The sequence below is a fragment of the Yoonia sediminilitoris genome (genome assembly GCF_003058085.1).
GTDB lineage: Bacteria > Pseudomonadota > Alphaproteobacteria > Rhodobacterales > Rhodobacteraceae > Yoonia > Yoonia sediminilitoris.
Genome location: NZ_QBUD01000017.1, coordinates 1 through 56573 on the forward strand (window position 1 = coordinate 1; position 56573 = coordinate 56573).

Annotated in this window: 54 protein-coding genes, 1 tRNA gene and 1 other RNA gene; 24 read left to right on the top strand and 32 right to left on the bottom strand. The window is 57.3% G+C overall.

From position 1 onward, the window contains the following. Positions 1 to 454: 454 nt before the first annotated feature. The 5 genes from C8N45_RS20420 to C8N45_RS20440 all read left to right on the top strand — a co-directional run bounded on the left by C8N45_RS20420 (position 455) and on the right by C8N45_RS20440 (position 3443). On the top strand, positions 455 to 1381 hold the full coding sequence (locus C8N45_RS20420; protein WP_108388464.1) for a hypothetical protein: 927 nt from the start codon (positions 455 to 457) through the stop codon (positions 1379 to 1381). Positions 1382 to 1710: 329 nt separating this feature from the next. Further along, positions 1711 to 2079, top strand: coding sequence for a hypothetical protein (locus tag C8N45_RS20425; protein ID WP_133176024.1), 369 nt, complete (start codon positions 1711 to 1713; stop codon positions 2077 to 2079). Positions 2080 to 2082: 3 nt separating this feature from the next. Next, complete coding sequence (locus C8N45_RS20430) at positions 2083 to 2349, top strand: hypothetical protein (RefSeq protein ID WP_114427871.1); 267 nt, start codon at positions 2083 to 2085, stop codon at positions 2347 to 2349. Continuing rightward, complete coding sequence (locus tag C8N45_RS20435) at positions 2346 to 2576, top strand: ankyrin repeat domain-containing protein (RefSeq protein ID WP_108388470.1); 231 nt, start codon at positions 2346 to 2348, stop codon at positions 2574 to 2576. Before C8N45_RS20430 ends, C8N45_RS20435 begins: the two co-directional genes overlap by 4 nt. A gap of 390 nt (positions 2577 to 2966) precedes the next feature. After that, the gene (locus C8N45_RS20440) at positions 2967 to 3443 is read left to right on the top strand and encodes a protein-tyrosine phosphatase family protein (protein WP_108388604.1); all 477 of its coding nucleotides are present in this window, start codon (positions 2967 to 2969) and stop codon (positions 3441 to 3443) included. 171 nt (positions 3444 to 3614) lie between these two features. On the opposite strand, the gene rsgA is transcribed toward C8N45_RS20440, so the two are convergent. From rsgA to C8N45_RS20455, 3 genes are all read right to left on the bottom strand, one after another. After that, positions 3615 to 4649, bottom strand: coding sequence for a ribosome small subunit-dependent GTPase A (gene rsgA, locus C8N45_RS20445; RefSeq protein WP_245882784.1), 1035 nt, complete (start codon positions 4647 to 4649; stop codon positions 3615 to 3617). A gap of 182 nt (positions 4650 to 4831) precedes the next feature. Further along, positions 4832 to 4929, bottom strand: an RNA gene (gene ffs / locus C8N45_RS20450) — signal recognition particle sRNA small type. A gap of 38 nt (positions 4930 to 4967) precedes the next feature. Then, on the bottom strand, positions 4968 to 6842 hold the full coding sequence (locus tag C8N45_RS20455; RefSeq protein WP_108388472.1) for a bifunctional 2',3'-cyclic-nucleotide 2'-phosphodiesterase/3'-nucleotidase: 1875 nt from the start codon (positions 6840 to 6842) through the stop codon (positions 4968 to 4970). A gap of 89 nt (positions 6843 to 6931) precedes the next feature. On the opposite strand from C8N45_RS20455, the gene nudC reads away from it, so the two are divergent. Next, positions 6932 to 7882 (top strand): NAD(+) diphosphatase, encoded by a 951-nt coding sequence (nudC, locus tag C8N45_RS20460; RefSeq protein WP_108388474.1) that lies wholly within the window; start codon positions 6932 to 6934, stop codon positions 7880 to 7882. A 43-nt stretch (positions 7883 to 7925) separates the two neighbouring features. Further along, positions 7926 to 8390 carry an SRPBCC family protein gene (locus C8N45_RS20465; RefSeq protein ID WP_108388476.1) on the top strand — a complete coding sequence of 155 codons (465 nt, stop codon included), beginning with the start codon at positions 7926 to 7928 and terminating at the stop codon, positions 8388 to 8390. A gap of 21 nt (positions 8391 to 8411) precedes the next feature. Here C8N45_RS20465 and C8N45_RS20470 read toward each other — a convergent pair whose 3' ends face one another. Beyond that, the gene (locus C8N45_RS20470) at positions 8412 to 9260 is read right to left on the bottom strand and encodes a prephenate dehydratase (RefSeq protein WP_108388478.1); all 849 of its coding nucleotides are present in this window, start codon (positions 9258 to 9260) and stop codon (positions 8412 to 8414) included. Positions 9261 to 9380: 120 nt separating this feature from the next. Here C8N45_RS20470 and C8N45_RS20475 point away from each other — a divergent pair, with 120 nt between their 5' ends. From C8N45_RS20475 to C8N45_RS20495, 5 genes are all read left to right on the top strand, one after another. Next, a complete protein-coding gene (locus tag C8N45_RS20475; RefSeq protein ID WP_108388608.1) occupies positions 9381 to 9902 on the top strand; it encodes a c-type cytochrome in 522 nt (173 codons plus the stop codon). Between the two features lie 170 nt (positions 9903 to 10072). Beyond that, positions 10073 to 11992, top strand: a complete 1920-nt coding sequence (locus C8N45_RS20480) for an extracellular solute-binding protein (RefSeq protein WP_108388480.1) — start codon at positions 10073 to 10075, stop codon at positions 11990 to 11992. An 11-nt stretch (positions 11993 to 12003) separates the two neighbouring features. Continuing rightward, on the top strand, positions 12004 to 13080 hold the full coding sequence (locus C8N45_RS20485) for a microcin C ABC transporter permease YejB (protein ID WP_108388482.1): 1077 nt from the start codon (positions 12004 to 12006) through the stop codon (positions 13078 to 13080). Further along, a complete protein-coding gene (locus tag C8N45_RS20490; protein WP_108388484.1) occupies positions 13077 to 14270 on the top strand; it encodes an ABC transporter permease in 1194 nt (397 codons plus the stop codon). Before C8N45_RS20485 ends, C8N45_RS20490 begins: the two co-directional genes overlap by 4 nt. Continuing rightward, positions 14267 to 15865 (top strand): ABC transporter ATP-binding protein, encoded by a 1599-nt coding sequence (locus tag C8N45_RS20495; RefSeq protein ID WP_108388486.1) that lies wholly within the window; start codon positions 14267 to 14269, stop codon positions 15863 to 15865. Before C8N45_RS20490 ends, C8N45_RS20495 begins: the two co-directional genes overlap by 4 nt. A 25-nt stretch (positions 15866 to 15890) precedes the next feature. On the opposite strand, the gene C8N45_RS20500 is transcribed toward C8N45_RS20495, so the two are convergent. Next, positions 15891 to 17375 (bottom strand): D-alanyl-D-alanine carboxypeptidase family protein, encoded by a 1485-nt coding sequence (locus tag C8N45_RS20500; RefSeq protein ID WP_375342485.1) that lies wholly within the window; start codon positions 17373 to 17375, stop codon positions 15891 to 15893. A 282-nt stretch (positions 17376 to 17657) separates the two neighbouring features. Between C8N45_RS20500 and clpS the strand changes: the two genes are divergently transcribed. Genes clpS through C8N45_RS20515 form a run of 3 tightly spaced genes read left to right on the top strand, consistent with a single transcriptional unit; the run spans position 17658 to position 19809 of the window. Continuing rightward, complete coding sequence (clpS, locus tag C8N45_RS20505) at positions 17658 to 17999, top strand: ATP-dependent Clp protease adapter ClpS (protein ID WP_108388488.1); 342 nt, start codon at positions 17658 to 17660, stop codon at positions 17997 to 17999. Positions 18000 to 18021: 22 nt separating this feature from the next. Further along, positions 18022 to 18987, top strand: a complete 966-nt coding sequence (locus tag C8N45_RS20510; protein WP_108388490.1) for a class I SAM-dependent methyltransferase — start codon at positions 18022 to 18024, stop codon at positions 18985 to 18987. 18 nt (positions 18988 to 19005) lie between these two features. Then, on the top strand, positions 19006 to 19809 hold the full coding sequence (locus tag C8N45_RS20515; RefSeq protein ID WP_108388492.1) for an SDR family NAD(P)-dependent oxidoreductase: 804 nt from the start codon (positions 19006 to 19008) through the stop codon (positions 19807 to 19809). Here C8N45_RS20515 and C8N45_RS20520 read toward each other — a convergent pair whose 3' ends face one another. Continuing rightward, positions 19810 to 20196, bottom strand: coding sequence for a hypothetical protein (locus C8N45_RS20520; RefSeq protein ID WP_108388612.1), 387 nt, complete (start codon positions 20194 to 20196; stop codon positions 19810 to 19812). A 94-nt stretch (positions 20197 to 20290) separates the two neighbouring features. Here C8N45_RS20520 and hemF point away from each other — a divergent pair, with 94 nt between their 5' ends. Further along, a complete protein-coding gene (gene hemF / locus C8N45_RS20525; RefSeq protein WP_108388494.1) occupies positions 20291 to 21169 on the top strand; it encodes an oxygen-dependent coproporphyrinogen oxidase in 879 nt (292 codons plus the stop codon). Positions 21170 to 21607: 438 nt separating this feature from the next. On the opposite strand, the gene hemE is transcribed toward hemF, so the two are convergent. Next, the gene (gene hemE / locus C8N45_RS20535) at positions 21608 to 22642 is read right to left on the bottom strand and encodes a uroporphyrinogen decarboxylase (protein WP_108388498.1); all 1035 of its coding nucleotides are present in this window, start codon (positions 22640 to 22642) and stop codon (positions 21608 to 21610) included. 95 nt (positions 22643 to 22737) lie between these two features. On the opposite strand from hemE, the gene hemC reads away from it, so the two are divergent. Then, a complete protein-coding gene (gene hemC, locus C8N45_RS20540; protein WP_108388500.1) occupies positions 22738 to 23682 on the top strand; it encodes a hydroxymethylbilane synthase in 945 nt (314 codons plus the stop codon). 29 nt (positions 23683 to 23711) lie between these two features. Here the strand turns inward: hemC and C8N45_RS20545 are convergent, their stop codons facing one another. The 13 genes from C8N45_RS20545 to C8N45_RS20605 all read right to left on the bottom strand — a co-directional run bounded on the left by C8N45_RS20545 (position 23712) and on the right by C8N45_RS20605 (position 37201). Next, positions 23712 to 25121 carry an FAD-binding oxidoreductase gene (locus C8N45_RS20545; protein ID WP_108388502.1) on the bottom strand — a complete coding sequence of 470 codons (1410 nt, stop codon included), beginning with the start codon at positions 25119 to 25121 and terminating at the stop codon, positions 23712 to 23714. 105 nt (positions 25122 to 25226) lie between these two features. Continuing rightward, positions 25227 to 25303, bottom strand: a tRNA-Met gene (locus C8N45_RS20550). A gap of 95 nt (positions 25304 to 25398) precedes the next feature. Continuing rightward, the gene (locus C8N45_RS20555) at positions 25399 to 26409 is read right to left on the bottom strand and encodes a cytochrome d ubiquinol oxidase subunit II (RefSeq protein ID WP_108388504.1); all 1011 of its coding nucleotides are present in this window, start codon (positions 26407 to 26409) and stop codon (positions 25399 to 25401) included. Positions 26410 to 26414: 5 nt separating this feature from the next. After that, positions 26415 to 27803 (bottom strand): cytochrome ubiquinol oxidase subunit I, encoded by a 1389-nt coding sequence (locus tag C8N45_RS20560; protein ID WP_108388506.1) that lies wholly within the window; start codon positions 27801 to 27803, stop codon positions 26415 to 26417. 230 nt (positions 27804 to 28033) lie between these two features. Then, a complete protein-coding gene (locus tag C8N45_RS20565; protein ID WP_108388508.1) occupies positions 28034 to 28987 on the bottom strand; it encodes an aldose epimerase family protein in 954 nt (317 codons plus the stop codon). Continuing rightward, entirely contained in the window at positions 28984 to 30885 is a 1902-nt protein-coding gene (locus C8N45_RS20570) for a beta-galactosidase (RefSeq protein WP_108388510.1), read from the bottom strand. Before C8N45_RS20570 ends, C8N45_RS20565 begins: the two co-directional genes overlap by 4 nt. A gap of 37 nt (positions 30886 to 30922) precedes the next feature. After that, complete coding sequence (locus C8N45_RS20575) at positions 30923 to 31750, bottom strand: SMP-30/gluconolactonase/LRE family protein (protein ID WP_108388512.1); 828 nt, start codon at positions 31748 to 31750, stop codon at positions 30923 to 30925. Further along, complete coding sequence (locus C8N45_RS20580; protein ID WP_108388514.1) at positions 31747 to 32352, bottom strand: 2-dehydro-3-deoxy-6-phosphogalactonate aldolase; 606 nt, start codon at positions 32350 to 32352, stop codon at positions 31747 to 31749. The genes C8N45_RS20575 and C8N45_RS20580 overlap by 4 nt, the downstream gene beginning before the upstream one ends. A 3-nt stretch (positions 32353 to 32355) precedes the next feature. Next, positions 32356 to 33255, bottom strand: a complete 900-nt coding sequence (locus C8N45_RS20585) for a 2-dehydro-3-deoxygalactonokinase (protein WP_108388516.1) — start codon at positions 33253 to 33255, stop codon at positions 32356 to 32358. Continuing rightward, positions 33252 to 34010 (bottom strand): SDR family NAD(P)-dependent oxidoreductase, encoded by a 759-nt coding sequence (locus C8N45_RS20590; protein ID WP_108388518.1) that lies wholly within the window; start codon positions 34008 to 34010, stop codon positions 33252 to 33254. The genes C8N45_RS20585 and C8N45_RS20590 overlap by 4 nt, the downstream gene beginning before the upstream one ends. Before the next feature lie 19 nt (positions 34011 to 34029). Beyond that, the gene (locus tag C8N45_RS20595) at positions 34030 to 34878 is read right to left on the bottom strand and encodes a carbohydrate ABC transporter permease (RefSeq protein ID WP_108388520.1); all 849 of its coding nucleotides are present in this window, start codon (positions 34876 to 34878) and stop codon (positions 34030 to 34032) included. Next, the gene (locus C8N45_RS20600) at positions 34878 to 35807 is read right to left on the bottom strand and encodes a carbohydrate ABC transporter permease (RefSeq protein WP_108388522.1); all 930 of its coding nucleotides are present in this window, start codon (positions 35805 to 35807) and stop codon (positions 34878 to 34880) included. Before C8N45_RS20600 ends, C8N45_RS20595 begins: the two co-directional genes overlap by 1 nt. Before the next feature lie 128 nt (positions 35808 to 35935). Then, a complete protein-coding gene (locus C8N45_RS20605; protein ID WP_108388524.1) occupies positions 35936 to 37201 on the bottom strand; it encodes an ABC transporter substrate-binding protein in 1266 nt (421 codons plus the stop codon). Positions 37202 to 37362: 161 nt separating this feature from the next. On the opposite strand from C8N45_RS20605, the gene C8N45_RS20610 reads away from it, so the two are divergent. From C8N45_RS20610 to C8N45_RS20620, 3 genes are all read left to right on the top strand, one after another. Beyond that, a complete protein-coding gene (locus C8N45_RS20610; protein ID WP_108388526.1) occupies positions 37363 to 38166 on the top strand; it encodes an IclR family transcriptional regulator in 804 nt (267 codons plus the stop codon). 3 nt (positions 38167 to 38169) lie between these two features. Then, positions 38170 to 39231: an ABC transporter ATP-binding protein gene (locus C8N45_RS20615; RefSeq protein WP_108388528.1), complete on the top strand. Its 1062-nt coding sequence runs from the start codon at positions 38170 to 38172 to the stop codon at positions 39229 to 39231. A 93-nt stretch (positions 39232 to 39324) separates the two neighbouring features. Next, a complete protein-coding gene (locus C8N45_RS20620; RefSeq protein WP_108388614.1) occupies positions 39325 to 40536 on the top strand; it encodes a threonine ammonia-lyase in 1212 nt (403 codons plus the stop codon). Between the two features lie 112 nt (positions 40537 to 40648). Here the strand turns inward: C8N45_RS20620 and C8N45_RS20625 are convergent, their stop codons facing one another. Beyond that, positions 40649 to 41233, bottom strand: coding sequence for a Spy/CpxP family protein refolding chaperone (locus C8N45_RS20625; protein ID WP_108388530.1), 585 nt, complete (start codon positions 41231 to 41233; stop codon positions 40649 to 40651). Between the two features lie 62 nt (positions 41234 to 41295). On the opposite strand from C8N45_RS20625, the gene C8N45_RS24175 reads away from it, so the two are divergent. Next, positions 41296 to 41820, top strand: coding sequence for a Crp/Fnr family transcriptional regulator (locus C8N45_RS24175; RefSeq protein ID WP_168769540.1), 525 nt, complete (start codon positions 41296 to 41298; stop codon positions 41818 to 41820). 158 nt (positions 41821 to 41978) lie between these two features. Here the strand turns inward: C8N45_RS24175 and C8N45_RS20635 are convergent, their stop codons facing one another. The 10 genes from C8N45_RS20635 to pdxR all read right to left on the bottom strand — a co-directional run bounded on the left by C8N45_RS20635 (position 41979) and on the right by pdxR (position 53701). Next, positions 41979 to 42851, bottom strand: coding sequence for a dimethyl sulfoxide reductase anchor subunit family protein (locus C8N45_RS20635; protein WP_108388534.1), 873 nt, complete (start codon positions 42849 to 42851; stop codon positions 41979 to 41981). Further along, a complete protein-coding gene (locus tag C8N45_RS20640) occupies positions 42851 to 43612 on the bottom strand; it encodes a 4Fe-4S dicluster domain-containing protein (RefSeq protein ID WP_108388536.1) in 762 nt (253 codons plus the stop codon). The genes C8N45_RS20635 and C8N45_RS20640 overlap by 1 nt, the downstream gene beginning before the upstream one ends. Continuing rightward, positions 43609 to 43758 (bottom strand): hypothetical protein, encoded by a 150-nt coding sequence (locus tag C8N45_RS23335; RefSeq protein WP_168769541.1) that lies wholly within the window; start codon positions 43756 to 43758, stop codon positions 43609 to 43611. Before C8N45_RS23335 ends, C8N45_RS20640 begins: the two co-directional genes overlap by 4 nt. Continuing rightward, positions 43755 to 46583, bottom strand: coding sequence for a molybdopterin oxidoreductase family protein (locus tag C8N45_RS20645; RefSeq protein ID WP_108388538.1), 2829 nt, complete (start codon positions 46581 to 46583; stop codon positions 43755 to 43757). The genes C8N45_RS23335 and C8N45_RS20645 overlap by 4 nt, the downstream gene beginning before the upstream one ends. Positions 46584 to 46686: 103 nt before the next feature. Beyond that, on the bottom strand, positions 46687 to 47445 hold the full coding sequence (locus C8N45_RS20650) for a sulfite exporter TauE/SafE family protein (RefSeq protein ID WP_108388540.1): 759 nt from the start codon (positions 47443 to 47445) through the stop codon (positions 46687 to 46689). Further along, positions 47445 to 48509: an acetate/propionate family kinase gene (locus tag C8N45_RS20655; RefSeq protein WP_108388542.1), complete on the bottom strand. Its 1065-nt coding sequence runs from the start codon at positions 48507 to 48509 to the stop codon at positions 47445 to 47447. The genes C8N45_RS20650 and C8N45_RS20655 overlap by 1 nt, the downstream gene beginning before the upstream one ends. A gap of 10 nt (positions 48510 to 48519) precedes the next feature. Continuing rightward, positions 48520 to 49455: a phosphate acyltransferase gene (locus C8N45_RS20660; RefSeq protein ID WP_108388543.1), complete on the bottom strand. Its 936-nt coding sequence runs from the start codon at positions 49453 to 49455 to the stop codon at positions 48520 to 48522. A gap of 1 nt (position 49456) precedes the next feature. Continuing rightward, a complete protein-coding gene (locus C8N45_RS20665; protein ID WP_108388545.1) occupies positions 49457 to 50209 on the bottom strand; it encodes a sulfite exporter TauE/SafE family protein in 753 nt (250 codons plus the stop codon). Next, positions 50206 to 51978, bottom strand: a complete 1773-nt coding sequence (gene xsc / locus C8N45_RS20670) for a sulfoacetaldehyde acetyltransferase (RefSeq protein ID WP_108388547.1) — start codon at positions 51976 to 51978, stop codon at positions 50206 to 50208. The genes C8N45_RS20665 and xsc overlap by 4 nt, the downstream gene beginning before the upstream one ends. Before the next feature lie 223 nt (positions 51979 to 52201). Then, positions 52202 to 53701 carry a MocR-like pyridoxine biosynthesis transcription factor PdxR gene (gene pdxR / locus C8N45_RS20675; protein ID WP_108388549.1) on the bottom strand — a complete coding sequence of 500 codons (1500 nt, stop codon included), beginning with the start codon at positions 53699 to 53701 and terminating at the stop codon, positions 52202 to 52204. 175 nt (positions 53702 to 53876) lie between these two features. On the opposite strand from pdxR, the gene C8N45_RS20680 reads away from it, so the two are divergent. The 3 genes from C8N45_RS20680 (at position 53877) to C8N45_RS20685 (ending at position 55151) form a co-directional block, all read left to right on the top strand. After that, positions 53877 to 54257, top strand: a complete 381-nt coding sequence (locus C8N45_RS20680; protein ID WP_108388552.1) for a hypothetical protein — start codon at positions 53877 to 53879, stop codon at positions 54255 to 54257. 563 nt (positions 54258 to 54820) lie between these two features. Then, the gene (locus tag C8N45_RS23970) at positions 54821 to 54946 is read left to right on the top strand and encodes a hypothetical protein (RefSeq protein ID WP_258793353.1); all 126 of its coding nucleotides are present in this window, start codon (positions 54821 to 54823) and stop codon (positions 54944 to 54946) included. 10 nt (positions 54947 to 54956) lie between these two features. Then, positions 54957 to 55151: a hypothetical protein gene (locus C8N45_RS20685; RefSeq protein WP_108388554.1), complete on the top strand. Its 195-nt coding sequence runs from the start codon at positions 54957 to 54959 to the stop codon at positions 55149 to 55151. Here C8N45_RS20685 and C8N45_RS20690 read toward each other — a convergent pair. Continuing rightward, positions 55132 to 56514, bottom strand: coding sequence for an aminotransferase family protein (locus C8N45_RS20690; RefSeq protein WP_108388556.1), 1383 nt, complete (start codon positions 56512 to 56514; stop codon positions 55132 to 55134). The genes C8N45_RS20685 and C8N45_RS20690 overlap by 20 nt on opposite strands. Between the last annotated feature and the right edge of the window lie 59 nt (positions 56515 to 56573).

Below are 56573 nucleotides of genomic sequence, written 5' to 3' on the forward strand. Positions count from 1 at the left end.
ACCGCCAGCACGCCGCATAATCAAACCAAACAGATGAGCCAAACTCTCTCTTAGGTTCGGACGCTCTTGGTCCCAAAAACCCTGACGACGGACAGGCAGCACAGTGAGATAACTGTGCTGAACCGCTTGGGGCGGCCACCGTTGCGGTTTCGCGGGCACTGCCTGGCGCACCATGTTGTGACAGATGGTGATCGAGACATTGAAATTGCCTTGTGGGGCAAACCAAAGGGTGACTTCGTGCTGTCACATTCCTTGATTGCCGAAGGGTTGATTGGCACGACCGCGGTCAGCCTTCGCTCTTTGAGCGATGTCACTAACAACAACTATCGACAGTTTGTACAAAGAGCGGAAGTTTCGCCAGACATTTGCCGTATTGGCGGGAGAAGCGCTGGCCTACTGGGACGCTGAATATGTCACCCCAAACCGATAAAACCCAACAGCAGGGGCCTTAGAAATGAGTGAACAGAATTATCGTAGCAAGGCCCGGTCCGTGCGTGACGAAGCCCGCGCGACTTTGGCCGCACTTCGCCAGGAACGCATTGACAAGCGTAGGATCGGCAAAATCGCTCGGTCAACTCACACGGTTACCGACCCGCCGGACGGCAGTCTCGATGATGCAACAGACTTGAATGCGGTGGAAGGCTTTGCCAATGCCCATATGCGGCCCGCCAAGCGTAATGCGACGACCAAGCCTGACGTTGCGTTCTACCCGGAACAAGATGACGGTGCTCGTCAAGCCTGTGACCAGAAAAATGTTGCGCCACACCCGTTAACTGATCTTGGGGATGAAATCGATATTGCGTTTGAAGGGGGGGCTGAGCCCTTCATCATCAAAGAAGGCTTTTCAGGCAAAGACATCGCGCCCGAAACCGAACCGCCCGGTTGCGGCACCGAAGGTAGTGGCGGTCGTGCTGCCGAGGTGCTGTTACCGGCTGATGACACTGCCCAACAAGAAGCCGATACAGCGCATGACACGGGCCACGTGGTGCTGGTGGAATCCGACGCCGGGAACGGCGATGCGACCGGCTATGATGAGAACCCAGACAGCGTGAGTGACCAACATCGAAAGGGTTATCCGGACAGTTCTGGTGCGGACGCGGTCGTGGGGCGTGATGCTGGGGATCAGACGCCGGAACAAGGTGAAAGCCGTGGAGAACAGGAAACGGTCAGCGAACAGGCATCAACCAACCTGTACCAACTACCTGGTGCGGGGGCAGGGCTGATTTGGATGCTATCCGAATGCGGAATTCATTCGCTGGAAGACTTGGCCCAGACGGATGTTGCATCATTGACAAAATGTCTCGGGCTTGTCGGACAGATCCTTGACGTCAAAGTCTGGGTGGAGTTTGCCCAATCAAAAGAGGTGTCATCAGGGGCTTGAACCATTGTTTGCGCTGATTTCAGTGTGCGCAGGTTTAAGTGAAGAAGTTTATTTTCGCTGACGTCCGAAAGCAACGAAAGGCAACCGTTTCTTTCTGGCACGCTGGCGGTGTAACGAATGCGGGTCCCGCACCTATGAGAGTGGGTCTGCTGGCTTGCCAGCTTGTAAAAGCACGGCATGAAGGTCCGCGTGTAAATTGGATGCTGGGCTGCAATCATGATTGGCGGATCGCGTGTCGCACCCAATAACGATTTTGAGATATCCACATCAGGGGTCGTTCTCATTCGCCCGATGCAGTGGACCGGCGGTCGCATTTGGTGAGGAAGCCGATGGCTGACGATCTAGATCGCTCGTGCAGGCAAGCGACAAGACTTCCCAAGCAATGGGAACTTGGCATGCGCCTTGCGATTGCGCGGGTTGATCATATCAATCCACGTAGAGGCGGCCTAAAGCATGGGTATTTTCTGCGTGTCACTTCCCTCAAGCGGAATTTGAGCAGTTGGCCACAACTCAAGACGGCGTTGGCGATCCACGGAATTGACCGCGCAGCGGAATTGCGGCGTCTTAGAATATCCCTTTCCAAAATGCTGGACGTCTGGCCAGAGCAAGAAGCCGATTTGGTGGCGACGGCGGCGCTGTTGGTCCACCACGGTGCCGACGCCAATGATTGTTTCGCCGTTGAACAAGGCGGGGTGTAAGAATTGTGGGCGCTCGATCACGCGTTGTGCCACGCGGGCATCATGTCCTTGGCGCAGTGGCTTCTTTATCATGGCGCAGGACCCAATGACGGTGAATGTCTGTACCATGCGATAGAGTTGGGGCGTCCCAACGGTTTGGGCATGATGCAGGCTGCGGAAGCGAACCCGCGTGGGACAAATGCGCTTAAGGGCGCGATGGTCAACCTTGATCTGGTAATGGTCAAGATGCTGCTGGACGCGGGGGTGGACCCGAACAAAGACGACGCATGACCGCCTTCCATCATGCAGCATGGCGTGGATGCCCATCCGAAATCTGCCAGCTTTTGCTGGAGGCCGGCGCAGATCAAACGATCATGCGCGATGGGGTCGCGATCTATTCGGCAGTTCGTGCATATCGTCACCAAGCATTGGTGGCATTGCTGTATCCATCGGCACTCAGCGATGTTGAGGAATTACCTGCGTTGGCCGCCGCAGTTACGGTACCGGGCCTGAGCTAAATCAATCCCGCCTATGTGCCCATCCGATATTGCATCTGGATGGTGAGAACCCGCATTTGCGGTCGTGGTTAGGCCTTCGGGGTGCATTGGGACAAGCCCGATGAATTGGGCTTGACACCCGCTCAGATCACCTGTTGGGAAGCCACGCGCTATTTCTTGTGCCCTAACGTGAATTTTTGCATGTCAATGGTTTAGGAGGGATGCTTCTGTCGACTATTATTCACTGCACGGAGAACCGCCCGCTCCGAACGCGGGGCGACCATCTTGGCTGTCTGCGACTGGCGTTGGGGCAGGGGGGCGCGTTACCAGAGAAAGCGAAAAAATCTTCAGGTTTACCAGATGTGCCGGACGGGGGAAATGCACATCCGGGCCAATTTTCGGGGCATGTTGTTGTCTGAATTTACAATCAATTGTCTGCCTGTCGGCAAGGGAGAATTGGCCATCACGCCGATCCCCGGACGGGCCGCGCCAGATGGCCTGGCATGGCAGCGGCTTATCGGTTGGCGTCCCACTCTGGTGATCAGCATGACAGAACAGACAGAGCTTGATCGTTCGGGGATGGCGTCGCTCGGGGCCGACCTGGCACAGCACAAGATTGCATGGATGCATGCGCCGGTGCCCGATCTTGGCACGCCGGACGGGCTGGATTGGCCCTTGCTGCGGGATCATGCATTGGGTCAGCTGGCTTCCGGCGGTCGCGTACTTGTGCATTGTTTCGCAGGCTGCGGGCGTTCGGGTATGATGGTCCTGCGGCTAATGATAGCCGCAGGTGAGGCACCTGAAGAAGCGCTGGAGCGATTGCGCAATGTCCGCCCTTGCGCGGTTGAGACTGATCAGCAAATGGCCTGGGCGCAGTTGGGCTATTGACGCAGCATTGTGTTGCTTGAACAACCTGTTCGAATATGGGTACGCATGTCCGCGTCTCCTTGCCAATGCCACTTTCCGTCGTATGGGGATGGATCAAGATCCATCTTGCGGTGCTTCAAAGGGGGTCCAGATGAAAAACTGTAAGATGGGTCTTGACCCATCCCCCACTTGTCAATCGCGTCCTTTTTTTCGAGTGGCTGCGCGATACATCTTGCCCAACTTCCGGTTGCGATCACGGGCTTGAGCAATAGTTTCCGTCGCATGCTCGTTTTCACGCTTCAACTTTTTGAATCTTTTCAACCTCTCGGGGTCAACCGAACCAGACTGGATTGCCGCCTGAACGGCGCAGCCGGGTTCGCTTTCGTGGTCACAATCGCGAAACTTGCACTTCGCGGCCAGTTCGCTGATTTCGGGAAATGTCGTATCGATCCCATAGGCCACATCTGCGACCCCAAGCCCGCGCATGCCGGGCGTGTCGATTAACCAGCCGCCCGTGGGCAAGTGGTGCAGTGATCGTCCCGTCGTTGTATGCCGTCCGCGCGCGTCGTCTTCGCGAATGTCTCGCGTCAGGGCGGAGCCGCCGGTGAGCGCATTCGCGATTGTCGTCTTACCGACGCCTGATGATCCGGTCAGTGCCACCGTCTGGCCTGTGTCGCACCAGGGGCTCAGCCGCTCAGTGACATCAAGACCTTTCGCGTTTATTGCCAAAACCGCAAGGTCACGGCCCAGGGCCCGGGCCTGATCCACGAATCTGTCAGGATCATCTGTCGCATCGGCCTTGGTCAACAGGATGACTGGCGTGATCATCGCATCATGCGCAAGCGCCAGATAACGTTCCAGCCGCGCGGGATTGAAATCATTGTTGCAGGATGTCGTGATGAAAAGCGTATCCAGATTTGCCGCGATCAGTTGTTTTTCGCCGGTGTGATATTCGGTCCCGCGGCTCAGTTCTGTCTTGCGGTCCAGCACACGGACAAGTCTGTGCTGTGCCGGGGCTGCCAATACCCAGTCACCGACGGCCACAGCGGCCGTCGTGATGCCCGGGTCAAGGGTCAATTCCAAAGTGCCATTCTCGGATAATCCTGTCACCCGGTCGCGGTGTACCGTGCTGATCCGGATTGGCGTCAGAGCTTCAAGCTCTGCAATATCGAGTTGAGACATGAAAAAAGGCGACCAGCCAAGGTCAACGCGTGTGATGTCTGTCAAGGATCAGTCCTCGTCAAATGGAAACAAAAGGCCGGTCGCCTGACGCGACCAGCGTGAACCGGACGAGATAACGGAAATACTTTCAGCGCACCCAAACCGGGAGGGACAGTTTTACAATCATTTTTGTCCTCCTTCGTTCTTATCGGTGCCTTTTACACAGTCCTGCAATGCAGAACCATTTAAGGTGAGAGGCTGACAACGACCCAAGCGGGGCTCGTTATGGCTGCTTCCTTCCGGACCTGACCAGGTTGGCGAGGCGCTCGCCCGCGCCAACCTCTCAGTTTTGATATAGGCCGCCCGCGGCGTCAGTGCAAGACGTCAGAATGTAATCCGAAAAAGATCAAAACCGTCCGTGCCGGGGCCAATGTGACTGATCCCGTCGACCAGGTGATGTTTGGCTGCCGGCGCGGAGTTGAAAACCGCACTTGTGTTCGGCAAATGCGCAAAGCTCCATGTGTGGCTTTCTCGAATTCTGATTGTGTCGCTGCGTTGAAGATACTCAATCAGAATGTCGCGTGTCGACTGACTTGTTTCAAAGACGATATCTGCCTTTGGCGCGCCTTCAAAGCCGCCGCCGCCGTTGGTGCGATAGCTGTTGGTTGCAACGATAAAGCAATCATCGGCTTTGACAGGCATGCCGCCATAACACAGGTTTCTGATCCGCTTGGTGTCTGACCCGGTGCGCGCGCCGTCTGCGGTATAGGCTGCGGGGCTGGACAGATCGATTTCGTAGGTTAACCCGACAAGCGTGTCACTATTATAGCCTGCACGGTCACAATCGAGAAGCGCCTGGTCGTGCCTTCCGGGCACAATCTGACTGTAGTATGATGCGGCCCGTTCCAGCCACTCCTGAATTTGAGCACCATTGCGCTTTACGGCGCAAAGTTTGTTGGCAAATGGATAGATCGCAGCTGCGTCGCGCAATGTGAGCGGGCCGGGCGGGATATGGATGAAATGTCCCGGGCCAGCACGGCCGCCAAAGCGGTATGGTGCCGTCGCGGACAGAACTGGCGTGCCGGCGTGTGCTGTTCTCTCAAGGGCAGTGGTGACAAACGCGCGCTGCGCATCCGACAAAAGCCTTTGCGCGCCATCCGGTCCGATATTTGCAAAATAGCTGTGGATCGCTTCACTTGTCTGGGCGATTGGCCGACGGATATGCGCGACTGTCGCCGCGTGGGCGCTCTCGACTAAACCGCTTAGCTTTTCCTGCAATGGGCCAGACGTTTTATCCGAGCCGTTGCACGGACGCAAATAGCATTGATGGTCTTTGATGTGCCATGTGTTCTGGTCCCAGCCCAGCATCAGATCAATGACACCGAGCCATTTGCCAAAAAAACCGGCCATCACTGCTGGTTTGCCATGCAATGTTCCGGCTTTGGCATCGACGGCGGTGCTGCGGTGTTCATTGTTGCCGGGGAAAAGTTCATGCGTATGGCCGGTCATGACGACATCGATGCCTGCCACCTCTGCCAAGGGGACAGCCGCATTTTCCATTCTTGGCGTGTGGTCCGCGGCTCCGATGCCAGAGTGACAAAGAGCTACTATTATATCGGCACCAGCGGCCTTTATCCGGGGCACGACGGCGCGGGCTGCATCCACGATGTCTGTCGTCTCAATCTGGCCGGCCAGGTTGGCATTGTCCCAATCCGTGATTTGTGGAGTAACGAAGCCGGTCACGCCGATCCGGATGGTGCGGGTCTGCCCATCGTCACAGGCAAGCTCTCGAGCGATAATGCTGAAATCTGTTGCGATTCGGGGCGGTGTTAATTCAGCGACATTGGCACAGACCACCGGAAATTCGGCGTTTTTCAAAGCGTTTTGCAGGAATTGCAGCCCGTAGTTGAATTCGTGATTGCCCAAAGTCACCGCATCGTACTGTAACGTGTTCAGCGCCGCGATCATCGGATGCGTGGTCATAGTTGACTCGCTTTCCACAAGGAAATCAGCGAGTGGATTGCCTTGTATGAAGTCGCCATTGTCGAACAGCAAGCAGGGCATCGCAGGGTCGTTCTTGTACGCGCTGATGGTCTCGGCAAGCTGGACCAGGCCGGAGCGATAATCAGGCGCATCAGAGAAGTAGTCATAAGCCAACAACTGCATATGCAGGTCGGTTGTTTCAAGCAGTCGCAGCCGCGCTGTCGGACATCCATCAACCCGGGCTGACTGTCCCGAGAGGACCAATTCACTCACCATTTAACAACTATAAGCTGAATGGGGACGATTGCCACAGACATCACCGGGAAAAAATTGAACTCTTTCTTTGAACATGTCATTTGCTCGGGATGAAAATTGCAGAATACGTTACTTTTGGTGGCTCCAACCTAGATCGCGCAGCGGAATGCCGGGGTCAAGCCACTGAGTTGGCCCTTGATCCGGAGGCAAGGGCCATCGTGCTTTGGCGCGGTAAGGTGCTGACAAAAAAAGATGAATTGGTGCGTGTCTCGTTGGACCATCCGGTGCTTGATGACGCCAGTCCTGATCAGGTTTTTCTGGGACGTGACGAGAGCGGTCCAATTTTCGGGGCAGACCTATCCGGGTGGACACCGCCTGACATGGATGATGCCGCATTTGACAGTTTTCTGGATGCGACACATCAGCGACATCCTGCGGTGGCAGACGATGCCGTGTTTGCCGAATTGCGTACGATTATGATCGCGCTCAGCCTTCGCGATGCTGAGTTGGCTGCAACCGCAAAGGCCGTTTTGGGCTGGCACTTGTCGCACAAATATTGTTCGCGTTGCGGTGCCTTGTCGGATTTCTCGATGGCAGGTTGGCAACGCAATTGCACTGCATGTGGTGGCCATCATTTCCCACGTACTGACCCGGTTGTGATTATGCTGATTACACATGGCAACGCGGTCTTGCTGGGCCGATCGCCGGGTTGGCCCGATGGGATGTATTCCTGCCTTGCCGGTTTTGTTGAGCCGGGCGAGACGATTGAAGCCGCCGTGCGCCGCGAGGTGTTTGAAGAGGCAGGGGTACGTGTCGGGGCGGTGACTTATCTGGCCAGCCAACCATGGCCGTTTCCGGCGTCGCTGATGATCGGATGCGCAGGGGACGCACTGGGCACCGACCTGACGATTGATCCTGATGAGATTGAAGATGCCCGGTGGGTCAGCCGAGAAGAGCTGGCACAGGCGTTTTCGGGGCATCACCCTGACATTCTTCCGGCCAGAAAGGGCGCAATTGCGCATTTTCTTTTGCAGAATTGGCTGGCCGATACACTGGATTGAAACCGTTTGATGTTAGGTCGCCACAAAGTCAGAAGGTCTTGAGATGAAATTCAGCACGCGTGAGGACGTCGAAGCGCCGATTGACTATGTCTATCAACAGGTTAGTGATTTTGCCGGATTTGAACGGCGTGCGCTGCGACATGGCGTGAATATTTCAGCGCATCAGGGGGGCCAGATCGATGTTGGGTCCAGCTGGGATATCGCCTTTCCATTTCGTGGGAGAGAACGGCGGATGCAGGCAAAGATAGCGACCATTGATCCTCCCAGCGGTTACAGGGTCGATACCGAATCGGACGGAATGACTGTTGTGACAACGGTGGATCTTGTGGCGCTTTCGCGGGGCCGCACCCGACTGTTGGTCGCGATGGACCTGCGCGCCCGGTCATTGACCGCGCGGCTGTTGCTGCAATCTATGAAGCTGGCCAAGACGAAACTGACGAAACGGTTCAAGGTCCGCGTTCTTGAGTTCGCCGAAGACATTGAAGATGATTTTCGTCGGGACATATAGCCGCAAGCTCGGGTCCTGATCCTAGCGCGCGCCGCTCTTCATTCTGCGCGCTGCGGCGGGGTAGACGCCCATGACGTGCAAGTGATCCGTGAAATAATCAAGTTCTTCCAGCGCACGTTTTACGCCTGGATCGTCAGGGTGGCCCTCGATTTCCGCATAGAATTGAGTCGCCTTGAAGGTGCCGCCGACCATGTAGCTTTCAAGCTTGGTCATGTTGACACCATTTGTGGCAAAACCGCCCATTGCCTTGTAAAGGGCGGCCGGAATGTTGCGTACCCGAAAAACAAAACTGGTCATCATGCCGTGTTCACCCCGATGCCGGTAATCGGGTTCGCGGGCCATCACCAGAAAACGCGTGGTATTATTGTCGACGTCCTCGATGTGCCGCGCAACCACATCCAACCCATAGATTTCCGCGGCCAGTTCAGAGGCCAGCGCGCCGACCGTCATGTCAGTGCCTTCCGCCACATCGCGCGCTGCCTTTGCGTTGTCGGAACTTACATGAGGCGCAATGTTGTGATCGCGCAGGAATTTCCCGCATTGCGGAAGAATCACCACATGTCCGTATGCGTCCGTAATCCGGTCCAGCGAAGCCCCCTTGCGGGCGAGCAGGTTGATATGCACACGTACGAAACTTTCGTTCACGATATGCAAGCCACTTTCAGGCAGAAGCGAATGCACGTCGGCCACCCGCCCGTAGGTGGAGTTTTCGACAGCAATCATGCCAAGGTCGGCCGCGCCGTTGCGCACGGCTGTAATGGCATCGTGAAACGTGGGGCAAGGCAATGGATCATACGCAGGGCAGGTCTCTACGCAAGCCTCGTGACCATAGGCGCCTAATTCCCCCTGGAATGCGATTCTTGCCGTCATGATCCCGTGTCCCTGCTGCTACAACATAAAAATGGGCGTTAGGTCGCGCCACTACACCTTGCAACCCGACGTGGGAAGCGGATAGATAACCGCAAAACTTTGAACGGAATGGAACGCGACATGTTCGACACAATGACGATGACCAAAACTGTGGGCGCTCTCTGCGGGTCGCTTCTGGTTTTCCTTTTGGGCGGCTGGATGGCTGAACTGATTTATCATAGCGCCGAAAGTCACGATGGTGAACATGCGCAAGCGTATGTCATCGAAGTCGCTGGCAGCGAAGCGGACGAAGAAGAAGTTGTCGAAGAAGTCGATTTTGCCGTGGTCATGGCATCTGCCAGTGTGGAAGATGGCGAAACACTGTGGCGCAATTGCCGGTCCTGCCACGCGCTTGAGGCTGGCAAACACGGCACAGGCCCCGCGCTATACGGTGTCGTGAACCGTCCTGTGGCGCAATATGACGACTTCAACTATTCAGGTGCGCTTGCTGCGGTCGCTGAAGTTTGGACACCTGAAAATCTCAACGGTTTCCTCGAAGATCCAAAAGGCTGGGCGCCTGGTACGGCCATGGGCTACAACGGGATGCGCAAGATCGAGGATCGCGCAAACCTGATCGCCTATCTGGAAACCGTTGGCGACTAATTAACTTGGTTAACCGATGATGAAAGGGCCGCTCGTATCGAGTGGCCTTTTTTGTGAATTGTTACAGTCTGATCACTGCCAAATGACGCAGTATTGGGTTGAATGTTTGCCATCCTGTCTCGTAGCTTCATCTATAGGATAAATCGTTACGCCTAGACCCGGAGAGATTGATGAAGAATCGTCACACATCCACTGCTTTCGCACCGTATCGCAACAAGCAGATCAGACAATTTCTACAAGGGTCTCTGCTTGGACTCGGGGCTTTTTTTGCCGCTTCCGCACTCTTTGCAGAAGGGCACGAGACGATCATTGAAACCCACGCCTTTTCAAATTTTGGAGAGGTGAAGTACCCCGCTGACTTTCCGCATCTGGACTATGTGAACCCTGATGCGCCCAAGGGCGGTGAAATCGCGCAATGGGCGCAGGGGACATTCGACAGTTTCAATAATTTTTCGCGCAAGGGCGTGGCGGCGGCGTTGAACAGCCTGCCTTACGAAGGAATCCTGACGGGAACCGCAGACGATCCCTACGGTGCCTATTGCTACATGTGTACAACGATGGAGTATCCGGAAAGCCTTGACTGGGTGATCTTCAATCTGCGTGATGACATCACCTTTTCCGATGGTCGGCCACTGACGGCCGAAGACGTGAAGTTCACCCACGAACTCTTCATGGAACAAGGGATTACCGAGTATCGCAATGTCGTCCAGACATTTGTCGAGAGTGTCGAGGTGCTTGGCCCCTATGAGGTCAAGTTCAATTTTGCCCCCGATGCCCCCCGCCGCGATGTGATTGGCGTGGCCGGTGGTGGAAGCGCGCTCTTCTCCAAATCGTGGTTCGAGGAAACTGGCACCCGTTTGGATGAACCCAGAACAGAGCCGTTTTTGGGCACAGGTCCCTATGTGCTGCAAAGTGTCGATATCGGCCGCCAGATCATCTATGAGCGGAACCCGAACTGGTGGGCCAGTGATTTGCCGATCAATGTTGGTCGGAATAACTTCGACACGATCCGTGTCGAGTATTTCGCAGATAGCGCTGCCGCCCTCGAGGGGTTCAAGTCCGGAGCCTATACCTTCCGCAATGAAAACTCGTCCAAGGAATGGGCGACCAGCTATGATTTTCCGGCGATGCAAGACGGGCTGGCTGTCAAGAAGGAACTGCCCGACGGTTCGATTGGCTATGCGCAAGCTTTTGTTTTCAATCTTGATAGCCCGAAATGGCAGGATCGCCGCGTGCGGCAGGCAATCGGCCTGATGTTCAATTTTGAATGGTCAAACCAAACGTTGTTTTACGGGCTCTACGAGCGGGTGAATTCCTTCTGGGAAAACTCTGATCTTGAGGCGACGGGCGTGCCAACCCCGACAGAAGTCGCCATTCTTAAGCCGCTGGTCGATGAAGGTCTGCTCGACCCGTCCATCCTGACTGATGAACCGGTGATGGCCCCGACATCAAGCTCTGCGGACCGACCGCTTGACCGGCGCAACCTGCGTGCGGCGTCTGCTCTGCTGGACGAAGCCGGTTGGGTGGCCGGTGATGACGGGATGCGGGCAAAGGATGGTGTGCCGTTGGATATGGTGATCTTGTCGACCAGCCCCGCTTTTGACCGGATCATCAATCCTTATGTCGAAAACCTCAAACGGCTTGGCGTGAATGCGATACTCGACCGGGTTGACCGGTCGCAATATGTCGACCGCCGCCGCAGTGGTGACTTCGATATGGTGGGCCATGGGTTCGGTATGGGTTTTGAGCCGGGCACAGGCTTGCGCCAATGGTACGGGTCTGAAACGGCTGACGACAGTTCACGCAATCTGATGCGTTTGCGCAGCGAAGCCATCGACAGGCTGCTCACCGTGGTGATTGAAGCGAAAACGCTGGCCGAATTGAAGCCAGCGGTCCATGCACTGGACCGTGCCTTGCGCGCTGAAGGATTCTGGGTCCAGCAATGGTTCAAGAACAAACATACGGTGGCCTACTACGATATGTTCCGTCACCCCGAAGAATTGCCGCCCTACGCCTTGGGAGAGCTGGATTTCTGGTGGTATGACGCAGAAGCGGGCGAGGCGTTGAAAGCCGCTGGCGCGTTCCAGTAGGGCCAAAGAAGATGGGCGCCTATATCCTCCGACGGCTGCTGCTGGTCATTCCGACCTTGCTAGGCATCATGATTGTCAATTTCTCGCTGATCCAGTTCGTGCCCGGTGGGCCGATTGACCAGATCATCGCGCAACTGGAAGGTGGCGGTGATGTGTTCGAGGGGATTGCCGGCGGCGGCTCTGAACTGACCGGAGGCACTGAGGACAGTAACTATGTCGGCGGCCAAGGACTGCCCAAGGAGTTCATCGAAGAACTCGAGCGTGAATTCGGTTTCGACAAGCCACCGCTCGAGCGTTTCCTGACCATGATGGGCAACTACCTGCGCTTTGATTTCGGTGAAAGCTGGTTCCGCAAGATCAGCGTGTTTGATCTGGTGATGGAAAAGATGCCCGTGTCGATCACGTTGGGGCTATGGTCCACGCTAATTGCCTATCTGGTGTCGATCCCGTTGGGTATCCGGAAGGCTGTGCGCGATGGTACGCCCTTTGACACATGGACCTCGGGGGCCATCATCGTCGGCTACGCGATCCCTGGTTTCTTGTTTGCGATCCTGCTGATCGTCCTGTTTGCGGGCGGTTCCTACTGGCAGTGGTTCCCCCTGCGCGGCCTGACCTCAACCAACTGGGAAGACCTCAGCCTGTTTGGCAAGATCATCGACTATTTCTGGCACATCACGCTGCCTGTGCTGGCCTCGACCATCTCTGCCTTTGCGGTTTTGACCCTGCTGACCAAGAACAGCTTTCTGGATGAAATCAAAAAGCAATATGTCATTACAGCCAAAGCCAAGGGGTTGTCAGAACGGCAGGTCATGTTCGGTCATGTGTTCCGCAACGCCATGCTGATCGTGATTTCGGGCTTTCCGGCGCTTTTCATTGGCGTGTTCTTTGGTGGATCGCTGATCATCGAGACTCTGTTTTCGCTCGATGGCTTGGGGCGTCTGGGGTTCGAGGCCGCGGTTGCGCGCGACTATCCGGTTGTGTTTGGCACGCTCTTTGCCTTTTCGCTGATTGGGTTGATCGTCAGCATCCTGACCGACCTGACCTATGTGTTCATCGACCCGCGTATTGATTTTGAGGCCCGCGGATGATGCGCTTGTCCCCCCTGAACAAACGCCGCTGGCGGAACTTCAAACGCAATCGGCGCGCCACATGGTCGCTGATCATCTTCGGTATCCTGTTCGGCCTTTCGCTCTTTGCGGAGTTCATCGCCAACGATAAACCTATCCTTGTCAGCTACCGCGACGAATTGCGGATGCCGATTTTCAGCTTCTATTCCGAACAGGACTTTGGCGGGGATTTCCCGACCGAGGCAGGTTATAAGGATGTCGAAGTCGAATGTCTGATCGTAACCGGCGGTCTGGTTGACTGCTTTGATATGCCAGAGGAACTGATCGCCGCAGTCGACGCGGGCGAAACCATTGATATCGATGGGTTTGAAGCGGGATGGGTGCTGTGGCCAGTGATCCCCTATTCCTACAATACCATCGTTGATGTGGGCGGCGTGGCCCCGGCCCCCCCGTCGGAAACAAACTGGCTCGGCACCGATGACACCAAACGTGATGTCGTCGCGCGGGTGATCTATGGCTTCCGACTGTCGGTGATGTTCGCGCTGATCGTTACGGTCGCCTCTTCGATCATCGGCATTATGGCGGGCGCTGTGCAAGGTTATTTTGGCGGCTGGACTGACCTGATCTTTCAACGGTTCATCGAGATTTGGACAGGCACGCCGTCGCTTTATGTGATCATCATTGTCTTCGCGATTTTGGGGCGCAGTTTCTGGCTGCTTGTATTCTTGACAGTGCTGTTTGGTTGGCCCGCGCTTGTGGGGGTCGTCAGGGCGGAATTCCTGCGTGCCCGCAATCTGGAATATGTACGCGCGGCCAAGGCGCTGGGCGTGCGCGACCGTACGATCATGTTCCGGCACATGTTACCCAACGCGATGGTGGCGACGGTCACGATGCTGCCATTCCTTGTGACAGGGGCAATCGGCACGCTGGCATCGCTTGACTTTTTGGGCTTTGGCTTGCCGTCCTCTGCGCCGTCGCTGGGTGAAATGACATTGCAGGCAAAGCAAAACCTGCAAGCCCCCTGGCTTGGCTTCACCGCCTTCTTCACCTTTGCGATTATGCTGTCATTGCTGGTTTTCATCTTTGAAGGGGTCCGCGATGCATTTGATCCGCGCAAGACGTTCGTGGCGGATGGCAAGGTTGAAGAAGACCCGAGCGCGTTTGCAGACCAGACAGCCGAAGTTGCCGCGACAGGAACCGACCAAAGATGAGTGATCCTTTGTTGAAAGTGACTGATCTGCGCGTCGGATTCCGGCAGGATAGCCAGACCACCCATGCGGTGCGCGGGGTATCGTTCGAGGTTGCGCGCGGGGAAACTGTTGCCCTTGTCGGTGAATCCGGGTCCGGCAAGTCTGTGACGGCCTTGTCCACAGTCCAGCTGCTTGCCGATAGCGCGGTCATGGCCGGGTCCATCACCTATGACGGGGCTGAGATGGTCGGCGCGGACGACGCGGAATTGCGCCGGGTGCGCGGCAATGACATCAGCTTTATCTTTCAAGAGCCGATGACCTCGCTCAACCCGCTGCACACGCTGGAAAAGCAATTGGCGGAAAGCATTGAATTGCACCAGGGGATTCGTGGCCCGGCCGTACGCACACGCATCATTGAACTGCTTGAAAGGGTCGGGATCCGCGACGCTGAAAGCCGCCTTGGGTCTTATCCGCATCAGTTGTCAGGCGGTCAGAGACAGCGCGTGATGATCGCTATGGCACTGGCAAACGGGCCGGATTTGCTGATCGCGGATGAGCCGACAACCGCACTGGATGTCACCATTCAGGCCCAAATCCTTGACCTGCTGGCGGACCTCAAATCCAGCGAACAGATGTCGATGTTGTTCATCACCCACGATCTGACCATCGTGCGCAAGATTGCCGACAGGGTCTGTGTGATGAAAGATGGTGAGATCGTCGAAACTGGCCCCACCGCAGAGATTTTTGGAAACCCGCGGCATCCTTACACGCAAATGCTCTTGGCTGCGGAATCTACCGGGGTACCGACAGCAGTACCGCAAGATGCGCCAGTCGTGCTGGAAACCGAACAGGCAAAGATATGGTTTCCCATTCATGCGGGTCTTTTGAAGCGCACCGTTGGGCATGTGAAGGCTGTCAACAGTGCCACCCTGACGGTTCGTGCTGGTGAAACGCTGGGCGTGGTGGGCGAAAGCGGATCAGGCAAGACCACACTGGCTTTGGCGGTGATGCGGCTGATTGCGTCCGAAGGGCGGATCGTGTTTCAAGGAAATGATATCCATGCGTTGAATCAACGCCAGATGCGGCCGCTGCGCAGTGAAATGCAGATCGTGTTTCAGGACCCGTTTGGATCGCTGAGCCCGCGCATGACTGTGGCTGAAATCATTGCCGAAGGACTTGGCGTGCATGGTGTGGAGCCGGGGCGCAACCGGCGTGACATGGTGGCCGAGATCATGGGCGAGGTAGGGCTTGATCCCGACATGATGGACCGTTACCCGCACGAATTCTCGGGCGGTCAGCGCCAGCGGATTGCGATTGCGCGTGCGATGATCCTGCGGCCCAAGCTGCTGATTTTGGATGAGCCGACCAGCGCGCTGGATATGACCGTGCAAGTCCAGATCGTACAGCTTCTGCGTGACTTGCAGCAGAAATATGCGCTGGCCTATCTGTTTATCAGCCATGACCTGAAGGTCGTACGCGCGCTGTCACACAAGGTGATGGTGATGAAGCAGGGCGATGTTGTCGAAGCAGGGGATGCGGCGATGATCTTTGATAATCCGCAGACAGATTACACCCGTGCACTCATGGCGGCCGCCTTTGAAGGCGAGGTTGCTTAGGGTCACGACCCTAAGCAACCTCGCCTTAGCTTTCGGACCCAAGCATAAAGCAGGTCGTGCCGCGGGCTTGCAGTCTGCGACAGGCCAGGTCGGCACCCTCGCGCGAAAGTCCCATAAAGTTCGCGTCAAACCCGCCCGACCGCTGCACGACACGGCGGAGTGATCCGTCAAGTGTGCTCATCTCGTTCAGTGCCACCCGCAGTAAAACGCGTTCTGCGTCATAGCGGCTGTTGTAGCGGCCAACATTGATCCCCCAATGACGTCCACCGGATGTAGAGACACGGGTGATAACCTCAGGCTCGACCGGCGCGACATTTGTAGGAAGCTCTGCCGCGGCAAAAGTCTGCGGGGCCTGTGCGGGGCGTACCTGTGGCTTGACTGCCGGAGCAGGGCCCGCGTCAGCCATCCTGACTGGTGTGACGGGCGCGCTGACTGACTCTCCCAGTGCCTCTGCGATGGCAGAATCAACGGCCTCTGCAATCACGGCGTCGATGATGCCTGGATCAACAGCGGCAACCAAGGCGGCATCTGCCGGGGCTTGCGGGGATGGTCGGGCGACCGGACGGATACTTGTCTTGACCAGTCCGCTGACGCGCACGGTTTTGCCAACGGCCCGCGCGCTGGATGCGCTTGCATTGTCGGACGGGGTGGCGGCAGGCGGGTTTGGACGCCGGATGCGCGCCTGTGAGGGTGCACGGTTAAAGCCCATGTCCATCAGTTCAGTAATGCGGGCATTGCGGGAGCTTGTTGATTTGCCCCCGAATACTGTGGCAATGACACGTTCTTGCCCGCGTTGGGCGGACGCGACAAGGTTGAAGCCCGCCGCGCGGGTATAGCCGGTTTTGATCCCGTCACCACCTTCATAGCTGTCCAACCAGCGGCGGTTGGTGTGACGCACGGTGGCAATTCCGGCATTGGCCTGACGTCGTGAAAACAAGTTGTAATACTGTGGAAAGTCGTAAATCACGTGACGCCCCAGAATGGACATGTCTCGCGCGGTCGACATATGGCCCGATTGGGTCAGTCCGTGTGCATTGCGGAACGTGGTATTGCGCATACCCATTGTAACGGCGGTCCGGTTCATGCGTGTGGCAAACGCGGCCTCGGACCCGGAGATGGCTTCGCCAATGGCCGTGGCCGCGTCATTGGCAGATTTGACCGCCGCCGCGCGCAGCAGATAGCGCAGGGCAATCGACTGACCAGCGCGCAGGCCCAGTTTCGAAGGCGGCTCTGACGCGGCATTGCGCGAGATTTTCACCTGCGTGTCCAGCGTGATTTCGCCCCGCTGAACCGCCTGAAACGCAATGTAGAGCGTCATCATTTTCGTGAGAGACGCAGGGTGCAGGCGGGTATCGGCATTGCGCGAATGCAGAACCTCGCCGGTGCGGGCGTCCATCACCATTGCGGCGTAGGGCGCCGCTTGTGCGCCAATAGGCGCGACAAAACAGGTTAAAAGAAATGCGAATAAATACAGCCCGCGTAGGGCCAACTGTCCCGGACGACTTGCCACGTCGTATGCCTCTTTTTCTGCCTCTGGTCCCGAATTTTTTCGGTGACCTTATTGTTATGAAAATAGTTTAGCACAGGTCTGCTATTCAGAAAACATCTTAAATTCAAAGGTTTTCAGGGTGATCGTAAAGCAACGCCACCAGATATGGTGGCAAACCACCTGTCATACACATATATGCGCATGCCATTTGCTCACAATGCTGTGGAGACGCTTTCTTAATCTATGGGCTTTTCACTAGGGGTGTGTGCCTTATATATACCGCTAATCAGATAGGGCGATTTGATGTTGGCAGAAATCTACATGATGGCAGACAAGAAGGGCGACGATGACGGCGACGTCGGTGTCGTGCTTGAGACGAAGCCGAAGACAAAGCGACCGCCGCTTTACAAGGTGATGATTCTGAATGACGACTTCACCCCGATGGAGTTTGTTGTGCATGTGTTGGAACGATTCTTTGGTTTATCACATGCACAGGCGTTCGAGTTGATGTTGACCGTTCACAAAAAAGGTGTCGCCGTTGTTGGTGTCTTCAGTCACGAGATCGCGGAAACCAAAGTGGCGCAGGTGATGGACTTTGCCCAGCGGCACCAGCATCCGCTGCAATGCACGATGGAGAAAGAATAGCGTATCGGCTATTCACCCCGACATGTCCCAATCCCGCTTAAGCACCGCGATCCAAGACGGCCAGTTGTCGCTGCCTGCGGGTCGCGTCAAACTGATGCGTCCGCCTGCGACCTATGATGTCACTGCGTTGCCGCGTGATGCGATAATGATTGATCACGGGTTTTATCCTGACTACCGCGCCTGGCAAAATGCGGCTTACCCACAGGCAGATGGGCGTGCCGCAACTGCAATTGTGGTTGTGCCCCGCGCCAAGAAACTGGCCCGTGCAATGATACATGACGCCTGTGCGACCGCCGATCTGGTGATCGTTGACGGACAAAAGACCGATGGCGTTGACGGGCTTTACAAGGATTGCCGCAAGCGGCTGGGCAATCTGCCCACAGTCACCAAGGGGCACGGGCGGTTGTTCTGGTTTGATGCCAGCGACGCATTTGCCGATTGGGCCGCACCGCAAGCCACCAAAGGACCGCATGGTTATTACAACCTGCCGGGCGTGTTTTCGGATGGTGCCGTGGACAAGGGGTCGGCATTGCTGACCGATTGTCTGCCGCCGAAACTGCCAAAGCGAATGGCAGATCTGGGCGCGGGCTGGGGTTATCTGGCCGGCGGAATTCTGGCCCGCCAAGGTGTTCAGTCGCTTGATTTGATTGAGGCCGAGAAGCTTTCGCTTGCGTGTGCGCGATTGAATGTGACCGACCCGCGGGTCGCGTTTCACTGGGCCGATGCGACGGCATTTGAGGCTAATCCTGCCTACGACGGGATTGTGATGAACCCACCGTTTCATACAACCCGGGCAGCTGACCATGGGCTGGGGCGCGCCTTTATTCAGGCCGCAGCGCGCCTGTTGACCCCGCAAGGCAAGCTGTGGATGGTTGCAAATCGCCATCTACCCTACGAAGGCACATTGGCTGAATCTTTTCGCAACGTGGACATGATTGCCGACAATGGTGCGTTCAAGGTATTTCGCGCGACAAAGCCCCAACGCTGACGAACAAGGAGAACGGACATGTCTTTTTCCATTGCAGGCAAAACGGCCATCGTGACGGGGGCGGCCAATGGTGTCGGGCTCGCCATTGGACGCCATTTCGTGAAGATGGGGGCCAATGTCGTTTTCGCCGATATGGACGAAAAGGGGCTGTGCCACGAACTGGCGGACGAGGCCGGGAAAGATGAAAACGTGCGTAAGTTCGCAGGTGATCTGCGCAAGAAGCTGACGATTCGCAATCTCCTGTCCGCGACGGTTGATGCGTTTGAACGGGTGGATATTCTGGTCAATGCATCGCGGCAGGTGATCACGACAGATCCGCTTGACCCTGACGATAACTCTGTCGAGGAACTGCTGCAGCAGAACACCCTGACCGCCATGCGGATGAGTCAGGCCGTTGCACGCCGCATGATCAAACAGGCTGGTGACAATCCGTCGGGTTCTATCGGGTCAATCGTGAACATCAGTTCGATTGCCGCATGTCGCGCCCATCCCGATTTGCTGGCCTATTCGGTCAGCACGGCCGCTTTGGAACAAATGACGCGCTCAATGGCGGTGGCTCTTGCGGCGAATGGCATTCGGGTCAATGCCGTTGCATTCGGTAGCGTCATGAGCGCGAGCCTGAAAGGATCCTTGAAAGATCAGGACGAAACCCGCGAGGCGATTCTCGAAAACACACCGCTGCACCGGATCGCCAGTCCGGGCGAAGTGTCGGACGCGGTGCAGTATCTTGCCTCTGATGCGTCGAACTTTGTCACCGGGCAGATTATCACAGTTGATGGGGGCCGGACCCTGATTGACCCTGCGGCGGTGTCGGCACACTGATCACTCCGGATAGGTTGCGATACATTGGCCGACGGCTTGGTCTGATGCAGCCTTGACCAGACGTTGACGTTCCAACATCGAGTTTAGCTTGTCCTGCTCGGCGTTCAGGTCAATCGCGACGGGTCGGGTTGTTGTGACAGTTTCGGTTTCATCACAGGGAAAACGGAAGGTTGATCCATCTTCATTCCGTCCGCGACAGGTCCGACTCAGCGTACGCACTTCCTGTTCTTCGACAATTGCATAGCCGCGCGCCAGATTCCCTTGGGTTTCGTTTATCAGAGCGTTCAGGATGCGTAGTTGGCTTGTGGCGTCTCTGATACATTGTTCACGGGGCGTGGCGCAGGCGGCCAGCACAACCAAAGGAAGCAAAAAGGGGATGCGGCGCATTGTGGTCTCCGGCTGTTTGGTCTGGATCATCGTGATGGCTTCGCTATGGTGCGAAAAAACACTGTTATGCAATATCAAGTGACAAGGGGCAGGGATGTCAAACGGATTTGAAGCTGAAAAGGCAAAAGCATCTGCGTGGTTTCGGACTTTGCGGGATGAGATTGTCGCAGCTTTTGAAGGGCTTGAAGACAGCCACACCGGTGAAGGGACCGCTGGTCGATTTGAAGTGACCGAAACCAAACGCGCGGCAGATGATGGCTCTGACGCAGGCGGCGGCCTGATGTCCGTCATGCGTGGCGGGCGTGTGTTTGAAAAAGTTGGCGTGAATGTTTCCACAGTACATGGCCAGCTGGGGGCCGCCGCGCAGCAGGCAATGGCGGCGCGTGGCGTGCCGGGAATGGAAAACGACCCGCGCTTCTGGGCCTCGGGCATTTCGCTGGTTGCACATATGCAAAACCCCCATGCGCCTGCCGTGCATATGAACACCCGCATGTTCTGGACGCCCCACGCATGGTGGTTTGGCGGCGGTTCCGACCTGAACCCCTGCATCGAATATGACGAAGACACTGCCCATTTCCACGCCACGCAAAAGGCTCATCTGGACCCCCACGGTGAAGATCTTTACCCCAAGCTCAAGGCGTGGGCTGATGAGTATTTCTATATCCCGCACCGCAACCGCGCGCGCGGTGTTGGTGGCATCTTTATGGATGATCGTTGCACCGGCGATTGGGAGGCTGATTTCAAGCTGACTCAGGATATCGGGCGCGCATTTTTGCCAGCCTATGTTCCACTGGTCGAAAAACGGCGCAATACGGCATGGTCTGATGCCGACAAAGACACGCAACTGATCCATCGCGGCCTTTATGCAGAGTATAACCTTGTGTATGACCGGGGCACGAAATTCGGGCTGGCCACAGGCCATGATGCCAATGCCGTCTTGATGAGCCTGCCACCACTTGCCAAGTGGGTCTAGGACCCGCCGAACTGCACCCATTTGGCACTGCCTGCAAGGCTGCTATCCGGTGTCTTGGGTGGCTTTGTCATTTATTCGAATGCGGCTCGGCTTGCCACGGGCCCCTTGGCGATCTCGCGCAGGAACATGCTGGCATATGCTAGGCGATAGTTCCAAGTTTGAGGCATCGCTGAGCATCTGTGCTGCCTTATCGGGGGCGATGTGAACCGTTATGCGGGCGATGCGAATCTCGATCAGACCATGCGGCCTTTCGATATGGGCGGGGATGCCCAATGCCGCCCGTTCTGACGCGCTTGCGCCCACCTGCGCTGTCCAGCCTACGGTCGCGATCAGAAACCCCGACCAAAGCCCGTGGAAGCCATGATAGATTAAGCGGATGGTTAGGGCAAAGGTCACTCAGATTTGTTTGCCCGCCCTTCGCATATGATCTTGGCGAAATTAGGCCCCGCGTACTGTGTCGATCATCAGTTGCACGTTTTCGGGGTCGGCATCGGGTGTGATCCCATGCCCAAGGTTAAAGATATGCGGTCCGTTCTTGAGTGCCGCACAAATGCGCCGGGTCTCTGATACCAGCGCATCGCCGCCCGTGACCATGTGCGACGACTTCAGGTTGCCCTGCACGCAACCGTCGATTTGCACATGTTCGGCAACCCAGGCTGCATCAACCCCGTCATCGACAGCCACGCAGTCCGCGCCGGTGGCAGCATGGACACCCACGTATCTTTCACCGGCCCCGCGCGGGAAGGCGATGACAGGAATGCCAGGGTGCCGCTCTTTCAATGCGGCTGTGATCTGCTGCATGGGTTTGATAGAGAATTCTGTGAAATCATCGCCTTGCAAGGACCCGGCCCAACTGTCGAACAGCTTGACACATTCAGCACCTGCGTCGATTTGTTTGGACAGATATTCAATGGTGCCTTCAGTGATCCGGTTGATCAACCCTTCGAACACAGGGCGGTTTTCAGCCTTTAACGCGTGGGCTGGTCCCTGATCTGGCGTGCCTTGGCCTGCAATCATATAGGTCGCCACGGTCCAGGGTGCGCCGGCAAATCCGATCAGGGTGGTTTCATCGGGTAATTCGCGCGACAGGATGCTGACCGTCTCGTAGATCGGGTTGAGCGTGTCGTGGATCGCCTCGGTAGGTTTCAACTGTGCCAGTTCATCCGCCGTCGTGATTGTGGACAAGCGCGGCCCTTCGCCGGTGACAAACCACAGGTCGGCCCCCAGCGCCTGTGGCAGCAACAAAATATCTGCAAAAAGAATCGCCGCATCAAATCCATAGCGGCGGATTGGTTGTAACGTGACCTCTGCCGCCAGTTCAGGATTGTAGCAGAGCGATAAAAAGTCCCCGGCCTGCGCCCGCGTGGCCTTATATTCAGGCAGATAGCGCCCCGCTTGCCGCATCATCCAGATCGGAGGTGTTGGAAGCGTTTCGCCCGCAAGGGCCCGGAGGATTGTTTTTTGCTGCGCCATTTATGGGTCCTTTTTCGTGTTCCTTGTGGTCCCAATTGCGGATGATCTTGTCAAGGGAGTTGTCAGGCTAGGTTGACAGGTCTAACAATCATTTCATGACAGTGAATATGCCCACACCCGCCGCACCCTTCAATATTGGCACCCGCGGATCGCCGCTTGCATTGGCGCAAGCGTACGAGACCCGCACCCGGCTGATGGCCGCCTTTGATCTGCCCCAAGAGGCGTTCAAAATCTGCGTCATCAAGGTGACTGGCGACCAGATATTGGATAAACCCCTGCGCGAAATCGATGGCAAGGGCCTTTTCACCCGTGAGATTGAAGAGGCGCTGTTAGAGGGCACGATTGATATTGCCGTCCATTCCACCAAAGACATGCCCGTTGCCCAGCCCGCTGGTCTGGTGATGGAGACATTCCTTCCCCGCGAAGATGTTCGCGACGCCTTTGTTTCCCTGAAATACAAGAGTTTGCATGACCTGCCGGATGGTGCTGTTGTGGGCACGTCATCGACACGCAGGCGCGCGCAACTGGCGGCAAAGTTTCCCAATTTGCAGGTCGTTGAATTCAGGGGCAATGTGCAGACCCGCCTGAAGAAACTGGCTGAAGGTGTCGCTGACGCCACATTTTTGGCGACTGCTGGCCTGCGGCGGCTGGGGATGGAAGATGTGCCCTATATGCCAATCGACGCGGAACATATGTTGCCTGCAATCGCACAGGGCGCGATCGGTATTGAACGGCGTGTGGATGATGAACGCGCAGCAGAGATGCTTGCGGCAATCCATGATGCACCAACCGGGCACAGGCTGGCTGCGGAACGTGCGCTTCTTGCCGGACTGGACGGGTCTTGCGAAACGCCGATTGGCGGGCTGGCAGAAATAGAGGGCGGTATGTTGCGCCTGCGTGGGGAAATCCTGCGCGGTGACGGGTCAGAGGTTCTGACCGACGATGCAACTGTGCCGTTGGCGGATGGTCCCAAGCTTGGCGCAGAAATGGCGGCCCGCCTTTTGGCGCAGGCGGGGCCGGGGTTCTTTGACCACTCTTGATGCCCAAAGCGCCGCCTAGGGTCCTAACCCTAGTCTGGAATCACCTTGCCCGGATTCAATATACCTTTGGGATCAAGGGCGGCCTTGATCGCGCGCATAGCATCCAAGGCAACAGGGTCCTTGCGCCGTCGCATCGTTTCAAGTTTTGACAGGCCGATACCATGTTCGGCGCTGAATGACCCGCCGAGTTCCTGAACCACATCTTCTACGGCAGCGGTCATGGCATCATGAATGCTTGGGTCGTTGTGTTTGGTATAGGTGGTGTGGTGGATATTCCCGTCGCCCAAGTGCGCTACGATCAGTTCCCTGGCGTCGGGATCGATCGCCTTGAGCCGCGGTGTGACTGCGGCTTCGAATGCGCCAACCTTGTCGATTGGGACCGCAACATCGGTATTCACAAAAGGTCCACCCTGAAACACGATTTCTCCGGCTTGTTCGCGGCGCTCCCACATGGTGCGCCTTTGTGCTTCGTTTTGGGCAATCACAGCGTCAATGACCTTCCCGTTTTCGAGCATGTTGCCAAGAATGGCCTCCATTTTGCTGATAATCGGGATTTCGCCGGTCAGGGTAGGGGCTGCGTCATGCTCTGCCGTGGCACCGACTTCGAGAAGAATGTTTATGTCGTAGCTTTCGGCAAAGGGGGCGGTGGCACCTTTTACAAGCGCCATGTGCCGGTCGATGTAGTTGCGCGGCATATATTCAAACGCCTCGACCGCGCCGCCGGTTTCGTCCTGAACAATGTTGAGCAGGTCAAGCGCATCATCAAGCGACGGAACCGCGACCATCGCGGTGCCATAAGCGCGCGGTTTGGGCCAAAGTTTCATGACCGCTGCGGTAATGATACCTAGTGTGCCTTCGGCCCCGATCACCAGTTGGCGCAGGTTCAGTCCAGAGTTGTCTTTGTGCAGCGCGCTCATCAAATTCATGATGCGACCGTCTGCCATGACGACTTCGACCCCCAAACACAGGTCGCGGGTGTTACCATAGCGAACCACATTGGACCCGCCAGCATTGGTGGACAGAACCCCACCGATCATCGCCGACCCGCGCGCCCCGAACGTGAGCGGAAAGATCAGATCGTGCGCGTCTACCGCGTCATGCAGCGTAGACAGGATGACACCGGCCCCAACCGTGGCCGTACGCCCTTTGGGGTCAATCTTTGTGATCTGGCTGAGCCGGTCCAAGGACAGGATCAGCGCGTCGGTTCCCAAGGTCGCTCCGGTCAGGCCGGTGTGGCCAGAGACGGGCACGACGGGTGTGCCATTTTCGTTGGCGATCTTGAGCACGGCCGCGACCTGTGCTGTGTCGGCAGGGCGGAGCACGGCAAGAGGCTGACCACTGTAGGCGCCCGTCCAGTCAGTGACATAGTCTGCTGTGTCGCCCCCTGTCAGAACATATTTTTCACCGATTGCGGCAGTGATCTGGGGCAGAACTGACATGGCGACCTCTGTTAGAAGAATACTAATGCAACAGAGGTAGAGCGGCGAGCGACAGACTTAAAGTAAGATCACTCTGTCCTCAAAGATTTTTGGAGGAGAAGGTGGTGGTGGCGTGGGGGAGATTTGAACTCCCGACCTAACGATTATGAGTCGTTCGCTCTAACCAACTGAGCTACCGCGCCGGACCACGAGGGACCGATTACGCAATGGGTGCAGGTGTGTCAAACCGATTCTGCCCTCAAGATGGGTTAAAACTCATCTTACGGTCTGGTGCCTGTCAGTCGTATCGCAATTCGCGCGCTTTTCCCTTGAAGATGTAATACGACAGCACGGTATATCCCATGATGGTGGGGAGCACGAAACAGGTCCCGATCAGGATGATGAACAGACTTTCGGGCGCACTTGCTGCTTCGTAGATCGTCAGCTTTTCGGGCACCACATAGGGGTAAAAGCTATATGCCATTCCGCCAAAGGCCATGACCCAGAGGGCTGTCGCGGCTACGAATGGCTTCCACGACATCCGGTCTTGCGCGTAGGGCATCTTTTGCAGCATCACCCACAGCCAGACCACCAATCCGCCCGACATAAGGGGCAACGGGGCCAGATAGAGCGCAGCGGGAAAGCTGAACCATTTGTCGAATATCCGATCGCTGACGAATGGTGTAGCCAGTGAGATCGCCCCGATCCCGAGGACCAGCCCCCATATACCGCCTTTGGCCCAATCGACGGCCTTGCGTTGCAGAAATTCATCGGTCTTGTGAATGACCCATGTCGCCCCGATGAAACTGTACCCGACTGCGAGGAACACGGCTGTGAGCAGGCCGAATCCTGCATGTGCCCACGTCCAGTCCAGACCCATGACATACATTCCCAGCATGAAACCTTGTGCGAGCGCGGTCATGAGTGATCCTGCAAAGAACAGATTGTTCCAAAGCTCCTTTTGTGGCGCCGGGGCCTTGGCCCGGAATTCGAACGCGACCCCGCGCAAAATCAGGCCGATCAACATGATCGCCACTGGCAGATAGAGTGCCGTCAGGATCGCCCCATGCGCAGACGGAAACGCGACAAGCAGCAGCCCGACCGCCAGAACAAGCCAGGTCTCGTTGGCATCCCAGAACGGCCCTATCGATGCGATCATCCGGTCTTTTTCTTCGTCATCTGCGAAGGGAAACAAAAGCCCGACACCCAGGTCAAACCCATCCAAAATCACATAGATCAGAATGGATAGCCCCATAAGGGCAGCAAAGACGAAGGGTAGCCAAACGGCGGGATCTCCGAAATAGTACATGTTGCTTACTCCGCAGGCATGGCGTTTGGTTGTTGGCGCGGTGTCGGCGCGACAGGGGTTCCGATGTCTTCACCCCTGGACATTTTCCGCGCCAGATAGAAGATCACGTAGATGTAGGCCGACAGTAGCAACAGATAGACGACCATGTAGGCGATGAAGGTTGACAGCACCATTGGTGCGGGCACGTCTGCGACCGCCTGCTTTGTCGTCATCACCCCTTGAACAAGCCATGGCTGGCGTCCGATTTCAGTCGTGTACCAGCCTGCGAGGGTGGCCAGCCAGCCGCTGAAGCTCATCCCGACAAGCGCATAGAGCATCGGCTTGGGCAATCCTTCGACGCCGCGTTTGCGCCGCAACATCATGGCGGACGCTGCCCAACTTATCACTAACATCGCCATCCCTGTCCCGACCATCACACGGAACGACCAGAACACGGGGGCCACGCGCGGGTGTAGGATTTCACCCTCCTCAGATACAAAGTCGTTCAGCCCCTTGATTTCTCCGTCCCATTCATGGGTCAGGATGAAAGACGCCAGATTGGGAATGCCGATTTCATAGTGGTTCGTGCGGGCCTCATCATCGGGAATCGCAAAGAGCAACAACGGCACGTTGCCCCCGGTTTCCCAGTGCCCTTCCATGGCGGCCACTTTGGCTGGCTGATATTCCTTGGTGTTCAGACCATGCATGTCACCCACGAGAATTTGTACCGGGATCAGCAAGGCCGCCGCATAAATCGCTGTCTTTAGCGCGACGCGCACGCCTTGTGTCTTGCCGCCGATCAACCAGCGGAAAGCGCTGACGCCTGCGATCAGGAAGCTGCAGGTGAGGAAGCTGGCCAGCACCATATGGCCGAAACGGTAGGGCATGGACGGGTTGAAAATAATCTCTGACCAGTCCGTTGCATGGGCAACCCCGTCAATCATTTCAAAGCCTTGCGGCGTGTGCATCCATGAATTCAACACGATAATCCAGAAGGCCGACATCATCGTGCCAAAGGCAACAAGGAAGGTCGCTGTTGTATGCAGCCATGCAGGCACGCGGGACGCGCCGAACAACATGATCCCAAGAAAGACGGCTTCGAGGAAGAACGCAGTCATGATCTCGTAGGCAAGCAGTGGCCCCGCGATATTGCCGACCGTTTCCATGAAACCGGGCCAGTTGGTGCCAAACTGGAACGACATGGTGATGCCGGACACAACACCCATGGCAAAGGACAGTGCAAAGACTTTTACCCAGAAGCGATAGGCCTCCATCCATTTTTCCTGACCGGTCATGTTGAACCGCACGCGGAAGAACAAAAGCGCCCAACCAAGCGCGATCGTGATTGTTGGAAACAGGATGTGGAAAGAGATATTCGCCGCAAATTGCATGCGCGATAAGATAAGCGTGTCCATTTTGCCCTCTGTATGAAAAGCAGATTAACTTGTTATCAAAGTATTTAGCGCGTCTGGGCGTAATGTCAGGGGGTGCGACAGCACAGCGCGATTGCCTTGTAGCTGCAGATTTGACGACAATTTTGTTCGTTATTTCAAAGCCTGGGACATCCATTCATGCCGGGGCTTGCGCGACCCTTGTTCGTCGTCGTTCCCGCATGCACGACGCGCTGGCCAACATGGCCGATGTGTCAGTCAGAGGTTTGTGCGAACTGCCAGCGCGTTATCTGGTTGTAGGGCGCGTCAGGGCCAACTTTGATTGAGGGAAAGGTTGGATTGTTCGGCGCATCGGGCCAGCTTTGCGCCTCAACCGCAAGCCCTTTGTAGGATGTGCGTCCATCATAGATTTGCAGCCCCGGTTCGGTGGTCGCCAAGCGCATGGTGACACCGGAATTGCCACGCAATGACAAAACCTCGCGCAGCGCGGTTCGCCGGTCGGACAGGCAGAAATTATTGTCAAAGGGCGGGTTCTTTACCGTGATGACCCGGGCCTGCCGAAAGTCCATTTCCGTTCCGGTGACATCGCAAATTTCGCCAGTTGGATAGTCGTCTGCAGTTGACGGTAAATAGCGGTCCGCATCAATCCAGAGCTGGTGACCGTCCCAGCGGTCGCTGCCATCTAGGTTCCAGTAGCTGTGGTTGGCAAAATTCATGGCGGTCACTTCGTCGGTGGTCCCCGTGATCGTCAAGGTAAGCATGGCGGGGGCCGCGACCTCGAACCGGGCGGTGATATGGCGGTTGCCGGGCAGGCCGCACATCCCGTCGGGCAGCGTCAATGTCATCACGGCGTGCGTGGATGAAACTTCGGCCACGGTCCAGACTTGAAGATGTGTGCCCTCTGCCCCGGAGTGAAGGTGAATGCGTCCGTCCTGATTGCGCTCAAGCTCGTGCATCATGCCGCCCAGTCGGATGCGCGCATTGCTGATCCGGTTTACGATAGGACCGATCAGGGAACCGTGGTGGCGCATTGCCCCTTCATAGTCGGCCAGATTGTCGGAACCGAGCGTCAGGTTGTGGTCCACCCCGGCAAGCCGCACATCCTGCAACATTACGCCCAGCGTCAAAAGCTGCACGGTCAGATCGCCAGCCTGTAGCTTTATCTGGTGCACCTCTTGCCCGCGCGCTGTCGTTCCAAACGGCCTCAAAGGGTTTCCCAATGCACACCGGCTGCGGGGATCATCCGGTCGCCCCACTTTTGCGCCTTTGGCGCGTAGTTGAAGACAAAGCGATGCGTGGCTGTGTCGCGAATCCGCAATCCTTCAGGCAGATCATGGGCGGACAGGTCCAGTTCTGCGGCGATCGCGCGGATGATCTTGTCAAAGGTGGCGTCATCGGGCCAGCCGGCCAGATAGCGCAGATGTGGGCCGCCCATGATCGCCGGTTGCCCGGTCTTGGTGTGCAGATGCACGTCGGCCTTCCCTTCGACATGTTCGAACCAATGGCGGAAACGGCCTTTGTCCTGTAGTTTCACCTTACTTGTCGGGGGGATGCTTTCGGTCAGGGTGACGGTCGCGTCTACACCGGGCAGATCAGGCCCGAGTGGCACAGGAATGGCCAGTTCTTCGGTTTTTGTATCGGTTCGCGGACCCAGCAGGGCGATGCCTTTAAAGTGCGCCAATGCGTCGCGCAGCTTGTCTGACAAATGCATGACCCCCGGTGCAAGGACCATAGGGTAACCGGACAGGTCGGTCGTATCGGGGGGCAGGATATCAATATTCAGACCGGCCCGCCGCAGTGCACGGTAAGCCGCGAAGGCAAGCCGGAACATGTCAAAATCCGCACCTTGCGGCTGTGTTTCCCACGCCCACGCGCTTTCATAATCAAAGATCAATGCCGCCTGCGCCGTGGCTGTGCCCACATCCGGGAGCGCCGCGATTTCATCGGCGACCTGACGTGCCTCTGCCAGCGCAGGGGCTGGCGCGCTATCGGGCCGCAAGAGGCCCGCGTGCATCTGTTCCTGCGCAAGCGGTGCCTGCCGCCAACGGAAATAGCAGACAGTTTCGGCACCATGGGCAAATGCTTCCCACGCCCAGAGCCGGGCCATACCGGGCAGGGGGGCAGGGTTGTAGGGCGCCCAGTTCACCGGGCCGGGTTGTTGTTCCATCACCCACATTCGTCCATGCCCAACGGCCCGGTAAAGGTCGTGGTGAAACGCTTGATTGTCGGGGTGCCCCTGACGCAAGAAAGTTTGCTTGAAACTTGCGCTGCCTTCCAGCCGATCAGATAGGAAGCCAATAGGGTAACTATCCCACGACGCGATATCAAGGTCGGCCCCAACCTTCCAATGATCGAAATTTGTCACCCTTCCCATATAGTTATGGATCAAAGGTGCCACAGTGTAGCGGCGCAGTTCATCCGCCTGCACCCTGTTGAAGGCAACAACCTGATCGGACGCATAGCGCCGGAACGCCATCACATGCGCCGGGTTCGGTTCGGTTACAGTCAGGTTGGGCAGGTCGATCTGGTCAAAACGATCATATTCCATCGACCAGAACACATTGCCCCATGCCCGGTTCAGCGCGTCGGTCGACTGATAGCGTTGTGCCAGCCAGTCCTGAAAGCCTCGTTGCGCTGCATCGGAGTAACTCAGCGTTGTATCGTGGCAGTCATATTCATTGTCGATCTGCCATGCAGCGATGTGCGGATTCTGCCCGTACCGCTGCCCCATCAGGCGGGCAATGCGGCGGCATTCGTCCCGGTAAGGCAGGTGGCTGAAATCGTAGTGACGGCGCGAGCCGAACTTGCGCGGGCGACCTTCCGCATCAACAGGCAGCATGTCAGGGTACTTGTCCAGCATCCAGCGCGGCGGCGTGGCTGTCGGTGTGCCAAGAATGATCTTCAGGCCTGCGCCGCCCAAAACGTCAATCGCCTGATCCAGCCAGTCCCACGTCAGCGTGCCTGGCTGCGGTTCCATCCGGCTCCACCCGAATTCGCCAATCCGCACCCATGTCAGACCCGCATCAACCATGCGTCGGGCATCGTCGGCCCACTGGTCTTGTGGCCAATGTTCAGGATAATAGCAGACGCCGAGCGTGCGTTTCATGGGGCAGCCTTGTTGTGTTGGTCGGAAACTGGAAAGGTCAGAGCAGAACCTGATGCTCCGTTTGTCCGGCGGTATCGGTGGTGACGCAAAAGGTTTTGCCATCGTCCGTGCCTGCGGGGTCCAGATCAGTGGCAGCAGACGTGCAGTACAGCGTTTTCAGGTCCTTGCCCCCAAAGGCGGGGCAACTGGTTTGGGTGGCAGGAAAACTGACGGTCTGAAGCAAGCTTCCATCCGGCGCATACTGGGCTACCCGACCGGCCCCCCATTGCGCGTTCCAAAGGTTGCCCGTGGCATCCACGACCGCCCCATCGACGCCAAAGCGTTCGCCGCTCAGATCCAGATGCACCTCTGCGACGCCGTCAGGCCAGCCGTCGGAGCCAAGCTGCCATTTCATGATCTTCCCGACCTCCGTATCAACGTAGAAGGCAGCCTGACCATCGGGGGCGAAACATATCGCATTGCTGATCGTCACGTCTGCGACCAGTTTACGTAATTCGCCTTTGTAATAGCGATAGATCGCGCCCGCTTGCGGCTCTGCGTTAATGCCCATCGTGCCGATCCAGAACCCGCCCTGCGGGTCGGCCCGGCCATCGTTTGAGCGGGTGACCGGATTGTTCGCCTCAAGGTCGCACAGTTTTTTCTGTGCGCCGGTCTCAAGATCAAACCGCATCAACTGCTTGCTGGACGCGATCATCAGCGTGGTGTCATCCACCCAGCCCGCCGCCGAGACATATTCGTCGAATTGCCAGTGGTGTCCTTTGGTGTGCAGGCGTTTTTCCAGAATATCGAACCAGAAGAACTGTTGTCGTTGGGGATGCCAAAGCGGGCCTTCGCCGAGTGTACAGGTCGTGTCGTCATAGATCATTGCGCGGCCTCATCATAAGCGGCGACCATGTCGCGGGCGCGCGTAGCGACCTCGTCCACCCCAAGTCCGGGCTTGTAAAGGGCAGAGCCGATGCCAAAACCATCCGCGCTTGCCGCCATCCATTGCGCGAAATTGTCAGGGCCAGCCCCGCCCACGGCATAGACTTGCGTGCCAGGGGGCAGAACCGCGCGGATCGCCTTGATCCCCTCCGGCCCCAGCAGGCTGGCGGGAAAGATTTTCAGCCCGTCTGCCCCAGCTTTGAGGGCCGCGAAACATTCGGTGGGTGTCATGACGCCGGGCCAGCTTTCCATGCCTGCGGCCTTGGTCGCGACGATCACCCGCTGGTCGCAGTTGGGCGACACGACCAACTTGCCACCCGCCTGCGCCACGCGCCCCACATCGTCGGTCGATAGCACCGTACCTGCCCCGATCAGGGCGCTGTCCCCGTGGGCGTCGACCATCGATTTGATGCTGGCAAATGGATCGGGCGAGTTGAGGGGCACTTCGATCTTGGTGATACCCGCGTCGATCAAAGCACCGCACATGTCTGCGGCCTCGGCGGGGGTGACGCCGCGCAGGATGGCGATCAAAGGGCGAGTCATGGGTTATCCTTTCAGGCGGCGATAGGCGGCCGTGAGCCCTGCCAATGTGATCGCGTCGCCTTTGACTTGTGTTGCAGGGGCCGATTGCGCGGCAAGCGCATCGACATAGCGTTTTGACAGGCCACCGGCACCGATCACGGCAATCTGCTGGCCCAGCCAATAGGGCTTGGCCGCTGCCAGTTCGGTGCCGATCAGAAGCCCCGAAAGCCGTGCTTTGGCCGCCGCCGCGGGCAGGCCATGCAACAACCCCTCGGCGCGCAGGGAGAACAGCCGCGCTGCAATCCGCTCGGGGCGGGCCATACCGTCTGCCAACCCGGAGTCAAACGCAGCGCCATCCCAGTCGTCGGACGCGACGGAGTGGCGCAGTACGCTATGTTGCGAAAGCAGCGCGAACAGCTCGCCCGTCATGAATGTCTGAAAGCTGACAACCTCATCGGCACTGACATGAACCCATTTTGTGTGGGTGCCGGGCAGGCAGATGATGCCATCCCACTTGGGATTCAGTTCCAGAAAGCCAGCGATTTGCGTTTCTTCGCCGCGCATTACGTCGGCGGGGCTTTCCTGTTTGATACCGGGAATGACATGCACGGTCAGGTCGGGGGTCTTGCAGGGGGCCTGCGCGAACGCCTCTCGTGCGACGGGACATGGCACGGCCGCATAGGGCGCCTCGACCCAGCCTTGGCGGGATCCGACCATGCCGCAGGCAAGGACTGTGGTCGGTCCTTGCATCCATGGGCCGATCACATCCAGCAGCGCAGGTTCGAACTGCTCTGGGGTGAGCTTGCTCATGCCATTGTCTGACGCGCCTTCCGCCAAGACAGTGCCAGAGCCTGACATCGCCCAGGCCCGCATGTTGGTTGTTCCCCAATCAACAGCGATCCAGTCTGGCTGTATGTCCGTCATCCTGTTGTCACCACACCGCCATCGATTACAATTGTCTGCCCCGTCATCATGGCTGATGCATCCGAGGCCAGAAACAAGGTCCCGCCCACCATATCTTCGGGTTGCATGAATTCTGCAAGACACTGGCGGTCCAGATGGGCCGCTTTGGCCTTTGGTTCGGCCCAAAGCGCAAGCTGTTTTTCGGTCATGACCCAGCCCGGTGCAATGGCATTGACCCTGATTCCCTTTGGGCCAAAGGCGCGGGCCAAAGACCGTGTCATGCCCGAGATACCTGCATTTGCAGTCGTGTAGGGGACCAGATTACCCATCCCCAACATGTAAGACGTTGAGGAATAGTTGATGATCGACCCTTTCGCGGCCATCCGTTCAGCCGCTTTCTGACAACTGAAGAAATAGGCTTTGAGGTTAACCGCCTGCATGTCATCCCAGATGTCGGGGGTCACGGCAGCAACGTCATAGCGCATGTCATTGGCGGCATTGTTGACGACCGCCTTGAATGGCCCGTGCGCGTCGGCGGCCCTGTCCATGGCATCATGCATTGCACTTGTATCTGTCACATCGCACTGGGTGAAAAGCGGCGGGTGCGCGGCTGTTGCGCCAAGCTCATCTACGAAACCCGCGGCATCGACAAAATCGACAAACGCGACCTTGGCCCCTTGTGCGCAAAAAGCGGCGGTCAGTGCTGCCCCGATACCGGTGCCACCGCCGGTAATGAAAACCGATGCATCGGCGAGATCATGAAAAGTGGCAGTCATTATCGCTCCGTTGTGGGTTTTACTTGACGGCGCCAAGGGTCAAACCCGCGATGAAATGCTTTTGCATCAGAAAGAACATCGCAACAGGGGGCAAAGCGGCAACAATCGACCCCGCGCTCATCAGGTGATAGGCAGCGCGGAATTGCGAGTTGAATTCGGTGATGCCTGCGGTGACGGGCTGCGCACCTGGTCCTTGGGTCAACACGACGGCCCAGAAATAATCGTTCCAGATGAAGGTAAAGATCAGCACGGCGAGTGCCGCCAGCGCGGGCTTCATCAATGGCAGGACCACGAACCAGAAGATGCGCCATTCCGCGACCCCCTCGACGCGCGCGGCCTCGATCAATGGAAAGGGCAGGGCCCGGATAAAGTTGCGCATGAAGAGCGTGCAAAATCCGGTTTGAAAGGCGATGTGAAACAGGATCAGCCCGGTTTTCGTATCATAAAGGTTCAGACCGATGGTCAGGTCACGCACCGGGACCATCAGAATCTGGAACGGCACGAAGTTGCCTGCGATGAACATGAAAAAGATCAGCAGGTTGCCCTTGAACTTGTAAACGCCCAACGCAAACCCGGCCATGCAGGACAGGGCCACTGCGCCGATCACGGTGGGGATGGTGATGAAGAGTGAGTTCATCAGATAGCGCGGCATGTTGGATTCAAAGAATACCTTGCCGTAGTTGGTGAACCCCTCAAAACTGCTGGGTACGCCCCAATAATTGCCGTTGGTAAAATCGGCATCAGGCTTGATGGAAAACAATGCGACAGCCAGTAGCGGCAGAAGCCACGCAATCAGGACAAGCGGCAGGATAATCTGATAAGAGATTTGCCACTGCCGTGACGATTTTTCGATAGGTGTCGGAAACATCAGCGCGCTCCCTTTTCGTCTTGATACATCGACCACAGGAAGTAGACGATGAAGCCAAGCATGATGAAGAACAGGACCACGGCGATGGCCGCACCATAGCCCATGCGGAACCCGAATTCGGACAGCGATTCCTCGAACATGTAAAATGACAGGACGCGCGTTGACCCGAACGGCCCGCCGTTGGTCATCACACTGATCAGGTCGAACGACCGCAGCGCGCCGATGATGGTGACGACAAAGGCAATGAATGTCGCGGGTTTCAACTGCGGCAGGATCACATACCACAGCATCTTGTAGCCCTTGGCCCCGTCAAGCCGCGCGGCCTCGACCTGTTCGGGATCAACGGCGTTGAGTCCGGTCAGATAAAGGATCATGCAATAGGCCGTCTGCGGCCAGAGCCCGGCGGCGATGATGCCGTAGGTGGCGGTGTTGGGGTTCCCCAGAACGCCGCCTTTGATATCCAGCCCAAAGAAGCCGATGATGATTTCAAACAGACCCACATTGGGCAGGTAGAACCATGAAAACACCAGCCCGACAACGACCTGTGAAATCACGAAAGGAAAGAAAAACAGCGACTTGTAAAGCCGGATGCCGCGCACTGTCTGGTTCAGGAAAAGCGCTATGAACAGACCCGCCGGGATCGCCAACAGATAAAGCACCAGCCAGCGCAGGTTATTCCAGAAGGACACTTCGAACTTACGGTCGATGCTTTGGTCGCCGATGCCCAGCAGGCGTTCGTAGTTCGCTGTGCCGACCCATGTTTTTTCCCCCAGACCGTCCCATTCGTGCAGGGAGATCCAGAAAGACTGGCCAATGGGAATGATCACATAGACGGCAAAAAACAGCATGGCAGGGGCCAGAAACAGCCATGGCGTAATGGCAATTTCATTGCGCTTGTACCAGCTGCGATGGGTGTCGGCGGATGCCATGATTTGCCTCCCCTTGGGTCAACACATGCGAAAGACCCTTCATGGTCTTGCGGATGCGTTGGAGCGTGGATTGCACCCACCCTTTGCGCAGGGTGGGTGCTGGCAGGCGGGGAAACCCCGCCAAGCCGTTATTGATAGATGCGCTGGCGTGTCTCTTCGAGACGGGCAAGGATGTCATCAAGGTTGTCTGGGAACACCATGAACTCCTGCAGACCTTCCATGCCGACGGATGCCATTTCCGCATCAAAGTCGCGGTCAAAGAACTGCATGATGCCGCCTGTGGCGTTGGTCGACAGCATGTTGAAGCCCTGTTCAAGGAACTTGTCGTTGTCGATGGAGGCGTTTGCATTCACTGGCAACTGACCCAGCGCATCACCGGCGTTGATCTTGGTCTGCACGTCGGCAGATGTCACAAACCGCAGGAATTCCTTGGCGGCGTCCATGTTCTGCGCGCCAGATGCGATGTGGAAAGTATCCGTTGGCGCATCTTCGGCATAAGCCACGTCAGGATTGATCGTTGGGAACTGGTAGAAGTCCAGTTGATCATCTGTCAGCCCGCCTTCGCGCATGGCGGCGACGGCAAAGTTACCCATCAGATAAGCGGCTGCTTCGCCGTTCAGCATGAAGGGCAGGGCTTCCTGCCAGCTGTAGTTCTGGTGGTCGTCGATAAAGGCGCCCATGTCGATCAGCTGACGCCAGTTGGCGAATGTCTGGCGAACGCGGTCATCTGTCCATGCGACTTCGCCACGTGCCAGTGCCATATGGAAATCATAGCCATTGGTGCGCGAGTTGATGTAGTCAAACCAGCCGCCGGCGGTCCACAGGAACTTGGTGCCGATGGTGTAGCATTTGACGCCATTGTCCAGAAGGGTCTGGCAGTTGGCCATCTCTTCTTCCCATGTGGTGGGCTCGGACAGGCCGTATTGGTCAAACAGGTCTTTGCGGTAGTAAACGCCCCACTGGTAGTAGGTGTAGGGCACGCCCCACTGTTTGCCATCCAATGTCATCGCACCTTTGGTCGATGCCAGTGCTGCCATTTCTTCCTCTGCCCACAGGTCAGAGATATCGGCAAAGAGACCAGCGTCCACGTAGGGGCGCATCCGGTTGGCGGCGTACCAGTTCACCACGTCGGGCGGGTTCGCACCCAACGCGTTACGGATTTGTGTTTTCCACGCCTCGCGGTCAACAACAGTCAGTTCGATGTTCAGGTCAGGGTGAAGGGCGCTAAAATCAGCGACAAGCCCTTCCATGACTGCGCGCGGCGCAGGGTTCGACATGTCTGATGTAATCTTCAGGTCGCCGGACAGCGCGGCATGTGCATCGGCAAAAGCAGCAGATGCTGCAATACCCGATGCAACCACCGCCGCGAGCGACGTTTTCAAAATGGAATGCATGGTGTCCTCCCAATATGCTTCCGTGGTCAAAACAGTTTCATTATTTGAAACATGGTTTTGGATATTGATACTAAAGCGTGACTCGGCTAGGCTTGTCAACAGTCCAGGGCGTCACCGGGTGGGGATCGGTGGCAAAGCCCCGCTGGACAAAGGGAGGATACATGGCTCATGTGACCGGTGACGGCACAGTCGGAAAGGCGCTGGAAGTGCTGGATCAGGTGGCAGCCTTTGGGCGGCCTGTCCGGTTCAGCGAATTGCTGGCGCAGTCGCCGTTTCCCAAGCCCACGCTTTACCGCTTTGTGCAGACGCTCACCAACCAGCGTATGCTGGCCTATGATCCTGACAGGCAGACCTATACGCCGGGGCTGCGGCTTGTGCGGCTGGCCCATGCCGCATGGGAACAATCCACATTGGCCCCGATTGCCCGCCCGCATATAGAGGCGCTGAGCAGTCAAGTGGGTGAAACGGTGCATCTGGCGCAGTTGGATCATGCGCATGTGCTTTACGTGGACAAGGTCAACGCAGCCCAGCCGGTTGAGATGTACAGTCAGGCTGGCAAGATCGGACCGGCCTATTGCACTGGCGTTGGCAAGACCATGCTTGCATTTATCGCGTCTGACCGGGTTGAAGAGTGCATCGCACAGCAATCGTTTCATATTTTCACGCCGCATACCCTGACCGGACCAGAGGCATTGCGGGAGGAGTTGCGCGACATCCGTACCCGTGGCTATGGGTTCGACCGTGAAGAGCATGAGCCCGGCATTATTTGCGTCGCGATGCCGATCCTGTCGGAAAGCGGGCGCGTGCATGGGGCTATCTCTGTGACTAGCACAACAGAACGCAACGATCTGGCAGGCCTCGAAGCGCAGGTGCCTCTCTTGCGAGAAACGGCAACCAGTATTTCAAGGGATATCCATAACTGGAGCTTCCCTGACCATGACAAGAAACAAGCAACGGGGGGATAGGCCATGTCAGGTGTGACACTGAACAAGGTAATCAAGAAGTATGGCGATGTGCAGGTCATCCATGGGATTGATCTGGAGATCAACGATGGTGAATTCTGCGTCTTTGTCGGACCGTCCGGCTGCGGAAAATCCACATTGCTGCGCATGGTCGCAGGGCTTGAGGAAACGACCGATGGTCAGATCAATATTGGCACCCGGGATGTCACCCGCATGGACCCGTCCCAGCGCGGGGTTGCGATGGTGTTCCAGACCTATGCGCTATATCCGCATATGACAGTCAAGGATAACATGGGGTTTGGCCTGAAAATGAATGGCCACCCCAAGGCCGAGATTGCCGAAAAGGTCGCCGAAGCGACCCGTATTCTGAAACTTGAACAATATCTTGACCGCAAGCCTTCTGCCTTGTCGGGGGGGCAGCGGCAGCGGGTGTCCATCGGGCGCGCCATCGTGCGCGGGCCCGAGGTGTTTTTGTTCGATGAACCCCTGTCGAATCTGGACGCCGAACTGCGGGTTGAAATGCGTGTCGAGATCGCGCGCCTGCACAAGGAAATCGGCGCCACGATGATCTATGTGACCCACGATCAGGTCGAGGCGATGACGTTGGCCGACAAGATCGTCGTGCTGCGCGCGGGCAATATCGAACAGGTGGGCGCGCCGATGGAGTTGTACCGTGACCCCGATAACAAGTTTGTGGCTGGTTTCATCGGATCACCGGCGATGAATTTCCTTGAAGGAGTCGCCAACGATGGCGCGGTGACAGTGCCCGGCATGAAGGCCAGTTTCGACGGGGTGATCGCGCCAGCCTACAGCGGCAAGAAAATCACCGTGGGTATGCGGGCCGAACATCTGATGGTGGACCCAGGCGGTGACACGCACACCGTTGAAATGACAGAAAGCCTTGGCGGCGTGTCCTTCGTTTATCTGACCGGTGACACAGGCGAGAGGATCGTGATCGAGGAACGCGGCGACGAACGCTCGGCCGAAGGGGCGCGTGTTGGCGTGAGCATCGACAAAAGCCGCCTGTATCTGTTTGACGCCGAAACAGAGGCGCGTATTCGGACCTAGTACCCGCAGGTTCGGGGCGCTGCGCAATCGCATTGCGGCACGGCCAATTCTGCGAGAGTGTGGCGACAGCCCGCATCTGGCAAGGAGAATACCGTGGAGCTCGACGTCGAACAGATCAAAGCCGTCTACGAGACGATCAAACCCGCGACCATACGCACGCCCATGGTGCCCGCGACCCGGTTGTCGCACCATCTGGGCATTGATCTGTCGCTCAAGCTGGAAAACCTGCAACACACCAACGCCTTCAAGGCGCGTGGCGCGCTGGCCAAGCTGCTGACCCTGACGGACGACATGCGCAAAACCGGCGTGATCGCCTGTAGCGCGGGCAACCATGCGCAGGGTGTTGCCTATCACTCAAACCGGCTTGGTATTCCGGCAACAATCGTGATGCCGGAGGGGACACCTTTCAACAAGATCAAACGCACGAGCGATCTGGGGGCAGAGGTGGTTATCCATGGCCAAGGCTTCGATGACAGCGTGCAGTTCACGCTTGATCTGGCTGCGCAAAAGGGCCTGACATTTATCCATCCGTTTGACGACCCGATGGTTGTGGCGGGCCAAGGCACTGTCGCGCTGGAGATGCTCGAACAGGACCCTGATCTTGATACAATTGTTGTACCGATTGGCGGCGGTGGCCTGATCGCGGGCATGGCTATCGCGGCCAAAGGCGTCAAACCCCAGATCGAGATCGTGGGCGCGCAGGCGCATCTGTTTGATGCGGCCAAGGCTGATTTTGACGAGGCCGCGCCCAACTTTGCAGGCGCAACACTGGCCGAAGGCATTGCGGTGCGCCAGCCTGCGGATGCAAATCTTGACGTGATCCGCCGCCTTGTCGACCGTATCGACAGCGCGACAGAGGCCGAAATCGAGAATGCGATCTTTGATCTGCTATCCTACGAAAAGCTGGTCGCCGAGGGTGCCGCAGGCGCCGGGCTGGCCGTGATAGAAAAGCATCTGGACCAATATAAAGGCAAAAAGGTGGGCCTTGTGATTTGCGGCGGGAATATCGATTCCCGCCTGCTGTCCACGCTGATCCTGCGCGGCCTGATGCGCGATGGCCGGATCACGCGGCTGACGTTTGAAATCAGCGACACGCCCGGTCAACTTTCCAAAATATCGCGGATCATCGGGGACGCGGGGGCCAACGTGATTGAAGTGATCCACCAACGCATGATGCAAAGCGTATCGCTGAAACAGGCCGAACTTGAGGTCGTCATCGAAGCTCGCGACCAGACCCATGTGGATGAAATCGTTGGCGCATTGCGGGAAAACGGGCTGACAGTCCGCATCCCCCAAGACGTATGATCACCTGTTCGGCCCCGCCGATAACTGGAATTCTCAGAAAATCAATTGGATAGTAGCACGTCCGCAAAGAGCCCACTTAGACCAATGGTGCGTGCTGCACGAATGTCGGTTCTTATTGGTCGTCGCATCCGTTGTGGCGTTGCCACAATGTTGCATCGTGCCCATCTGGAACAGATGAACACGGGTCCGAAGCGTAGCCTCGCAAGACAGCGTATGCGGCGACCTTCTCTGCGCTCAAAAGCTCCGTTGTCATCAAATGGCGTGATAGATGAACATATCTTAGATCAGCGCGCGCAGCTTCCGCTTCATCAATGAGGTGCCTCAGCTGATTTGCATCCAAACTGGTCGATCTAAATCCCTCGTCCAGACTGCGCTCTGCCTCTATTAATGCTTCGCCCTTTGCGATGGCATCGACACGCATCTCTTTAAATATCATGGATATGCGTTGTTGCTGCCCGTCAGAAAGGTCGAGTTCATCAGCGAGTTCGAGAACATGAGCCGGACCCGGATAACCATTGAGTTCAGCAGGCAAGGCAAGGCCCCAACCTGACCCTTCCCGCAAAGCTTCGATGTCTTGTTCAGACAGGCTTGTGATCTCACGCGTTTCAAAGCCCTGATATGGCTGATGCGTCTCGTCGGCTGCCGCAATAGATGAGAAAGCGACCGAAGCGATGAGGAAAGCGAATAATCTTGTCATGTAAATCTCCTTCTTTCCTTAACATCTGGCGCAATCTAGTCTGATTCCATATGATACCTATCATGTGGCGGGATTTTCCGATCTTTGAAGCCAAGACGGTTCGGCAATTTGGTCCTGGCGATATCGTCTTTCGATCTGAGTCCGAGGTGACGCAGGTATTTCTGGTATGCAAAGGTCACACCGCGCTGGTCCGGCCACTGGCGTCAGGACAACAAGCAGTTTTGCAGCGTGCATCATCCGGACATATCATCGCTGAGGCATCCGTGTATGCGCGCAGATATCATTGTGATTGTATAGCGGTGGAACCGTCTGAGCTCGCATCTATGCCGCGCGAGTCCTTTCTAGATGCGCTTCGATCCAATCAGCCCCTATCCGAAGCTTGGGCTTCGTATCTGGCGCATGGCGTCCAACAAGCACGGATGCGTGCTGAAGTCCGCAGTCTGAAAACTGTTGCAGAGCGACTTGATGCGTGGATGGCTGAGTACGGCAATCTTCCCCAGAGAGGTAAGTGGCAAGGCTTAGCAGATGAATTGTCTGTAAGCCGCGAAGCCCTATACCGCGAGTTGGCGCGACGTCGAATTTCGTGACATGCATTGCTGCAAAAGCCGACATTCAAATTGGAACCCTAAACGGCAGCAAAGTGCGCACAACATTCATCGATATTAAGCTCTGCAATTGCTCGAGTGGCCTCATCTCCAGTCCCGTGCCACTTGTGCGTCACAGGCCATGCCTTGCGAACTGGCGACTACCTCTTCCCGTAATACAGCCCCACCACATGTTCGGCCTGTGCAAAGAACAGCCAGCGCAGGGCCAGCATGCCGGTGAGGTGGCTGAGCACGGCCAGAACGGCAAGCAGGTGACTGAACGGCAAGAGCAGCAGAATCACAGGCACGACAAAGCCAAGGCCCAACGCCAAAATCCGCAATTGTTGCGCATGTTTGCGCCCCACTTCGTGGATGAATTCACGCATCAGATAGTTGGTGCCGGTGTGCGGCGGTTCGAACGCGCGGACCTTGCCTATGTGGCCAAGGCCTGTGGCGGTTTCCATATTGGTGCCGGATGCAGCCAGCCGCGTATCGCCGCTAGTCCATGCGTAGAATTGTAAGCCGCCTGCGATGAGGAACAGAATAATGGTCAGCCATATCTGGCCTGTCATCAAGGCTCCGCCGCCGATGGACAGCGTCAGAAACAGGGCAGGGGTTGTCCAGTGTTTCCAGCGCGGCACGGTTTTCAACTGTGCATAGATCATCGCGGTCGTGAACACTGTGCCGAGTGATCCCACGGCCCCCAGAAAGCCCAACAGGCCAAGCCTCGTGCCCGCAAACACCAGCCCGGCCCCGTAGATGGCCATGATAAACAGTGTTGCGACGGCACAAATGCCCTCACGGCTGAGCCAACTTGTTTTCCACTGACTGAAAGCCTTGACCGCCCGTTCGGGGTGCCCGAGGTGAAAGGTCGAGGCCAGCAAGCCACCAACGGCAAACAGATATGCGATGGCAAACCAGATGAAGGCCCCGAAGCCCGTGGGCACAATCGCCCCCAGACCCAGCCAGAATAACATGCCAAAACCGATGCCGGAAAAGACAGTGAATACGATAACGGATGGTGCTGGATGCATTATTTGGCTCCTCCGGGCAGGGCAGACAGGGCTTTGTCAAGCCACGCGGCAAAGCCTTTGCCGTCTTGGGCGATAGGTTCAAGATAGGGGGCGAGCACGTCAAATTCAGGCATCTCGTCCTTTGGGCGCGGCGGCAGGTATTTGTTGACCGGCTTGGTGCCCTGTTCGGGCATCAGGTCAAACCCGCCGCGTTCGGCCACCAGTTTGGACACGTCGCTGTCCGCATCGCCCAGATCGCCAAAGTGGCGGGCGCCAGCGGGGCAGGTGCGTACGCAAGCAGGCTGGCGGTCTTCTTCGGGCAGGTTTTCGTTATAGATACGGTCAACGCAAAGGGTACATTTCTTCATCACCCCTTCGGCAGCGTCCAGTTCGCGCGCACCGTATGGGCAGGCCCATGCACATAACCCGCAGCCAATGCAGTCGCTTTCATTGACCAGCACTATTCCGTCTTCGCTGCGTTTGTAGCTGGCACCGGTTGGGCAGACGGTGACACAGGGGGCATCCTCGCAATGAAGACACGACTTGGGGAAATGGATCAACTGGGCTGCACCGGCATCCGGTTGCACTTCGTAGGAATGCACGCGGTTCAGGAAAGTCCCCGTCGGGTCGCCGCCGTAGGGGTCCTGGTCAGACAGCGGCGCGCCGTAGTTTTCGGTGTTCCAGCCCTTGCAGGAAATCACGCAGGCGTGGCACCCGACGCAGGTATCCAGATCAATGACCAGCCCTAGTTTCTTGGTGGATGGCGGTGGCAACTGGGTCATGTGGTGGCCCTTTCGATAGGTGCTGGCGCAAGCTGGCCAATGGGTTGTTCTTTGGCGCTATCCCACGTGGCGATAAACCAGATGAAGCTGCCAAGTGTCAGGGTGATGAAGGCTGCGATCAGCATGAGAATATGCGCCTTTTTCATTTTCTGACCTTCCACTCCAAATGGGTGGGGGCGTCAGGGACCGGCGATTTGATGGCGGGCATCGCGGGCTGGGCTTCGTTCGGGATCGCGGATTTTTCGATTTTGACCCGCAAGTCAAACCAGGCCGCCTGACCGGTTACAGGGTCAGAGTTCGCCCATCGCAGCCCGTCGCCCTTGGGCGGCATCAATTCATGGATCAGGTGATTGAGCAGGAAGCCCTTGGTCGCCTCGGGCGCGTTCTTGTCCAATGCCCATGCGCCTTTGCGTTTGCCGATGGCGTTCCATGTCCAGACCGTATTTTCGTTAAGGCTGGCCTGATGCGCGACCGGCACAACGATGGACCCGTGGACCGACGACACCTTCGCCCAATCGCCATCTGAAAAGCCGTTCGCTTCCCAGATTTTGGTTGGCACATATAACGGGTTATGCCCGTGGATTTGCCGCAGCCATGCGTTCTGGGTGCCCCATGAATGGTACATCGCCATCGGCCGCTGTGTCAGCGCATGGATCGGGTATTCGTTCAGATCGACGGCGGTATCTTCGAATGGTTCATACCAGATCGGCAGCGGGTCCATCGTAGACATCAACCGGTCGCGCAGGTGTTCGGGGGGCTGGCGGGTGCCGATGCCTTCGGCGGCTGCCTGAAACTTGCGCAGCGGTTCGACATAAAGCTGGAAGATGTAGGGCTGGACCACATCGTAAAAGCCCATTTTGACAGCCCAATCCTGATAATCCATGCTGAACGGTTTGTAGTAGGCGGCGTTCTCGGGGACATGCTCGATCCAGAAACCGCCGTTGTCGATATAGCTCTGCAACTGGTCGGGGTTCACGTCACCGCGCCCGCCTTGGGGGCCGTTGTCACCTTTGCGGAAACCGGCCAGCGGGCCGATGCCGGGGCGCCGGATGTGGTTGGTGATGTAGTCGGCATAGTCGGCGTATTTCTGGCTGCCATCGTCATTCACAAACCCCGGCAAGCCCAGCATGCCGCCCAGTTCACACAGCACCGACTGAAACCCGCGCACGTCGCGGTCAGGTTCCACCACGGGCCAGCGGATCGCATCGGCAACGCCGTCAGCCTCACAAATCGGCCGGTCCAGCAGGGAGATACAATCGTGCCGTTCCAGATACGTCGTGTCGGGCAGGATCAGGTCAGCATAGGCGACCATTTCAGACGAATAGGCATCGGAATAGATGATATGCGGGATCACATAGTCGCCATTTTCATCCTTGTCGGTAAGCATCTTGTGGACGCCACCGACGTTCATCGATGAATTCCACGACATGTTCGCCATATACATGAACAGCGTGTCGATTTTGTAGGGCACACCGGCATGGGCGTTGGAAATGACCATATGCATCAACCCGTGGGCCGACATCGGGTTTTCCCATGAATAGGCCTTGTCGATGCGGGTCGGATTGCCGTCATCATCCAGCAGCAGGTCTTCGGGGCCGTGGGTATAGCCAAGGTGTGGCCCATCGAGTGCGGCACCCGGCGTAACCTTGCCGTGCGGCTTGGGGTGGGCGGTCGCGGGTTTGGGGTAGGGCGGTTTGAACCGCATCCCGCCGGGGGTTTCCACAGACCCAAGCAGGATTTGCAGCACATGCAGCGCGCGGCATGTCTGGAATCCGTTGGAATGTGCTGAAATCCCCCGCATCGCGTGAAAACTGACCGGGCGTCCGACCATTTTGGCGTGCTTCTTGCCCCGGAAGTCGGTCCATTCACGATCAAGCTCAATCGCTTCGTCAAAGGCCACGCGAGCCAGATCGGCAGCAATAGCGCGGATGCGTTCGGCGGAGATGCCGCATTTTTCGGCCACTGCCTCTGGCGCGTAGTCGTCCTGCAGATAGCGGTCAGCCATCAGGTGGAACACGGGCCGATGCGTGACGCCCTTGTCGCGGTAGGTGGCGGACAAGTCAGGCTCGACCCCTTGACCGTTCCATGGGGCCAGCTTGCCGGTGTTGCGGTCAATCACCTGCGGCTGGCCGTCGCTGTCGCGCAAAAACAGGCCAAACTGGTCGCTGTCGGCGTCTTCGTTCACCAGAACAGAGGCATTGGTGAAACGCGCCAGATAGTCCAGATCAACCTTGCCCGCCTTCATCAGGCAGTGGACAATCGCAAGGATAAACAGACCGTCTGTGCCGGGCGTGATGCCGACCCAATCGTCGGCGACGGCGTTGTAGCCTGTGCGGATAGGGTTTACCCCGATCATCCGCGCGCCGCGCTTCTTGAGCTTGCCAATGCCCATCTTGATCGGGTTGCTGTCGTGGTCCTCGGCCACGCCGAACAGCATGAACAGCTTGGTGTTGTCCCAATCGGGCTGTCCGAATTCCCAGAACGCCCCGCCCATCGTATAGATGCCCGCTGCTGCCATGTTCACCGAACAGAACCCGCCGTGCGCGGCATAATTCGGGGTGCCGAATCCTTGCGCCCAGAAGCTGGTGAAAGATTGTGACTGGTCTCGGCCTGTAAAGAACGCCAGCTTTTCGGGGTGCTTTTCACGCACGGGTTTGAGCCATTCAACGGCCTTTTTCAGGGCCGCGTCCCAACTGATTTCGACGAATTCACCCGAACCACGCTCGCCCACCCGCATCAGGGGCGCGCGCAGACGGGACGGCGCGTTATGCTGCATGATCCCGGCGGAGCCTTTGGCGCACAATACGCCCTGGTTCACCGGATGGTCTTTGTTGCCTTCGATATAGGCGACCTTGCCGTCCTTCATATGCACGTTGATGCCACAGCGGCAGGCACACATGTAGCAAGTGGTTTTGCGCACCTCGTCCGAAACCTTGGGGGATGTATCAATGTTTGGCTGATCTAGTGACATAACAGTTACCTTTCGGGTCGGGCATTCAGTGACGAGTTAACCCCGGCGGGGGGCAAAATGGCAATGGAATTAGGCCAAGTTGCGTATGATATTAACCTGCGGCTCATGACAGTTGCGTCCTGACAAGCCCCGATACCGCCAGCCCGCTTAGCAGCAGCAGGCAGAAGGGACGGTAGAAAGGGGCAAATCGCGGGATGAACAGCTTTTGTCCGGCAAACACCCCCGCACAGGCAAAGGCAGATAAGGCAAGGCCGCGCGTTGCGGCCTGCGCATTCATGACGCCCGTAGCCAAATAGGTGATAATGGTGGTGAACAGGCTGATGAATAGAAACAGCACAAGGGCGGCCCGCATCTTGGCGGCAGGCGCGTCTTGCGACAGCACATAAAGGGCGACGACCATGCCGCCGACTGACGCAAGCCCGGTGACAATGCCTGCGACAAAACCGGCTGCATAGACGCCAGCTTTGGTGGCGAGGAACGCGATCCTGATCCGGGCCAGTTGGGTGAGTGCCAAGATGATGATGACCGTCAGGACAACAGCCTTTGACGCCTCTACCGACAGTGCCTGCACCGCCAGCACCCCAAACGGCACGCCAAGCGTGGACCCGATGACCAGGCCCATGACGATGCGGCGGTCAGCCTCTTGCCAGCCGCCCCGCGCCATGAGGACAGACGCGGCCATTTCCAGACACCAGCAGATCGGGATCAACTCGATTGGCGGCAGGATCAGCACGCCAGAGGCCATGACCAGCGCGGACAGGGCAAAGCCGGAAAAACCGCGCACGACCCCGGCGATCGTGACGATCAAGGCGAGGGCTGCGAACTCCGGCGCTGTCAGATTGATGAGTGTCAGCGCGTCCATTACTGCCCCTTGGCTATCAGGGTCAGCGCATCGCGGGCGATTTGCTTTTCTTCGTCGGCGGTGACGATATGCACGGGTACATCACCAAAGCAGGCCAGCAGTTCCATGATCCGGTCGCGCACGGGGGTTGCGTTTTCGCCGATGCCGCCGGTAAAGGCGACGGCATCCAACCCGCCCATTGCAACCAGCGCAGACCCTGCGTGCCGGGCCGCCCAATAGCAGAAATGCTCGACCGCGAATTTCGCGTCAGGATCATCGCGCGCCAACAGCGTTTTCATGTTGTTGTCGCCTGCTAGCGCCTTGAGCCCCGAGGCGTTGTTGAGCAGCCGGTCTGTTTCGTCTTCGCCAAAGGCTTTGGACATGCGCAGGACTGCTGCACCGTCGATATCGCCTGACCGCGTGCCCATTGTCAGGCCGGACAGAGGCGAGTAACCCATTGATGTCGCATAGGACTTCCCGTCCAGAATGGCACAAAGGCTGGCCCCATTACCCAAATGAAAAGCCAGCAGGCGATGCGGCAGGTCAGCGCCGAACTCTGCCACCATATTGGCGTATGAAAGTCCGTGAAACCCGTAGCGGCGAATACCTGCATCATGTTGGGTTTTGGGGATGGCATAGCGGATGGCGACTTCGGGATTGGCGGCATGGAACGCCGTCCCGAAGCTGCAGTATTGCGGCAGGTCGGGGGCCGCGTGTTGCAGGGCATAGATGCCCGCCAGATTGTTGGGATTATGGAGGGGTGCCAGCGGCACCACGCTTTCAATGGTCTTGATGACGGATGTCGTCAGGCGCGCCGGTTGCGTCAAGATTGTCCCGCCATGCACGACGCGGTGTGCTGCGGCATCCAGTGCGCTGATCGGATGCCCGGCCTTGTCCAGCGCGCCCAGCATCGCGGCAAGTGCCGCCGCATGATCGACAGCCGTGACCTCTTGCCGGGCATCGCCCAGCTTCAATTCACCCTGTGTGCCGATATTGGTCACGGCCCCGCTCACCACTGACGTCAGCCCATGATCGAAAAGCTCGATCTTGAGGGATGAAGAACCGGCGTTGAGGACAAGGATCATGCTGATTGCCCTATTTCGGCAGTGCGCATTTGATCGACGCGAGTGCGGCAGATGCAAGCCGCGCGGCGGGCGGATCTGCGCGTGAGGTCAGCAGGATAGGTACCTTTGCCCCCGTCACCACGCCAGCCGCACAACCGCCGCCGATGTAGACAAAGGCTTTGAACAGGGCGTTGCCCGACACAATGTCGGGCACGATGATCGCATCTGCCTGACCTGCGACCGGATTGTCGGTCAGCCCCTTTGTGGCGACGGCATCGGGCGACAGGATCAGGTCAAGCGCCAAAGGGCCGGACACATCGGCGTTGCTGATGTGCGTTGCGGCCCAATCAGCCAGCGCCTTGCCATCCATGGAACTGGGGACCGACGGAATGGCACTTTCGGTCGCGGAGAGAATGGCGATTTTGGGACGGTCATTGCCCAAGCGGTGCAGCAGGTCATTCACCTGCGCGATGCAGGTCTGGCGGGTTTCCAGATCGGGGGCCACGTTGACCGCAGCGTCGGAAATCAAAATCGGTTTGCCCCCATCAGGATGGGTGATGTGGAAAATGTGCACAAAGCGCGCCCCCGTGCGCAGCCCCGCATCGCGGCTGACAGCAGATTTCATAAAGACATCCGTGTGCAGGTTGCCTTTCATCAGCACGTCGGCTTCGCCCGCTCCGCAAAGGGCGGCGGCGGTCTGGCCCGCCTCGGCCTCGCCATTGGTGTCGTGGATGGCGTAGCCGGAAATGTCCCATTCCAGCTTTGCTGCCTCGGCCCGGATTTCATCAGCCTCACCCACAAAAACCGGGATCATGATGCCCGCTTTGGTCGCGTCCTCTGCCGCTTCCATCGGCAAGGGCGCACCAGCGCGGGCAATCGCGACCCGTGGTGGTGCGAACTTCTGCGCGCGTGCGATCAGCTCTTGCGGTGCAACAGCTTCGCGTTTGGACAGGAACGGTGATGACATATCAAACCTCAGTAATCGCGCGCAAAAGGCCCAGCAGAGCCAGCGCTAGAAGGAGCATAACCGCAAAGCGGCGAAAGGTCGTTGGGGACGCGGCAAGAAACTGACGCCCGCCCAGCCAGACCCCCAATCCGAGCAGCGGAAAGGCCAGACCCAGCCCGGCGGCTGTGTCCCACGTTATCAATCCGCCCGCCCACAGCAAGGGCATGGTGATAAGATCCAGACCGGTCAGAAAGACGATCATCGTGGCGCGAAACCGCTGGGGTGCCATGGGTTGCGCGGTCATGAAAGCAGCCACCGGCAGCCCCCCGATGCCTGCGCCGTTGCATAGACCCGACAAGATGCCCACACCGAAATGCCCCGGCGCGCCAATCGTGCGTCGCAATGTCCAGCCTGACAGCAACACCAGCGACATGGCAAGAACGATCAGCGAAACGGTCAGTCTGACCGCGCTTTCGCCCAGCGAAAGGATGGTCCAGACTGACAGGGGCAGCATCACGGCAGCCCCGGCGAGAAGTGCAAAAACACGACGCCAGTCCACATGGCCGCGAATGCCGCGTGCCTGAAAGACTGTCATCAAGATCTCGCATGAAAACACCACCGGAATGAGGGGTAGGGGGTTTGTTATCAACGCCGCGAAGGCAATGAAAATAGCCGAAAACCCAAACCCCGAATAGCCCCGGACAAAGGCGGCGCCCAACAATGCAACTGCAAGGGCGACCGCCTGTCCGGGGCCTAGATCGAATGGCAAGCCTATTCGGCAGCCATGTCGGAAGCAGAGATACCCGCAACTTCAACAGGTTTCTTCATGGCGTCACGGCGGAACGGTTCACCCAGTTCCTGATTGAGGATGACCTCGATCAGGGTCGTGGTGTTGTTTTCCATCTGATCCTTGATCGCTTCGTTGAGGGCTGCGGTCAGTTCGTCCATCGTGCGCGCCTGCACACCCTTCAGACCACAGGCGTTGGCGATCCCGGCATATGACACTTTCATGTCCAGTTCGGTGCCGACGAAGTTGTCATTGAACCACAGGGTAGAGTTGCGCTTTTCAGCACCCCACTGGTAGTTGCGGAAGACGATCTGCGTGATGGCAGGCCATTCGTCGCGGCCAATCGCGGTCAGTTCGTTGACCGAAATCCCAAAGGCGCCGTCGCCTGCGAAACCGATGACAGGCACATCGCGCTGGCCAATCTTGGCACCGATGATGGATGGCAGGCCATAACCACAAGGTCCAAACAGACCCGGTGCCAGATATTTGCGCCCTGTGGGGAAGCTGGGGTAGGCGTTGCCAATCGCGCAGTTGTTGCCGATGTCGGACGAGATGATCGCATCCTCTGGCATTGCGGACTGGATCGCGCGCCATGCCATGCGTGGCGACATCCAGTCAGGACGGGCTGCGCGTGCGCGTTCGTTCCATGTGGTGCCCGGATCATCCTCTTCGTGGTCAAGCGATGTCAGTTCCTGCGCCCATGCCGATTTGGTCTGTGCGATTAGCGCCTTGCGGTCTGCACGGCCTGCGTCACCGGCACCATCGGCCAGTTGCTCTGTGATGCTGGTGGCCACTTTGGCGGCGTCGCCGACGATACCCACGGTGATCTTCTTGGTCAGGCCGATGCGGTCGGGGTTGATGTCTACCTGAATGATCTTGGCGTCCTTGGGCCAGTAGTCAATGCCGTAGCCGGGCAGGGTCGAGAAGGGGTTCAAGCGTGTGCCCAATGCCAGAACGACATCAGCCTTGCTGATCAGCTCCATGCCAGCCTTGGACCCGTTGTAGCCCAACGGCCCTGCAAACAGCGGGTGGTTGCCGGGGAAGGCGTCATTGTGCTGGTAGCCCACGCAAACAGGCGCATCCAGCTTTTCAGCCAACAGGCGCGAGGCTTCGATGCCACCTTCGGCCAGAACAACGCCAGCACCGTTCAGGATGACAGGGAACTTCGCTGTGGACAGCATTTCAGCCGCCTTTGAGATTGAAGTCGCGCCACCGGGGCTGACTTCGAATTCAATTGGTTCAGGCAGTTCGATATCGATGACCTGGGTCCAGAAATCACGTGGAATGTTGATTTGGGCGGGGCCGGACAAACGCTTGGCCTTTGCAATCACGCGGGCCAGCACTTCGCAGATGCGGGACGGGTCGCGGACTTCTTCCTGATAAGCCACGCAGTCGGCGAACAGGTTCATCTGTTCCATTTCCTGAAAACCGCCCTGACCGATGGTCTTGTTTGCTGCCTGTGGTGTGACCAGCAGGCAGGGGGTGTGGTTCCAGTAGGCGGTTTTGACAGATGTCACAAAGTTCGTGATGCCCGGGCCGTTCTGGGCGATCATCATCGACATTTCGCCTGTGACGCGGGTGTACCCATCCGCCATCATGCCAGCGGTCATTTCGTGGGCGCAATCCCAGAATGTGATGCCCGCCTTGGGGAAAATATCAGAGATCGGCATCATGGCAGAGCCGATGATCCCGAACGCATGGCGGATACCATGCGCTTGCAGTGTTTTGACGAAAGCCTCTTCAGTGGTCATCTTCATTAGATGGGTCCTTCCCCTCTTGGTATCAGTAAAAGCAGCCTGGCCATGCCCCCGGCCGTTGGGGCGACATTATGTGCGACGGCTGTGTCGCGTTAGGTCCAGTTGACGCGGTGTATTAAGGCCAGCGGATTCAAAAATGAGACTTTTAGTCTCAAAATGTAAGGCTATCCTTTTAGCTGTTCTGTCAGAATAATCAACGATTATTCGCAGCAGCCAGCCTGAGTCATGCTGATGCAGAGGCGATATGAGGCCTTCCGTTTTTTTGGTAGGAGCGGATCGCCCTTGCAACCAAATCGACACCTTCTGCAATGCGACCGGATGAGATCGATGAATAGGCCAGTCGAAAATAGGCGCTGTGGCCCTGCGGATTCGCAAAAAAGGGCGCACCTGCTTCGATCAGGACGCCATCCGCCCGCAGCGTTTCGGCCAATTGAGTTGCATCAATCCCATCCGGCGCGCGCAGCCATACCGATGAACCGCCGTAAGCGCCTTCTCCGGCAACGGTCAGTTGGTTCTTCTCCAGTGCGGCATCCATGACTTTGCGCCTTTCGTGATAGGCTTTGCTCATCCGGCGGACCAGCGCATCATAATGTCCCAAAGAGAGGTAATAGCTGACCGTGCGTTGGATGTGGCCCGGCGGATGGCGCAGCACCGACGCGCGTAGCGCGCGGGCTTCGCGGATGAACGGCTCTGGCCCCACAAGATAGCCAAGGCGCAAACCGGGAAACAGCGATTTCGAAAACGAGCCCACATAGATCACGCGCCCGTTCTGATCGAGCGACTTCAAGGAAGGGGACGGTGATTTGAGAAATGACATTTCAAATTCATAGTCGTCCTCGACGATCAGGAAATCATCCGCATCCGCCCGTTCAAGCAAGGCGCGGCGCCGGTGCAACGGCATGGTCGCTGTTGTGGGGCATTGATGGCTAGGCGTTGTAAACACAACATCTGTTTCATGGGGGAGCGCGTCAGGAGGCAGCCCATCGGAATCAACGCTGATGTTATGCAACTGGCAACGCGATTGTGTAAGGATATTGCGCAGCGCCGGATAGCAAGGGTCTTCGATCGCCGCATGTCGGCGGCTGTTCAGCAAAACCTGCGCGGATAGCCAAAGCGCGTTTTGCGCCCCCATCGTCACCAGAATTTCATCCGTATTGGCCAGAATGCCGCGGCGTGGCAATGTTTGCCGGGCGATGAATTCGATCAGTTGAGGATCGTCGCCATCGTACAGATCGGACGTCATCGCCGCAAAGTCGCGCATCCCAAGCGCTTGCAACGCACACAGCCGCCAGTTTGCGCTGTCAAAAAGGGTCTTGTCGGCCTGCCCGTAAATGAACGGGTAACGATAACTCGCCCAATCGGACGGCTTTTTCAGGCTCAGTCCCGGACTGTGCCTTTGCGCGATCGCGCGGTTCCAATCCACCGTGCCCGCCCCAAATCGCCGGGCGGGAAAGGCAGGTGGTTCGGGTGCGTTGTCAGATACGAAGTACCCAGACCGCCCGCGCGAGACCAGATAATCATCGGCTACAAGTTCGGTATAGGCCAGCGTGACCGTGATCCTGCTGACCCCCAGATGCACCGCCATTTTTCGCGAGGATGGCAAGCGTTCACCACGCCGAAACCGGCCTTCGAGAATTCCTTGGGCCACCATCTGTTGAATCCGCGATTGCAGCGTCCCTTCTGCGTTCGGATCAAGAAAGAAAGTCTCGATATTGATGGACATGGCTTGCTTTCGCTGAACTGGCCTTATTGCCTGCGTAGACTGGCCTTAACTGGGGCTGGTTGCAAGTACTGCCATTAACCAACGGGAAAGAAACGGCGTAACTGTTAAGCCGGTGTTAAGACTGCGAGTGTTTTTTTGTCCTTGGGTGAAAGTGTAGGAACAAGGTGTCTCGATCATGATCGATACGTTGATGAATAATAGCGCGGCGGCGTCTTTGCTGCCGACAGGCTCAACCGTCTTGCAGAGCAAGGATCGGGCGCAAAAGGCAGGCACCGAAGGGCCGCCGGAAACAGCTGTAACCAGATCCGCTGAAACGGAACGTCCGTCAAATCTGCCTGAACGCATCGCAGACAAGAAAGAACGTGACGCTGTGGTCGGGTCTGAAGTCATGCGCAGTACTGTTGAGGTGCGCAGTCAGGACGCGGACAAAGCCGACGATGACGCAGCGTCGCGCAAGCTAAAGGCAAAGATGGCAGATGATGCCTATCAACAGACCATGCTAATGACCCGCCAGGCCGAAGAGGTTCGCGCGGAAAGGATGCGCATCGCGGCCTAGGCCAATTTGCTCGCGCATTATATTGCTGGGCCAAGTCTGCAAATCGTCTTGGTTCGCCGTACAAAACGGGACTATCGCTGGCTGCGCGTTTTTCAGTTCTTGGCCAGAATTGGCAGAAGCAATCCCCACCCTGTTTCCTGAGGCGGTTCAGGTCGTTCGAAACCCGGGGTCTAGAAGGGGTCCTTGAATACTGGACAGTAAGCCAAGCTGTATTCCAGACTTCACAGATCAGCTTAAGGCCAAGCTTGCATTGGAAGTGCTGCGAGAGATCGCAGCCAATCTCATTCGTGTCACCCGGCCTGCCTCGCCTGAGCGCCACGCGGGCTTTACTCGGCAGGCCCTAAGCCCAGACTAAAGCGTTTCGCCTTTAACCTGAGGCATCAGGTAAAGGTGAAACGCCCACAACATATAAACGTTGCATGACGTTTCCTGAAAAGCTTTGGATCAGGTTTTTCGCGAAACGCTGTAGTCGACAGAAAGAAAAAGGAACGGATTGTGCTCCTGAACGGCATGAAACCAAGGGCCGGGTCAGAAGCCGCGCGTTTTGCTATAGGGTTTCGCTGATGGCTCAGGCCAAAGCCGCAGCCTGGTTTGCCGCCGCCTCATCGCGCGATACGGAAATTGGCGGTTTGTTGTGGCAACTGCGCCGGAATTCTGTTGCTGCCCCGTATAACCCCTGCGTCAATTAAGGGGATTGCCATGAACTTGTTTCATCTCGTCATTGTGCTTGCCATGGGTGCAGCCAGTCTTGCCACTTTCGCAACATCCCAGACACTCCATGTTTGCGTTTTTGCGCTACCATCCGAGCAAGTGGCAGGTGATCTGATTGTCCCGGAACGGGTGTTGGCCGAGGAAGACCCCGGCCAATCATGTGTTAGCCCAAGACCCGTGTGATCGCTTGATCAACGGCGTCGGTGATCTGGTCCAGATCATCCTTTGTCGCGATCAGGGGCGGGGCAAATAGCAGCGTGTTGTTGTATCCGGGCAATGACCGGTTTGTTGCCCCGATGATGATCCCCTGTTGCATACAGTCCGCAACAATGGCTGCAACCTGCTTTTCATTCACGGGGTCTTTGCTATCGCGATCTGTCACCAGTTCCGCACCAGCGAACAGGCCCATGCCACGCACATCACCAATCCAGCGGTGCTTTTCCATCAGCCCCAGCAAGTTGTTTTGCAGGTGCTCTCCCATGCGGGTGGAATTGCCGCGCAGGTCTTCTTCTTCTATAATCTTCATGTTTTCGATGGCTGCGGCGGGCCCTGCCGTGCAGCCGCCAAACGTCGATATATCGCGGAAATATGACAGGTGGTCGGTGTCGTCCTTGAACATCTCGAAAACAGCGTTTGTCGTCACGCAGCACGAAATCGCAGCGTAGCCGGAAGCGACGCCCTTGGCCATTGTCACGATATCAGGCTGCACGCCGAACTGCTGATAGCCGAACCATGTCCCTGTGCGGCCCAGACCGCAGACGACCTCGTCAATATGCAAAAGGATGTCGTATTTCTTGCAAATCTCCTGCACGCGGTCCCAGTACCCCTTTGGCGGCACAATGATGCCGCCACCGGCGGTGATGGGCTCAAGACACAATGCGCCGATCGTATCGGGTCCTTCGGCAAGGATCACATCCTCAATCGCTTGCGCGGCCTTTGCGCCATATTCTTCGCCAACCGACCCGTCTTGCGACCGGTATTCGAGGCAGTGCGGGACCCGCACAAAACCGGGCGTAAACGGTCCATATTGTGCGTTGCGCTCATCCTGACCGCCAGCCGAGAGCGCAGAAATGGTCGTGCCGTGATAGTCGCGTTCACGATAAAGGATCTTGTTCTTTTTGCCGCCATAATGCTTGTGGCTGATCTGGCGGACCATCTTGAAGGCCTTTTCGTTCGCCTCTGATCCGGAGTTGGCGTAATAGACCCGGTCCAGACCCGGCATCTTGTCGATCAGCATTTCAGAAAATTGCGCCCCGGGGATTGTGCCAAGGGTGCCGCCGAAGAAACACATCTTGGTCAGTTGCGCGCCGACTGCATTGGCGATGCGTTCGCGACCATAGCCCACGTTCACCGTCCATACGCCGCCTGACACAGCGTCGAGATGTTCCTTGCCCTTGATGTCCCAAACGCGCATGCCCTTGCCTTCGACGATGATGCGTGGGTCAATTGTTTCGTAGGGTTTGTGCTGGCTCAGATGGTGCCAGACATGGGCGCGGTCCGCTTCCACGATCTGGTCTGGGTCATTTGCAAAGGCATGGGTGTCCATCCGGGGAACTCCGTTGTTTGAGAAGGGCTATGCAATTCGAATCCAGTTCGTTCGATGCA

What these genes read in the sequence shown, in the direction of transcription:
- C8N45_RS20420 (WP_108388464.1), top strand. Translation starts at nt 455, where the DNA reads ATGAGTGAACAGAATTATCGTAGCAAGGCCCGGTCCGTGCGTGACGAA.
- C8N45_RS20425 (WP_133176024.1), top strand. Translation starts at nt 1,711, where the DNA reads ATGGCTGACGATCTAGATCGCTCGTGCAGGCAAGCGACAAGACTTCCC.
- C8N45_RS20435 (WP_108388470.1), top strand. Translation starts at nt 2,346, where the DNA reads ATGACCGCCTTCCATCATGCAGCATGGCGTGGATGCCCATCCGAAATC.
- C8N45_RS20455 (WP_108388472.1), bottom strand. Translation starts at nt 6,842, where the DNA reads ATGGTGAGTGAATTGGTCCTCTCGGGACAGTCAGCCCGGGTTGATGGA.
- nudC (WP_108388474.1), top strand. Translation starts at nt 6,932, where the DNA reads ATGAAAATTGCAGAATACGTTACTTTTGGTGGCTCCAACCTAGATCGC.
- C8N45_RS20465 (WP_108388476.1), top strand. Translation starts at nt 7,926, where the DNA reads ATGAAATTCAGCACGCGTGAGGACGTCGAAGCGCCGATTGACTATGTC.
- C8N45_RS20470 (WP_108388478.1), bottom strand. Translation starts at nt 9,260, where the DNA reads ATGACGGCAAGAATCGCATTCCAGGGGGAATTAGGCGCCTATGGTCAC.
- C8N45_RS20475 (WP_108388608.1), top strand. Translation starts at nt 9,381, where the DNA reads ATGTTCGACACAATGACGATGACCAAAACTGTGGGCGCTCTCTGCGGG.
- C8N45_RS20480 (WP_108388480.1), top strand. Translation starts at nt 10,073, where the DNA reads ATGAAGAATCGTCACACATCCACTGCTTTCGCACCGTATCGCAACAAG.
- C8N45_RS20485 (WP_108388482.1), top strand. Translation starts at nt 12,004, where the DNA reads ATGGGCGCCTATATCCTCCGACGGCTGCTGCTGGTCATTCCGACCTTG.
- C8N45_RS20490 (WP_108388484.1), top strand. Translation starts at nt 13,077, where the DNA reads ATGATGCGCTTGTCCCCCCTGAACAAACGCCGCTGGCGGAACTTCAAA.
- C8N45_RS20495 (WP_108388486.1), top strand. Translation starts at nt 14,267, where the DNA reads ATGAGTGATCCTTTGTTGAAAGTGACTGATCTGCGCGTCGGATTCCGG.
- clpS (WP_108388488.1), top strand. Translation starts at nt 17,658, where the DNA reads ATGTTGGCAGAAATCTACATGATGGCAGACAAGAAGGGCGACGATGAC.
- C8N45_RS20510 (WP_108388490.1), top strand. Translation starts at nt 18,022, where the DNA reads ATGTCCCAATCCCGCTTAAGCACCGCGATCCAAGACGGCCAGTTGTCG.
- C8N45_RS20515 (WP_108388492.1), top strand. Translation starts at nt 19,006, where the DNA reads ATGTCTTTTTCCATTGCAGGCAAAACGGCCATCGTGACGGGGGCGGCC.
- C8N45_RS20520 (WP_108388612.1), bottom strand. Translation starts at nt 20,196, where the DNA reads ATGCGCCGCATCCCCTTTTTGCTTCCTTTGGTTGTGCTGGCCGCCTGC.
- hemF (WP_108388494.1), top strand. Translation starts at nt 20,291, where the DNA reads ATGTCAAACGGATTTGAAGCTGAAAAGGCAAAAGCATCTGCGTGGTTT.
- hemE (WP_108388498.1), bottom strand. Translation starts at nt 22,642, where the DNA reads ATGGCGCAGCAAAAAACAATCCTCCGGGCCCTTGCGGGCGAAACGCTT.
- hemC (WP_108388500.1), top strand. Translation starts at nt 22,738, where the DNA reads ATGACAGTGAATATGCCCACACCCGCCGCACCCTTCAATATTGGCACC.
- C8N45_RS20545 (WP_108388502.1), bottom strand. Translation starts at nt 25,121, where the DNA reads ATGTCAGTTCTGCCCCAGATCACTGCCGCAATCGGTGAAAAATATGTT.
- C8N45_RS20555 (WP_108388504.1), bottom strand. Translation starts at nt 26,409, where the DNA reads ATGTACTATTTCGGAGATCCCGCCGTTTGGCTACCCTTCGTCTTTGCT.
- C8N45_RS20560 (WP_108388506.1), bottom strand. Translation starts at nt 27,803, where the DNA reads ATGGACACGCTTATCTTATCGCGCATGCAATTTGCGGCGAATATCTCT.
- C8N45_RS20570 (WP_108388510.1), bottom strand. Translation starts at nt 30,885, where the DNA reads ATGAAACGCACGCTCGGCGTCTGCTATTATCCTGAACATTGGCCACAA.
- C8N45_RS20575 (WP_108388512.1), bottom strand. Translation starts at nt 31,750, where the DNA reads ATGATCTATGACGACACGACCTGTACACTCGGCGAAGGCCCGCTTTGG.
- C8N45_RS20580 (WP_108388514.1), bottom strand. Translation starts at nt 32,352, where the DNA reads ATGACTCGCCCTTTGATCGCCATCCTGCGCGGCGTCACCCCCGCCGAG.
- C8N45_RS20585 (WP_108388516.1), bottom strand. Translation starts at nt 33,255, where the DNA reads ATGACGGACATACAGCCAGACTGGATCGCTGTTGATTGGGGAACAACC.
- C8N45_RS20590 (WP_108388518.1), bottom strand. Translation starts at nt 34,010, where the DNA reads ATGACTGCCACTTTTCATGATCTCGCCGATGCATCGGTTTTCATTACC.
- C8N45_RS20595 (WP_108388520.1), bottom strand. Translation starts at nt 34,878, where the DNA reads ATGTTTCCGACACCTATCGAAAAATCGTCACGGCAGTGGCAAATCTCT.
- C8N45_RS20600 (WP_108388522.1), bottom strand. Translation starts at nt 35,807, where the DNA reads ATGGCATCCGCCGACACCCATCGCAGCTGGTACAAGCGCAATGAAATT.
- C8N45_RS20605 (WP_108388524.1), bottom strand. Translation starts at nt 37,201, where the DNA reads ATGCATTCCATTTTGAAAACGTCGCTCGCGGCGGTGGTTGCATCGGGT.
- C8N45_RS20610 (WP_108388526.1), top strand. Translation starts at nt 37,363, where the DNA reads ATGGCTCATGTGACCGGTGACGGCACAGTCGGAAAGGCGCTGGAAGTG.
- C8N45_RS20615 (WP_108388528.1), top strand. Translation starts at nt 38,170, where the DNA reads ATGTCAGGTGTGACACTGAACAAGGTAATCAAGAAGTATGGCGATGTG.
- C8N45_RS20625 (WP_108388530.1), bottom strand. Translation starts at nt 41,233, where the DNA reads ATGACAAGATTATTCGCTTTCCTCATCGCTTCGGTCGCTTTCTCATCT.
- C8N45_RS24175 (WP_168769540.1), top strand. Translation starts at nt 41,296, where the DNA reads ATGTGGCGGGATTTTCCGATCTTTGAAGCCAAGACGGTTCGGCAATTT.
- C8N45_RS20635 (WP_108388534.1), bottom strand. Translation starts at nt 42,851, where the DNA reads ATGCATCCAGCACCATCCGTTATCGTATTCACTGTCTTTTCCGGCATC.
- C8N45_RS20640 (WP_108388536.1), bottom strand. Translation starts at nt 43,612, where the DNA reads ATGACCCAGTTGCCACCGCCATCCACCAAGAAACTAGGGCTGGTCATT.
- C8N45_RS23335 (WP_168769541.1), bottom strand. Translation starts at nt 43,758, where the DNA reads ATGAAAAAGGCGCATATTCTCATGCTGATCGCAGCCTTCATCACCCTG.
- C8N45_RS20645 (WP_108388538.1), bottom strand. Translation starts at nt 46,583, where the DNA reads ATGTCACTAGATCAGCCAAACATTGATACATCCCCCAAGGTTTCGGAC.
- C8N45_RS20650 (WP_108388540.1), bottom strand. Translation starts at nt 47,445, where the DNA reads ATGGACGCGCTGACACTCATCAATCTGACAGCGCCGGAGTTCGCAGCC.
- C8N45_RS20655 (WP_108388542.1), bottom strand. Translation starts at nt 48,509, where the DNA reads ATGATCCTTGTCCTCAACGCCGGTTCTTCATCCCTCAAGATCGAGCTT.
- C8N45_RS20660 (WP_108388543.1), bottom strand. Translation starts at nt 49,455, where the DNA reads ATGTCATCACCGTTCCTGTCCAAACGCGAAGCTGTTGCACCGCAAGAG.
- xsc (WP_108388547.1), bottom strand. Translation starts at nt 51,978, where the DNA reads ATGAAGATGACCACTGAAGAGGCTTTCGTCAAAACACTGCAAGCGCAT.
- pdxR (WP_108388549.1), bottom strand. Translation starts at nt 53,701, where the DNA reads ATGTCCATCAATATCGAGACTTTCTTTCTTGATCCGAACGCAGAAGGG.
- C8N45_RS20680 (WP_108388552.1), top strand. Translation starts at nt 53,877, where the DNA reads ATGATCGATACGTTGATGAATAATAGCGCGGCGGCGTCTTTGCTGCCG.
- C8N45_RS23970 (WP_258793353.1), top strand. Translation starts at nt 54,821, where the DNA reads ATGGCTCAGGCCAAAGCCGCAGCCTGGTTTGCCGCCGCCTCATCGCGC.
- C8N45_RS20685 (WP_108388554.1), top strand. Translation starts at nt 54,957, where the DNA reads ATGAACTTGTTTCATCTCGTCATTGTGCTTGCCATGGGTGCAGCCAGT.
- C8N45_RS20690 (WP_108388556.1), bottom strand. Translation starts at nt 56,514, where the DNA reads ATGGACACCCATGCCTTTGCAAATGACCCAGACCAGATCGTGGAAGCG.